Annotated in this window: 55 protein-coding genes and 1 pseudogene (1 of these 56 running past the window's edge); 23 read left to right on the forward strand and 33 right to left on the reverse strand. The window is 45.3% G+C overall.

What is annotated here, in order from left to right:
* Positions 1 to 144: 144 nt before the first annotated feature.
* The 8 genes from GW12_RS12790 to GW12_RS15900 form a co-directional block, all read right to left on the reverse strand.
* A complete protein-coding gene (locus GW12_RS12790; RefSeq protein ID WP_171077713.1) occupies positions 145 to 1,644 on the reverse strand; it encodes an acetyl-CoA hydrolase/transferase family protein in 1,500 nt (499 codons plus the stop codon).
* A gap of 114 nt (positions 1,645 to 1,758) precedes the next feature.
* Entirely contained in the window at positions 1,759 to 2,928 is a 1,170-nt protein-coding gene (locus GW12_RS12795; protein WP_034588154.1) for a thiolase family protein, read from the reverse strand.
* A gap of 79 nt (positions 2,929 to 3,007) precedes the next feature.
* Positions 3,008 to 4,789: an acyl-CoA dehydrogenase C-terminal domain-containing protein gene (locus GW12_RS12800; protein WP_034588155.1), complete on the reverse strand. Its 1,782-nt coding sequence runs from the start codon at positions 4,787 to 4,789 to the stop codon at positions 3,008 to 3,010.
* Between the two features lie 354 nt (positions 4,790 to 5,143).
* On the reverse strand, positions 5,144 to 5,494 hold the full coding sequence (locus GW12_RS12805) for a hypothetical protein (protein ID WP_034588156.1): 351 nt from the start codon (positions 5,492 to 5,494) through the stop codon (positions 5,144 to 5,146).
* Between the two features lie 383 nt (positions 5,495 to 5,877).
* Positions 5,878 to 7,044 carry an acyl-CoA desaturase gene (locus tag GW12_RS12810; protein ID WP_034588159.1) on the reverse strand — a complete coding sequence of 389 codons (1,167 nt, stop codon included), beginning with the start codon at positions 7,042 to 7,044 and terminating at the stop codon, positions 5,878 to 5,880.
* 31 nt (positions 7,045 to 7,075) lie between these two features.
* Positions 7,076 to 8,098, reverse strand: a complete 1,023-nt coding sequence (locus tag GW12_RS12815) for a ferredoxin reductase (RefSeq protein ID WP_034588162.1) — start codon at positions 8,096 to 8,098, stop codon at positions 7,076 to 7,078.
* Positions 8,099 to 8,435: 337 nt separating this feature from the next.
* Positions 8,436 to 10,091, reverse strand: coding sequence for a long-chain-fatty-acid--CoA ligase (locus GW12_RS12820; RefSeq protein ID WP_034588164.1), 1,656 nt, complete (start codon positions 10,089 to 10,091; stop codon positions 8,436 to 8,438).
* Between the two features lie 271 nt (positions 10,092 to 10,362).
* Positions 10,363 to 10,530, reverse strand: coding sequence for a hypothetical protein (locus tag GW12_RS15900; protein ID WP_171077714.1), 168 nt, complete (start codon positions 10,528 to 10,530; stop codon positions 10,363 to 10,365).
* Between the two features lie 185 nt (positions 10,531 to 10,715).
* Between GW12_RS15900 and GW12_RS12825 the strand changes: the two genes are divergently transcribed.
* The gene (locus tag GW12_RS12825; RefSeq protein WP_034588166.1) at positions 10,716 to 12,125 is read left to right on the forward strand and encodes a PLP-dependent aminotransferase family protein; all 1,410 of its coding nucleotides are present in this window, start codon (positions 10,716 to 10,718) and stop codon (positions 12,123 to 12,125) included.
* A 40-nt stretch (positions 12,126 to 12,165) separates the two neighbouring features.
* On the opposite strand, the gene GW12_RS12830 is transcribed toward GW12_RS12825, so the two are convergent.
* From GW12_RS12830 to GW12_RS12840, 3 genes are all read right to left on the reverse strand, one after another.
* Positions 12,166 to 13,443: a DcaP family trimeric outer membrane transporter gene (locus GW12_RS12830; RefSeq protein WP_034588168.1), complete on the reverse strand. Its 1,278-nt coding sequence runs from the start codon at positions 13,441 to 13,443 to the stop codon at positions 12,166 to 12,168.
* Positions 13,444 to 13,543: 100 nt separating this feature from the next.
* On the reverse strand, positions 13,544 to 14,905 hold the full coding sequence (locus GW12_RS12835; RefSeq protein ID WP_034588171.1) for an MFS transporter: 1,362 nt from the start codon (positions 14,903 to 14,905) through the stop codon (positions 13,544 to 13,546).
* A 416-nt stretch (positions 14,906 to 15,321) separates the two neighbouring features.
* Positions 15,322 to 16,236, reverse strand: a complete 915-nt coding sequence (locus tag GW12_RS12840) for a LysR family transcriptional regulator (protein ID WP_034588174.1) — start codon at positions 16,234 to 16,236, stop codon at positions 15,322 to 15,324.
* Positions 16,237 to 16,350: 114 nt separating this feature from the next.
* Here GW12_RS12840 and GW12_RS12845 point away from each other — a divergent pair, with 114 nt between their 5' ends.
* The 12 genes from GW12_RS12845 (at position 16,351) to pcaD (ending at position 27,600) form a co-directional block, all read left to right on the forward strand.
* Positions 16,351 to 17,460 (forward strand): muconate/chloromuconate family cycloisomerase, encoded by a 1,110-nt coding sequence (locus GW12_RS12845; RefSeq protein WP_034588177.1) that lies wholly within the window; start codon positions 16,351 to 16,353, stop codon positions 17,458 to 17,460.
* 23 nt (positions 17,461 to 17,483) lie between these two features.
* Positions 17,484 to 17,774: a muconolactone Delta-isomerase gene (catC, locus tag GW12_RS12850; protein WP_034588180.1), complete on the forward strand. Its 291-nt coding sequence runs from the start codon at positions 17,484 to 17,486 to the stop codon at positions 17,772 to 17,774.
* Between the two features lie 149 nt (positions 17,775 to 17,923).
* Entirely contained in the window at positions 17,924 to 18,844 is a 921-nt protein-coding gene (catA, locus tag GW12_RS12855; protein WP_034588183.1) for a catechol 1,2-dioxygenase, read from the forward strand.
* A gap of 79 nt (positions 18,845 to 18,923) precedes the next feature.
* The gene (gene benA, locus GW12_RS12860) at positions 18,924 to 20,315 is read left to right on the forward strand and encodes a benzoate 1,2-dioxygenase large subunit (protein ID WP_034588186.1); all 1,392 of its coding nucleotides are present in this window, start codon (positions 18,924 to 18,926) and stop codon (positions 20,313 to 20,315) included.
* Complete coding sequence (gene benB, locus GW12_RS12865) at positions 20,312 to 20,821, forward strand: benzoate 1,2-dioxygenase small subunit (RefSeq protein ID WP_034588188.1); 510 nt, start codon at positions 20,312 to 20,314, stop codon at positions 20,819 to 20,821. The genes benA and benB overlap by 4 nt, the downstream gene beginning before the upstream one ends.
* An 86-nt stretch (positions 20,822 to 20,907) precedes the next feature.
* The gene (benC, locus tag GW12_RS12870; protein WP_034588189.1) at positions 20,908 to 21,924 is read left to right on the forward strand and encodes a benzoate 1,2-dioxygenase electron transfer component BenC; all 1,017 of its coding nucleotides are present in this window, start codon (positions 20,908 to 20,910) and stop codon (positions 21,922 to 21,924) included.
* Positions 21,925 to 21,940: 16 nt separating this feature from the next.
* Positions 21,941 to 22,726, forward strand: a complete 786-nt coding sequence (benD, locus tag GW12_RS12875) for a benzoate diol dehydrogenase BenD (protein WP_034588191.1) — start codon at positions 21,941 to 21,943, stop codon at positions 22,724 to 22,726.
* Positions 22,727 to 22,770: 44 nt separating this feature from the next.
* On the forward strand, positions 22,771 to 23,991 hold the full coding sequence (gene benE / locus GW12_RS12880) for a benzoate/H(+) symporter BenE (protein ID WP_034588193.1): 1,221 nt from the start codon (positions 22,771 to 22,773) through the stop codon (positions 23,989 to 23,991).
* 24 nt (positions 23,992 to 24,015) lie between these two features.
* Positions 24,016 to 24,687 carry a 3-oxoacid CoA-transferase subunit A gene (locus GW12_RS12885; RefSeq protein ID WP_034588196.1) on the forward strand — a complete coding sequence of 224 codons (672 nt, stop codon included), beginning with the start codon at positions 24,016 to 24,018 and terminating at the stop codon, positions 24,685 to 24,687.
* A 15-nt stretch (positions 24,688 to 24,702) separates the two neighbouring features.
* Positions 24,703 to 25,356 (forward strand): 3-oxoacid CoA-transferase subunit B, encoded by a 654-nt coding sequence (locus GW12_RS12890; RefSeq protein WP_034588199.1) that lies wholly within the window; start codon positions 24,703 to 24,705, stop codon positions 25,354 to 25,356.
* Positions 25,357 to 25,522: 166 nt separating this feature from the next.
* Positions 25,523 to 26,728: a 3-oxoadipyl-CoA thiolase gene (pcaF, locus tag GW12_RS12895; RefSeq protein WP_034588201.1), complete on the forward strand. Its 1,206-nt coding sequence runs from the start codon at positions 25,523 to 25,525 to the stop codon at positions 26,726 to 26,728.
* 92 nt (positions 26,729 to 26,820) lie between these two features.
* Complete coding sequence (pcaD, locus tag GW12_RS12900; protein WP_034588204.1) at positions 26,821 to 27,600, forward strand: 3-oxoadipate enol-lactonase; 780 nt, start codon at positions 26,821 to 26,823, stop codon at positions 27,598 to 27,600.
* Positions 27,601 to 27,657: 57 nt separating this feature from the next.
* On the opposite strand, the gene GW12_RS12905 is transcribed toward pcaD, so the two are convergent.
* Positions 27,658 to 28,545 (reverse strand): DMT family transporter, encoded by an 888-nt coding sequence (locus GW12_RS12905; protein WP_034588206.1) that lies wholly within the window; start codon positions 28,543 to 28,545, stop codon positions 27,658 to 27,660.
* Between the two features lie 367 nt (positions 28,546 to 28,912).
* Here GW12_RS12905 and GW12_RS15500 point away from each other — a divergent pair, with 367 nt between their 5' ends.
* The gene (locus GW12_RS15500; RefSeq protein ID WP_081403503.1) at positions 28,913 to 30,394 is read left to right on the forward strand and encodes a PAS domain S-box protein; all 1,482 of its coding nucleotides are present in this window, start codon (positions 28,913 to 28,915) and stop codon (positions 30,392 to 30,394) included.
* Positions 30,385 to 31,032 carry a response regulator transcription factor gene (locus GW12_RS12915; protein ID WP_034588209.1) on the forward strand — a complete coding sequence of 216 codons (648 nt, stop codon included), beginning with the start codon at positions 30,385 to 30,387 and terminating at the stop codon, positions 31,030 to 31,032. Before GW12_RS15500 ends, GW12_RS12915 begins: the two co-directional genes overlap by 10 nt.
* Before the next feature lie 48 nt (positions 31,033 to 31,080).
* Here GW12_RS12915 and GW12_RS12920 read toward each other — a convergent pair whose 3' ends face one another.
* The 10 genes from GW12_RS12920 to GW12_RS12965 all read right to left on the reverse strand — a co-directional run bounded on the left by GW12_RS12920 (position 31,081) and on the right by GW12_RS12965 (position 39,397).
* The gene (locus tag GW12_RS12920; protein ID WP_201771789.1) at positions 31,081 to 32,073 is read right to left on the reverse strand and encodes a 2Fe-2S iron-sulfur cluster-binding protein; all 993 of its coding nucleotides are present in this window, start codon (positions 32,071 to 32,073) and stop codon (positions 31,081 to 31,083) included.
* Between the two features lie 5 nt (positions 32,074 to 32,078).
* Positions 32,079 to 32,411 carry a non-heme iron oxygenase ferredoxin subunit gene (locus GW12_RS12925; RefSeq protein WP_081403504.1) on the reverse strand — a complete coding sequence of 111 codons (333 nt, stop codon included), beginning with the start codon at positions 32,409 to 32,411 and terminating at the stop codon, positions 32,079 to 32,081.
* The gene (locus GW12_RS12930; protein ID WP_034588215.1) at positions 32,408 to 33,178 is read right to left on the reverse strand and encodes an SDR family oxidoreductase; all 771 of its coding nucleotides are present in this window, start codon (positions 33,176 to 33,178) and stop codon (positions 32,408 to 32,410) included. Before GW12_RS12930 ends, GW12_RS12925 begins: the two co-directional genes overlap by 4 nt.
* On the reverse strand, positions 33,175 to 33,699 hold the full coding sequence (locus GW12_RS12935) for a flavin reductase family protein (protein WP_034588216.1): 525 nt from the start codon (positions 33,697 to 33,699) through the stop codon (positions 33,175 to 33,177). The genes GW12_RS12930 and GW12_RS12935 overlap by 4 nt, the downstream gene beginning before the upstream one ends.
* On the reverse strand, positions 33,686 to 34,957 hold the full coding sequence (locus tag GW12_RS12940) for a styrene monooxygenase/indole monooxygenase family protein (protein WP_034588217.1): 1,272 nt from the start codon (positions 34,955 to 34,957) through the stop codon (positions 33,686 to 33,688). Before GW12_RS12940 ends, GW12_RS12935 begins: the two co-directional genes overlap by 14 nt.
* A 56-nt stretch (positions 34,958 to 35,013) precedes the next feature.
* A complete protein-coding gene (locus tag GW12_RS12945) occupies positions 35,014 to 35,475 on the reverse strand; it encodes a nuclear transport factor 2 family protein (RefSeq protein WP_034588219.1) in 462 nt (153 codons plus the stop codon).
* 11 nt (positions 35,476 to 35,486) lie between these two features.
* Positions 35,487 to 35,840, reverse strand: coding sequence for a hypothetical protein (locus GW12_RS12950; RefSeq protein ID WP_052127927.1), 354 nt, complete (start codon positions 35,838 to 35,840; stop codon positions 35,487 to 35,489).
* 11 nt (positions 35,841 to 35,851) lie between these two features.
* A complete protein-coding gene (locus tag GW12_RS12955) occupies positions 35,852 to 37,054 on the reverse strand; it encodes an aromatic ring-hydroxylating dioxygenase subunit alpha (RefSeq protein WP_034588221.1) in 1,203 nt (400 codons plus the stop codon).
* Between the two features lie 89 nt (positions 37,055 to 37,143).
* On the reverse strand, positions 37,144 to 38,478 hold the full coding sequence (locus tag GW12_RS12960; RefSeq protein WP_052127928.1) for an acetamidase/formamidase family protein: 1,335 nt from the start codon (positions 38,476 to 38,478) through the stop codon (positions 37,144 to 37,146).
* A gap of 34 nt (positions 38,479 to 38,512) precedes the next feature.
* A complete protein-coding gene (locus GW12_RS12965; RefSeq protein WP_052127929.1) occupies positions 38,513 to 39,397 on the reverse strand; it encodes a transporter in 885 nt (294 codons plus the stop codon).
* Between the two features lie 567 nt (positions 39,398 to 39,964).
* Between GW12_RS12965 and GW12_RS12970 the strand changes: the two genes are divergently transcribed.
* Positions 39,965 to 40,450 carry a hypothetical protein gene (locus GW12_RS12970; protein ID WP_034588223.1) on the forward strand — a complete coding sequence of 162 codons (486 nt, stop codon included), beginning with the start codon at positions 39,965 to 39,967 and terminating at the stop codon, positions 40,448 to 40,450.
* Positions 40,451 to 40,472: 22 nt separating this feature from the next.
* On the opposite strand, the gene ureC is transcribed toward GW12_RS12970, so the two are convergent.
* The 7 genes from ureC to ureE all read right to left on the reverse strand — a co-directional run bounded on the left by ureC (position 40,473) and on the right by ureE (position 45,807).
* On the reverse strand, positions 40,473 to 42,173 hold the full coding sequence (gene ureC / locus GW12_RS12975) for an urease subunit alpha (protein WP_034588225.1): 1,701 nt from the start codon (positions 42,171 to 42,173) through the stop codon (positions 40,473 to 40,475).
* 15 nt (positions 42,174 to 42,188) lie between these two features.
* Positions 42,189 to 42,497 (reverse strand): urease subunit beta, encoded by a 309-nt coding sequence (locus tag GW12_RS16065; RefSeq protein WP_034588227.1) that lies wholly within the window; start codon positions 42,495 to 42,497, stop codon positions 42,189 to 42,191.
* Between the two features lie 9 nt (positions 42,498 to 42,506).
* Complete coding sequence (gene ureA, locus GW12_RS12985) at positions 42,507 to 42,809, reverse strand: urease subunit gamma (protein ID WP_034588229.1); 303 nt, start codon at positions 42,807 to 42,809, stop codon at positions 42,507 to 42,509.
* A 319-nt stretch (positions 42,810 to 43,128) separates the two neighbouring features.
* Entirely contained in the window at positions 43,129 to 44,010 is an 882-nt protein-coding gene (locus GW12_RS12990; RefSeq protein ID WP_034588232.1) for an urease accessory protein UreD, read from the reverse strand.
* Between the two features lie 30 nt (positions 44,011 to 44,040).
* Positions 44,041 to 44,655, reverse strand: coding sequence for an urease accessory protein UreG (ureG, locus tag GW12_RS12995; RefSeq protein ID WP_034588233.1), 615 nt, complete (start codon positions 44,653 to 44,655; stop codon positions 44,041 to 44,043).
* Between the two features lie 17 nt (positions 44,656 to 44,672).
* Positions 44,673 to 45,338: an urease accessory protein UreF gene (locus tag GW12_RS13000; protein ID WP_034588234.1), complete on the reverse strand. Its 666-nt coding sequence runs from the start codon at positions 45,336 to 45,338 to the stop codon at positions 44,673 to 44,675.
* On the reverse strand, positions 45,325 to 45,807 hold the full coding sequence (ureE, locus tag GW12_RS13005; RefSeq protein ID WP_034588344.1) for an urease accessory protein UreE: 483 nt from the start codon (positions 45,805 to 45,807) through the stop codon (positions 45,325 to 45,327). The genes GW12_RS13000 and ureE overlap by 14 nt, the downstream gene beginning before the upstream one ends.
* Positions 45,808 to 46,124: 317 nt before the next feature.
* Between ureE and GW12_RS13010 the strand changes: the two genes are divergently transcribed.
* Both GW12_RS13010 and GW12_RS13015 read left to right on the forward strand, forming a co-directional pair.
* Entirely contained in the window at positions 46,125 to 47,192 is a 1,068-nt protein-coding gene (locus GW12_RS13010) for a putative zinc-binding metallopeptidase (RefSeq protein ID WP_034588236.1), read from the forward strand.
* Between the two features lie 198 nt (positions 47,193 to 47,390).
* Positions 47,391 to 48,002, forward strand: coding sequence for a TetR/AcrR family transcriptional regulator (locus GW12_RS13015; protein WP_034588238.1), 612 nt, complete (start codon positions 47,391 to 47,393; stop codon positions 48,000 to 48,002).
* Positions 48,003 to 48,033: 31 nt separating this feature from the next.
* On the opposite strand, the gene GW12_RS13020 is transcribed toward GW12_RS13015, so the two are convergent.
* From GW12_RS13020 to cysK, 4 genes and pseudogenes are all read right to left on the reverse strand, one after another.
* Positions 48,034 to 48,228: a heavy-metal-associated domain-containing protein gene (locus tag GW12_RS13020; protein ID WP_034588241.1), complete on the reverse strand. Its 195-nt coding sequence runs from the start codon at positions 48,226 to 48,228 to the stop codon at positions 48,034 to 48,036.
* A 55-nt stretch (positions 48,229 to 48,283) separates the two neighbouring features.
* A pseudogene (gene cueR, locus GW12_RS13025) lies at positions 48,284 to 48,687 on the reverse strand (Cu(I)-responsive transcriptional regulator).
* Positions 48,688 to 48,700: 13 nt separating this feature from the next.
* Positions 48,701 to 51,373: a heavy metal translocating P-type ATPase gene (locus tag GW12_RS13030; RefSeq protein ID WP_034588243.1), complete on the reverse strand. Its 2,673-nt coding sequence runs from the start codon at positions 51,371 to 51,373 to the stop codon at positions 48,701 to 48,703.
* A gap of 145 nt (positions 51,374 to 51,518) precedes the next feature.
* Positions 51,519 to 52,517, reverse strand: coding sequence for a cysteine synthase A (cysK, locus tag GW12_RS13035; protein ID WP_034588245.1), 999 nt, complete (start codon positions 52,515 to 52,517; stop codon positions 51,519 to 51,521).
* Between the two features lie 284 nt (positions 52,518 to 52,801).
* On the opposite strand from cysK, the gene GW12_RS13040 reads away from it, so the two are divergent.
* The 5 genes from GW12_RS13040 to GW12_RS13060 all read left to right on the forward strand — a co-directional run.
* Positions 52,802 to 53,125: a metalloregulator ArsR/SmtB family transcription factor gene (locus tag GW12_RS13040; protein ID WP_034588247.1), complete on the forward strand. Its 324-nt coding sequence runs from the start codon at positions 52,802 to 52,804 to the stop codon at positions 53,123 to 53,125.
* A gap of 180 nt (positions 53,126 to 53,305) precedes the next feature.
* Positions 53,306 to 55,057 (forward strand): SulP family inorganic anion transporter, encoded by a 1,752-nt coding sequence (locus tag GW12_RS13045; protein ID WP_034588250.1) that lies wholly within the window; start codon positions 53,306 to 53,308, stop codon positions 55,055 to 55,057.
* Positions 55,058 to 55,360: 303 nt separating this feature from the next.
* Positions 55,361 to 56,557, forward strand: coding sequence for a serine/threonine transporter SstT (sstT, locus tag GW12_RS13050; RefSeq protein WP_034588251.1), 1,197 nt, complete (start codon positions 55,361 to 55,363; stop codon positions 56,555 to 56,557).
* Positions 56,558 to 56,602: 45 nt separating this feature from the next.
* Complete coding sequence (locus GW12_RS13055; RefSeq protein WP_034588252.1) at positions 56,603 to 57,277, forward strand: YoaK family protein; 675 nt, start codon at positions 56,603 to 56,605, stop codon at positions 57,275 to 57,277.
* Between the two features lie 15 nt (positions 57,278 to 57,292).
* Positions 57,293 to 57,671: the 5' portion of a DUF2058 domain-containing protein gene (locus tag GW12_RS13060; RefSeq protein WP_034588253.1), read on the forward strand. 158 nt of this gene lie beyond the right edge of the window; the window shows 379 of its 537 coding nt (coding positions 1-379); the start codon lies at positions 57,293 to 57,295; its stop codon lies beyond the right edge, outside the window.

Below are 57,671 nucleotides of genomic sequence, written 5' to 3' on the forward strand. Positions count from 1 at the left end.
TTACGGCTAAAGGGATAAAAAGATGCCATGAATACGAGGCATTCATAGCATCGGGATATTATCTCTGGAATCTTTAGCTTAGAGCATTGGTAGGCTCTTTTATAGAGCAAACCTAATTAACAAGATTTTCGAATTTGTTTCATATTATGTCGTTTTATGCATGCTGCCCGTTTTTTCAAAGTTTGCATGCCAAGACAACGCCTCTTCCAACAGATGTGGCGTTTGTCCACCACGGGCACAGGCACGTTCAAAGTAATCATTCAGGGCATCTCGATAATCGGGATGAGCACAGATATCGATCATTTTGCGGGCGCGTTCACGCGGAGCCAAGCCACGTAAGTCTGCCAGGCCATTTTCAGTGACCAGCACATCAATATCATGTCCGGTATGATCAACATGACTGACCATTGGCACTACAGAAGAAATCGCCCCGCCTTTGGCTACAGATTTGCTCACGAAAATCGCAATATGTGCATTCCGGGTATAGTCGCCTGAACCGCCAATGCCGTTCATCATTTTGGTACCGGTGACATGGGTTGAATTGACGTTGCCATAAATATCGAACTCAAGTGCAGTATTAATCGCAATCACCCCAAGACGACGAATAATTTCAGGATTATTGGATATTTCTTGCGGACGCAGCACAATTCGGTCTTTGTATTGCTCAAAATTCTTCATGACATGTTTTGCACACGAATCTGATAGAGTCATGGAACAGCCTGAAGCAAAAGTCATTTTACCAGCGTCGATCAGCTTAAAAGTACAGTCCTGCAACACTTCGGAATACATTTCCAGGTGATGAAAATTGGAGTGTTCAAATCCGGAAAATACTGCATTAGCAATCGAGCCTACCCCGGATTGAAGTGGTCCGAGATGTTGTGGCAAACGCCCTGCTGCTACTTCTCCCTCAAAAAACTGAATCAGGTGTCGAGCAATCGCCAAAGTATCATCATCCGGTTCATCCATATGGAAAGAGGTATCCGGAATGTCATTTAGCACAATGGCAGCAATTTTTTCCGGATTGACCTGAATACCGCCAGTACCAATCCGGTCACCGGCATGAATGATCGGAATAGGTGAACGGTTTGGGCGAGCTTTAGGCACATAAATATCATGTACGCCTTCGAGAATCGGATTGATGCTGTTATCAATTTCCACAATCACCTGCTCTGCCATTTCCACAAAGTTGGCCGAGTTGCCGCATGAACCAGTCGGAATAATCTCCCCATCTTCAGTAATGGCTGTGGCTGCAATAATCGCTACATTGATCGGCGGCAGGTTGTGATGCCGGATATGATCCGCCATTTCAGAAAGATGCTGGTCGATATACATCACTTCACCAGCATTGATTGACTTGCGCAAGTCTGGATCCGCCTGATAAGGATAACGGCGTTCGATCGCATGCGCTTCATTGAGTCGGCCATCAATCTGATTACCCAGGCTTGCACCTGTGGCCAAGGTGATTTTTAGCGGATGTGCTTTGGCATGATCAGCCAAAGCGAGCGGTACAGTTTTCGCCTCACCTGCACCGCCAAAGCCACTTAAACCCACGACAGCACCGTCTTGAATCAATTCAATCGCCTGCTCAGCAGACATCACTTTGTCTTGGAGAGCGACACAGCGGATGCGATCTAAACCATTCATAATCAGAATCTCAAAAATAAACTTTTTTTGTTGCTACCTTCCCAGCGTACTGAAAAAGTGGCTTTTATGAATAATGCATTCCCGTTCTAAATTAATTACTCCATTAAGAAAGCCTTAGATCAGTTCAACTGCAATGGCAGTGGCTTCACCTCCACCAATACATAAAGCAGCAATCCCTTTTTTACCACCGGTACGTTTTAAGGCATGTAATAAGGTCACAATGATGCGTGAGCCTGAAGAACCCAATGGATGGCCCAATGCACAGGCACCGCCATTGATATTTACTTTTGCCGGATCAAGTTGAAAGGCATCAATCGCCGCCATCGTCACCATCGCAAAAGCTTCATTAATTTCCCAAAGATCAACTTCTGCTGCATCCCAACCGGCTTTTTTCAGGACTTTTTCAATCGCGCCAACCGGCGCAATGGTAAATTCAGAAGGATGACGCGAGTTGGCGGCATAAGCCACTATTTTCGCCCATGGTTTGAGGCCCCGATCTGCCGCAATTTCTTCGGAAGTGAGAACAAGTGCTGATGCCCCATCTGAGATGGAACTGGCATTAGCGGCGGTAATGGTACCGTCTTTTTTAAAGGCTGGACGTAAGCTGGGAATTTTTTCAGGTTTTGCGCTTAAAGGTTGTTCATCCGTATCCACAATGGTGTCGCCTTTACGGGTGGATACTGTAACCGGCACAATTTCTTCCTGAAAATAGCCTTGATTAATTGCGTTTAGCGCCTTATTCAGTGAATTTATGGCAAAAGCATCCTGCTGTTCACGGGTATAGCCTTTCTTGTCTGCCATTTCCTGTGCCAGAGCACCCATCGAAAGTCCGGTTTCCGCATCTTCAAGGCCTTCCTGAAGCATATGGTCGGTGATTTTGCCATGCCCCATACGATGACCCGCACGCGCCTTGTCCAAGATATAGGGTGCATTACTCATGGATTCCATACCGCCAGCCACCACAATTTCTGCTGAACCGGCTGTGATCGCGTCCGCTGCCTGCATGACAGCTTTCATGCCAGAACCACAGATTTTATTGACTGTGGTTGCACCTGTAGTATCCGGTAAACCTGCCTGACGCATGGCCTGGCGAGCCGGAGCCTGCTTTAAACCCGCGGGCAGGACGCAGCCAAAAATCACCTCATCAATATCGTTCGGTTGTAAACCAGCACGTGCCACAGCTTCTTTAATGGTTGCTGCACCTAAATCTGGTGCCGTAAGTGCAGAGAGCGAACCGTGGAAACTGCCCATTGCGGTACGAACACCATTTAGAATTACTGTCATCTTTTGCATCCTAATTTATAACTTTTGTGGTTGAGCCTAGGTTTTACCCTCTGCCATTTCCAGCTTTGTTTAAGCACCTTTAAGATTGTGCAGTGAAGTATTCTTCCGGTAACTGCATCATCAGATCAGCGCCGGCTTGAATACGCTGTAGTCGTGCAACCAGATCCGGTAAAACTTTGCTAACGTAGTACTGCGCCAAAATCAGTTTATTTTGAAAGAAGCTTTCTTCTTTCGCCTGAGCTGCCTGACTGATCCGGGCATACATATACACAAAGCTCAGCAAGCCAACTGCATGTAAATAATCCACCGCAACCGCATTACTAAAGTCCGGGGATTGTTTTGCCTGTTCAAGAATAAATTGGCTAATATCTTCGACCTGCTGGCAGACATCTAAAACTGTCGCTTTAATGGATAACGCATCATCCATGCCTTGCGCAAACTCACGGATTTCAGCGATATATTCGGCAATATAAGCGCCGCCACATTTGATGGTCTTACGACCGATCAGATCTTGCGCCTGTACACCATTAGTTCCTTCGTAAATCTGGGAAATACGCAGGTCACGAATACACTGCTCCATGCCCCATTCACGAATATAGCCATGCCCGCCAAACACCATTTGTGCTTCCAGACATGAATCCAGCGCTTTATCAGTCAGATAGGCTTTGGCTACTGGGATGAGCAAGGCAACGCGGTCAGTCGCTTTACGCACCGCCTCAGCATCGGTGGAGTATTTAGTTATGTCGAGCTGTTGCCCCACATAGACGGCAAAGGCTCGTGATGCTTCGTTATTGGCACGTGCATTCAGCAACATACGACGCACGTCACCATGCACCAAAATCGAATCTGCCGGCTTTTCTGGAGATTTGGTACCGGATGCAGAACGACCTTGTAGGCGGTTGGTCGCATATTCTGCAGCATTCTGGTAAGCAAATTCCGCTGCACCAATGCCCTGGATTCCCATGGATAAACGTTCGTAATTCATCATTACGAACATGGCAGCCAGCCCTTCATTTTCATTACCGACCAGATAACCTTTCGCACCATCAAAATTCATGACACAAGTCGCAGAGCCCTTGATCCCCATTTTGTGCTCAACCGAACCTGCGGCTACTGCATTCCGTTCACCAATTGAACCATCTGCATTGACCAAAAATTTCGGCACGATAAACATGGAAATACCACGTGAACCGGCGGGTGCATTCGGTGTTTTTGCCAGAACCAGGTGAATGATGTTTTCACATAGGTCATGTTCACCGCTGGTAATAAAGATTTTAGTTCCTGTAATGCTGTAGGAACTGTCGTCGTTGGGTTCGGCCTTGGTTTTAATCATCCCAAGATCGGTTCCGGCATGTGGCTCGGTTAGACACATGGTGCCAGACCATTCACCTGTATAGAATTTTGGTAAATAAGTCTGTTTTTGTTCTTGTGAGGCACGGTCATTGAGGGCCATTCCTGCACCCACCGTCAACAGCGGATAGAGCATAAAAGAGGGATTGGTACTCCAGATCATTTCATCTGCCAGCACGGTCAGCATTTTTGGCATGCCCTGACCGCCCCATTCTTCAGGTGCGCCAAGCCCTACCCAACCACCTTCAGCAAACTGTGTAAATGCCTCTTTAAAACCTTTCGGTGTTGTTACTTCACCATTATTAAAATGGACACCGCCTTCCTCATCACTGGAACGGTTCAGGTCCAGGATGACATTTTTAGAAAACTTCGCCATTTCTTCCAGAATGGCATTGGCGGTGGACATGTCCAGATGCGCGAGATTTTCATTGCCCTGCCAGAATTCATCAGCCTTAAACACATCATTTAAAATAAACTCCATGTCTTTAAGGGGCGCGTTATAAATAGACATATTGCTTTCCTTGTATGAAGACTGTGCATGAAGATATGGCTTAAATATTTAGCTGTTTTAAGAAGCAATTTGAAATCACGGTTTTATTTGGATGTACATTGGATCAGATCTTATTGGATTTTCTATGAGCTATTTAAGGTTGGTAGAGAAAGTTAGAGCATAAAACCGTATTTGATTGCTTGACTCTTCAGCTTAAACATTAAGCATATCTTGATGACTTCATCATCACGCTTATATGTGACGAATAAAACATGGTTTCTGTAAATTAATTTGACGCAATAAAAAAGATGCCATGAATGATTCCCGTTTCATGACATCTTGGTGTGTTATCTCTAGAGTGATTAGATTAGAGCATTATTTGGCTTTTTTGTAGATCGAGCCTGAACCTACAAGGTTGCCAGTTTTTTCGTCGATGGCAAAGTCGACTTCACCTGCACCGGTATTCACCTGCAGGAAACCGTTCTCATCCACTGCTGCTGGCATTGGATTTTTCTTATCAGTTTTACCTGTTTCTTTCACTTTTAAGGTATTAGTGATGAAGTAATTTTCACCATTTTTGCTAATCACCAGAATATTTTCTAGCTTTGGATCTTCCAGAGTATTTTTCCAGGTGCCTTGATAATCCGGTGCTGGTGCTTTAGTAGGGTTACAAGCAGTTAACAGCACTAATAAGGAGATTCCTGAAAAATATTTAAGATATTTCAAAATTAAGGACCTTGAGCTTTACAACGCGCTCAATTATAGAAACTACACTATTCAAGTGTACCCACAGCGTGTAGGCAAAGCGTTTCAGCCGTATGGTGTCCGTTTTTCTTTGGTGATTTTTTGAAAAATATCTCCATATTTCATCCATAAAATAAGCGTAATTAATTACTATTTCTAAGCAATCTTTATTTTTATCGAACAAAATATGAGATTTTCAGCAATTTAAGAGAAGGTCTGAAGCTAACGATATTGCTAGCTAAAGCTTGCTTTAGAGACATAAAAAATACAGGCAAAAAAAAAATCCTCAATAACCCATCCAAAGATATTGAGGAGTACCAAACTGGCAAGAAACATCAGCGCTTGATGTTAGAAAGAAACTCGTTTTAAGCAAACAGTTTTGCTTTTAATCCCTTAAATACTGATTTCACACCTTGTACTTTTTCCGCGATCTGGTCATTCCATTCATTTGGCAATGAACATTTCGCCAGACGTACCCATACAGTCGAGAACTGCTTCATAAAGCTGGCTTCGTTATAGTGAATGCCATATTCAGCGCAAAGCGCTTTAATTTTCGGCGCCACTTCGGCATAGCGGTTCGCTGGCATATCCGGGAATAGGTGATGCTCGATCTGATGGCTTAAGTTACCGCTCAGGATATGCAGCCATTCGGTACCGCTAAAGTTACTCGAACCGCGAATCTGGCGCAGATACCACTCTGCACGAGTTTCATTGTCGGTGTTATCCATTTCAAAGGTTTCAGCATCTTCTGTGAAATGACCATTAAAGATCACCGCTGAAGCCCACAGACTACGGATTACGTTCGCCACGGCATTGCCGGCAAATACCGGAATGGCATTTGGACCTGCGATCAGCGGGAAGAAGACATAATCTTTTAAAACCTGACGGCGCATTTTCTTGCGCAGCGGTGCTGCCTCTTGCCATACTTCTTTCCAGGTTTTGGTCTTATAAGCAATCACATCTTCCAAATGCAGACGTTGTACACCCACATACCATTCAAAGAACACCATTAACTGGATCGCTAGTGGAATATTCCAGATAAAACGCAGTTCCCACGGCTGAGATTCACTGACACGGATCAGGCCATAACCCACATCGTGATCCATACCGACAATATTGGTATAGGTATGGTGGATATAGTTATGCGTATATTTCCAGTCATCCCCAGTGGCAATGGTGTCCCAGTCATAGGTAGTGCCGTTCAGGGTCGGATCATTCATCCAGTCAAACTGGCCGTGCATCACGTTATGACCCAGTTCCATATTTTCCACAATTTTGGAAATACCCAGCAGACCAGTACCAACTAGCCAAACCGGCGGTAACCATCCCGCTACCATCAGCATGCCACGGGAAGCAATTTCGCTATAGCGCACAAAATTACGGATTTTATAAATATATTCGGCATCTTTTTCACCGAGGTTGTCCATCACTTCACGACGGATCGCATCGACTTTGGCACCAAACTCTTCGATTTGTTCTGGTGTTAAATATTGAGATTTACTGTGCCGCTTCAGATCAATTTGCATGTTCATATGGGAGTACCTTCTTATTTTTCTATACGGTTTAAAGATTAATCACCACAGGGCTTACTGCCTGTGAGATACACAACTTAATCGGAGTATTGTTTTCGTGATCAATTTCGCCGGTCAGGATGTTTTTGACTGAGCCACTGACCTTGGTACAGGAACAGGTATTACAGATGCCCATACGGCAGCCATTTGCCGGACGTAAGCCTGCCTGTTCTGCACTTTCTAAAATCGTTGACGTTGCTTCAAATTCACGGTGTGAACGCAGGAACTGCACCGGTTGTGCCTTGATCTTTTCATCCACCACGATCTGGAAATATTCCGAGTGGAAACTGGATTTCACACGCAATTTGTTGGCAATACGCTGCGCTGCTTTCATCATGCCCGCTGCGCCGCAGGCATAAATTTCACACTGTTCATAATCCGGTACAATCTTGTTTAGCAACTGTACACTCAGGTGCTGCTTATGTTCGACCGTGTTGAAATGGTGATATTTAAAATGTGGATGCATCAATGCCAAGGTTTTTAGTTCGGCATGAAAGGCATCATCACGGGTGAAATACACCAGATCAATCGGATGCTTAAACTGCACCACAGCTTTTTGCAATAATGAATAGATTGCAGTAATACCACTACCTGAAGCCAAAAACAGAACCGGTTTTGGCGAATTCAGCAAGATAAATTCACCCTGTGGCTGCGACAATTCCACTACTGCACCTAACTGTAGTGAGGTAATCGCACGGGAAACTTTACCCTGCTGTTTGACTGCAATAATGACGTCACCATTTTTCAGAATGGTTACAATGGAATAGTGACGCTGATGCAAGACTCCATCCAGACGGACGATCACCGCCACATGCTGGCCTGGCTGGAATGACTTCGCCTGAAAGTTAAAATTTGGACGTAGCTGGATTTTATAAAAATCATCGCCAATCAGCTGGATATTGATGACTTCCGCTTTGACTTTTTTTAGCGCCCAAGTTGGATGCACTTTTTCAGCGATAAAATCAATAAAATCTTCTCTAATCCAATGAGGCTTGTAGCTTTGCATGCTTGTCATTTTTATTACCTCGCATCACGACAGAATTTGAATTAATGTACATCTGTCTATTTATTATGCGTTCAGAATATAGGCTTTTCAGAATCAAACCATATCAATGTAGGCCAAATCATGTGTAATTTAGCCAAAATAGTGTGTTTTGTTAGACAAAAAGAGTGGTTTAAGATGCATCCAATGTTTCAGAATGTAATGTGAGTTGTCATTTTATGCCAATTGTATGGCCGACAAAGTGCACCGAACATCGAAGAAAACAGTTGGTTAATATGTGAAAAAAATGTGAAAAATAAAAAAGGAGCTGGCTGCAAGCATACAACCAGCTTTTGGGGTGGAGAGAAACTTATTCAACTTCTGGCGTCAAAGCCTCTTCCTGATCCAGCAATACTGTACCAAATTGTTCACGCAGATCTTTTTTCAGCATCTTACCCGTACCACTAAGTGGAATCGCATCAACAAAAATCACCTTGTCTGGAATCTGCCATTTGGCCACTTTGTGGGCATAGTAATTCAGCAGATCCTGTTCCGTTAGCTGGCTTTCCGGCTTTTTCACAGCGATCAACACCGGGCGTTCGTCCCATTTTGTATGCTGCGCGGCAATGACGGCTGCCATGGCAATATCCGGATGGCCCATGGCCAGATTTTCCAGCTCAACCGAAGAAATCCATTCACCGCCCGACTTGATCAGGTCTTTGGCCCGATCTGAAATGGTCATAAAACCGTCCTGATCTAGGGTTGCTATGTCACCAGTATCAAACCAGCCATCTATGGTCAGTGCCGATTCTTCCTTGCCAAAGTAATTATTGATGATCCAGTGACCACGAATCTGCAAGTTCCCCGTAGTTTCGCCATCCCGCTCAATTTCATGGATGCCATTTTCACCATCCGTCAGACGCAGATCAACCCCAAATGGCGGACGGCCTTGAGATAAGCGGATTTGTAGCTGCTCTTCTTCACTCAAGTCAAGATGCTTCGGCTTCAGCTGATTGGCAGAACCCAGCGGACTGGTTTCAGTCATGCCCCAAGCATGGATGGTTTCGCAGTCAAACTGTTCTTTAAAGACTTTGAGCATGGAAGGCGGACAGGCTGAACCACCCACCACATTCCGTTTCAGGCTTTCCAGTCGAGAGCAAGACTGCTGCGCAGCGGCAATCAGGCCCTGCCAGATCGTTGGTACACCAAGTGCAACAGACACTTGATAAGTATCAATCAGATTCACCAGACTAGCACCATCCAGACCTGGACCTGGCAGTACCAAAGTACATCCCACCATAGCAGCAGCATACGGCGTTCCCCAGGCATTGACATGGAACATTGGCACTACCGGTAACATGATGTCACGTGCAGAGACATTTAAGGAATCCGGCAGGCTGATGGCAAAACTGTGCAAAGTAGTCGAACGATGGCTATACAGCACGCCTTTGGGATGACCCGTGGTTCCAGAGGTATAACACAGTGAACTTGCCGCATTTTCATTTAACACAGGCCAGTCGAAAACGTCGGATTGATCAACAATCAACTCATCATAGAATTTGACCTCGGGAATAGCATCTACGATAGCCCCGTCCCGGGCATCCAAACAGATAAAATGTTCCACAGTACTCAGCATCGGTTTTACCGCTTTGATAAGTGGCGCGAAAGTTTTATCAAATAAAATCACCCGGTCTGCAGCATCATTAATAATAAACACCAACTGTTCCGGGAATAGACGTGGATTGATGGTATGGCAGACAAAACCACCTCCTGAAATCGCGTACCAGGATTCCAGATGGCGATGGTTATTCCATGCAATCGTTGCAACGCGGTCACCATGTTCCAGACCAAACTGATTCAGCACATTGGCAAAGCGTTTGGCATTGCTGCGGATTTCACCCCAGGTGGTATGAGTCATACTGAGATCGGTATTCTTAGAAATGACTGCAGTATCAGCATGATAACGTCCTGCATGTTCAATCATATTGCTGATGAGTAGCGGCTGAAACATCATATTTCCAAGCATGGTCTGCTCCTTTTTTATCCTTGTTATACATCCATTTACTGTTTTAGGTATTGTTTAAATCATTGTTATTGGTACATGAGCCGCAGGCCAATCAGTGGCGCTTCATAAACTCATCACATGTTTGAATCTAGCAAGGAAAAAGGCGAAATCAAGTAGCAAAATGTGACAAAAACAAAGCCACCCACGGATGCGATGAGAAAGGAGAATTCTGAATTTTTATGGTGCAATAAGCATAGAAATAAAAATCCCGGCATGGAACCGGGATTTTGAATTATTTGATGCCTGAGAAGAATAGGTTATCGGCATTGACCACAAAGGCGACGCCCAGACAGAACAGTCCTGCATAAATCGCGAACCAAATAATCATCTTTTTAAAAGCTTCATCAGAAATGCTGCTGTCCGCATATTTCGGTGCTTTCTTTTCTTCGTCTGGAGTCATCTGCTCACCTGCCAATGGATTTGGGACTGTCTCTAGTGTCTATGAACACATTCAAAAAATGTAGATACAAAAGCGATCTAAAAAAATATAACAGATACTGTATAACTGGCCAAACTGTTATATTTAATCCGACTAAATATGTTATATATGCAGATAAATTTCTATTTTTATCTTTTTCTTGATGCATGTACAAATTTGAAAAGCTTGCGCACAGCATTCGCCAGATGATTGAAGAAGGCATCTGGAAAGCGCATGACAAACTCCCTTCCTTACGCGAACAATCCGAACTTTCCGGCTATAGCCTGATGACGGTACTGAATGCTTATCAGGAGCTTGAAGCACAAGGCTGGCTATATGCCAAAGATAAATCCGGTTATTACATTGCAGAACGTGCCGAGCTGGAAATTTCCCAGAAAGAAGCACCAGCGGCACAAGAAAAAATACAGATCAATTCGGTAGTATTTAATTACCTAAAAGATACCCAGGCACCGGATATTGTGCCGTTGGGATCGGCATTTCCCAATCCGGAACTGCTATTTAACAGCAAATTTATGCAGTTGCTGTCCCAGCATGCCAAACGTAAAAACAGTTATCTGAATCATCCGAATATGCCACCAGGTAATTTGGAACTGCGCCAGATCATTGCCGGACGCTATCAGTTGCAAGGCATATCATGCCATTCAGATGACATTGTCATTACATCCGGTGCTTTAGATTCCCTGAATTTATCCCTACAAGCCCTGACTCAGCCAGGTGACTTTATCCTGCTACAGGAAACCGTGTTTTATGGCGCCTGGCAGGCAGCGGAACGTTTAGGGTTGAATGTGATTACCCTACCTGATCACCCTGAATCTGGTTTTGATCTGAAAGCTTTTGAAAAAGCCTTAAAACAGTATCCAATTAAAGTCTGTTGGTTGATGCTAAATGCACAAAATCCAATTGGTTATACCGTATCAGCAGAGATCAAAGAACAAATTGCTCGGTTACTGGCTAAATATCAGGTGCATCTGATTGAGGATGATGTCTATCAGGAACTGAATTTTGGTAAGGAAAAACCGGTATCCGTGAAATACTTTGACCAGCAGCATCTGGTGCTGCACTGCGGTTCATTTTCCAAGACTTTGGGTATGGGTGCCCGGGTCGGTTGGGTTTTTGCTGGTCCCTATTCCAATGCCATTCAGCATGTACAGCTGATGAGTACACTCACCGTTAGCCCACTTCTGCAAAATGCCTTGGTAGATTTTGTCGCGCACCATCATTATGAAAAGCATCTGCGTAGCCTGCGCCGTGCACTGGACCAGAACAAGAAACGCTTTTATCAGGAACTGAAAGCTCGACTGCCAGCAGACTGTAAGATTCACTATTACCCGACGGGTTACTTCCTGTGGGTGGAACTACCTGAAGGTATGGATTCTCAGCAGCTGTATACTGACCTGTTGGCACAGAACATTTCCATTGCCCCAAGTCTCCTGTTCAGGCCCAAACATCAAGCACAGAACTTTATTCGTCTGAACTGTTCTTTTGACTGGAATGACAAACTGGCAGCCGCGGTGGATCAGATCGTGCAGCAAATTGAAACCCATAAAAAAGCGTGAACCGAGTTCACGCTTTTTTATTAACATAATGAATGTTCTTTTAGAAGCTATAGATCGCCACGGCATTAATACGGTTGTCTTCACCTGTATTGCTACCATTTGCTGCTTTCACAACAGCTTCACGCTCTCCATAAACATATTCCAAGCCAAAGCTTAAAGGTTTAGTTGGACTATAGAAAATGTTGGCCCAGCCTTGCCAGAGTTCTTTGTTCACTTCTAACAGATTTAACCCGGCACCAGTTTTATAACGGTCGCTGACATCGGATTTCATATAGCCATAACCCAGTGTGCCACGCCACTGTTCATTAAATTGCTGGGTTAAACCCACGGTAATGGAGTCAAACTCATTTTCATCCAGTATCTCACCCGCGGCATTTTTACTGATGCCCGGATTGGTCCAAAACACAAAGCTGCTATCGCCTTTGACGTGATAATAATCTGCTTTCAAGGTCGTACTTGGTGCAAATTTGTATTGCAGACCAAGTCCTAGCCCCCAAGCCATGCTTTCATCAGCATCGGTTCTTTTTTCATTAGCTAAGGCACGCAGACTGATACGCCCATCTTCATTAATTTGATGATTCAGACGTGCAGTGACTGCTGGAATACGAGTATTAGAGATTTTATCCTTCGGGTCTTCAGCTGCCAGCACTAACGACGTATCAGCGCCGAGATTCTGCGTATAGCGCAGCTGAGGTGTACGGGTGACTGCACCACCAACATAGCCCAAGGCATCAATGGTTTCTGGCATATAATCCGGTACGGCGAAATTAGACCATGTTTGGCCAATCAGCCAGTTGCCATAATTCATATAGGCATGGCGAATCCGCAAATTATCAAAATTGGCCCCGCCGAGGAAATCGACTTCAATTTTTCCTCCAACATCTTGTCCATTCAGCTGGCTTTTCACATCCATACCTAAACGGGTTGCGGCTAAGGTTGATTTAAAACGTTCACTAGCTTCACCATTTCCTTCCAGCGGTACTTTATTAATGTTGTTATATAACCGATCTGCTGCACTGCCTTCAGATTGATAAGACGCGTCCAGACGGACATTGCCATAGACTTTAAATGTTGTACCTGTAGAGGTTGCCACTGATGTTGCAGGCGCTACAGGTGATTTTTCCTGAATCTTTGCTACAGCTTGTGAAGTTTGCGTTTGTTGTACTTGCTGTTGTTCAATCAGCGCACGAAGGGCCTGAACTTCCTGACGCAGGCTGTCGATTTCTGCTTGCTGGGTAGTATTGGCAAATGCTGGCATAGAAACTGCAACAGCCGCGGCTAACAGGCTTAATTTAAAATTTGGTTTAAAGCTGATCATCCTAATCTCACTTTTTAAAGTTAAAGCGCTCCTGAGAGATAGCCAATCATGGCTATCTCAGGCATTTTTAAAATGGGTTGATTGAGTCTTGTAGAAGTTTTTATTCAGTGACAGGTGTAGCTGAAACTCGCGTTTCCGTCTGGATTTCACCATCCACAGAGGCTTTCAGATTCACCAGGAAAATAGCCAGTGCAGCGATCACACCAGGAATGGCAATGGCGAAGAAGTTCATTTGGTGTGGCAGTTCCATAGTCAGCAATGCACCTGTTAATACTGGTCCTACAATGGCCCCGATTCGACCAATGCCTGATGCCCAGCCCATACCGGTAGAACGCACAGTCGATGGGTAATATTGCGCAACAAAGGTATACAGCAGGATTTGTGAACCAATGGTTGCTGCACCGGCAATGGCAATCAGGGTATACAGTACAAACTGCGGGCTGTTAAAACCAAGCAGAATCAAGGCAGATGCACCGCACAGGAACATAATGGTTAGCACTTTTTTGATATGGAATTTATCTGCCAGATAACCCCCACCAATGGCACCGACCATACCGCCAATATTCAGGGCAAACAGGAAGATCATGCTGGCACCAAGTGAATAACCGGCCTGAATCATCAGTTTTGGCAACCAGCTACCTAGCGCATACACCATCAACAGGCACATAAAGAAAGCAATCCAGAACATAAACGTACTGAAGGTACGACCTTTCTGGAACAAGGCTTTCAGCGGTGCTTCATCGCCTTTTTTCACTTCTTTCAGGACAAACTGGGTATTTTCAGTCACGTCTTGTGCAGGTGAAATTTTTTTAATGATGCCACGTGCCTGTGCGGTCTGATTCTTAACCGTCAGGTACATCAGTGATTCAGGCAGGAATTTCCAGATCAACGGTAAAGCCACGAATGGAATACCCGCGATGTAGAACATGATTTTCCAGCCAAACTGTGGCACTAACCAGGCACCTAACAGTGCTGAAGTCATACCACCAATGGCATAACCACTAAACATCAACGCGACCAAGGTGCTGCGAATACGCTTTGGCGCATATTCTGTCATTAGTGCCACTACGTTTGGCATTACCCCGCCAATGCCCAGACCAGCCAGAAAACGCAGAATACCGAACTCAACTGGAGAGCTAGCGAAAGGTCCTAAAAAAGTAAAACCGCTAAAAATCGCCACACACAGCATGATGGTTTTTTTACGGCCGATTTTATCCGACAAGGTACCGAAGCTCATGGCACCAAACATCATGCCAAAGAGCGCAGTACTGGCCAGCATCCCAGCCTGCACGGCACTCAGCGCCCATTCCTGCATCAATAGTGGCAAAGCCACCCCATAAATGACCAGGTCATAACCGTCAAAAATAATAATGATCAGACACCAGAGCAGTACGCCCCAATGGAAAGGAGTAAATTTTGCTTCATCAATCAGGGTATTGATATTGACTTTGGTTGCTTCCATTTTTGCCTCCTGCTAATGCAACATTCCAATGTATGCGCCAACAATGCATTACGGCCGAAAAAATGTCCAAAACCGAATATATCTATATCTATACCTTCAAAGTTTATTGCAGGTCAAATCTGTCTTTCAGCGGGATTTTTTCACTCGAAAAAACACAGTATTCTGTCAAAAGCAGCACAAATAGTCTCCCAAATCAGACTGGAATCAGACCTGAAAGGTTAAATGCCAGATTATAAAGATTCGCAATGATGGGAAGGTTTTAGAGAGCAGAATCAAATCATTTTTGATCTAAAAACTTGGGAGGTGAACCTAATTCGTAGCTGATGCTATCTCTTTTGCAGGCAGTAGTAGATGTATTTAGCCCAGGCATTAGACTTAGGTCTAAAACCTGGAAGGGCTAAGCGACTTAATAGAGCTTAGAAACTATTTCTATCATAACGAATTGCTTCTAAATCATATACTTGGTAAATACAATCGAATAAAGACATAATGTCTTCACTCTCATCCATATTACGCATGGTCAGGAAAATCGGGGTAACGGCACTCTCATCCAGAATCGGGATATAGTTAAGATGAGCTAACTGAATTGAGCGCGCACTTTCCGGCACAATACATACCCCTTCACCCGCAGCAACCAGTCCTAAAGCCAGCTGGATTTCACGAACAATCCGGACATGTTGCGGTTCCAGATTGTATTCTGCGAACAAACCTTGTACCTGTGTTGCAAAGCTTGGCGTCGTATGGTTCGGATAGAGAAATATTTTTTCATCGACAATATCAGCCAGATACACACCATCCTTGAGAGCTGACAAAGGATGGCTAGCATGTGCACCGAGCACCAGACGCTCTTCACGTAACAGCATCCGCTTCAATGCCGGATCGGAAATACGCAAACGACCAAAGCCGACATCAATTCTCCCTTCTTTCAATGCCTTAACCTGTTCCATAGTAGTCATTTCAACCAGTTCTATTTTCAAATGCGGCTGTTGCTGTCGATATAAATAGACGATTCGGGAGAGCAATCCGTACAGCAAAGAACCGACAAATCCCATGGTCACAGTACGTTCGACCATACCAATCCGCTTGGTCATGGACTTCACTTCTTCCGCATTGGCCAGAATTTTGACCGCATGCTGATAGAAGAAATGTCCAGCTTGGGTGGTTTTTAACGGTCGGCTGCCCCGCTCAAATAATGAAATTCCAAGCTCGGATTCGAGGTTCTGGATCTGACGACTTAATGGTGGCTGGGCAATAAAAAGTCTTTCTGCAGCTTTAGTAAAACTTTGCTCTTCGACCACTGCAACGAAATACCTTAAATGTCTAAGCTCCATGACATATATACCTTTTAAATATATTAAAATGCAAAAATGGTCTTCGACAGCCATTTATGATTCTTTTAAGGTATCTCACATCAGATACACAAAGCAAGAATGCATAGAGTGGAAATGTACAAATCAATAGAAACGTTGCTTGTCGAGATCCCAACCATTCGCCCTCACAAGATGGCAGTGGCGACAATGCAAACTCAGACATTGGTGCTGATCAGAATTGAAACCCAGGACGGGTTTATTGGCTGGGGTGAAGCCACCACCATTGGTGGCCTGGGCTATGGTGAAGAAAGTCCGGAAAGCATCAAAACCAATATTGATACCTACTTCAGCCCATTGTTGAAGTCACTCCATGTACAAAATGTTGCGCAGACCATGCAGGTTCTGAAAAAGAACATCAATGGCAACCGCTTTGCCAAATGCGCAATCCAGACTGCTCTATTGGACATTCAGGCACAACGATTAGGCCTGCCACTTTCTGAACTGCTCGGTGGCCGTCTGCGTGACAGCGTACCGGTGCTGTGGGTATTGGCCTCTGGTGATACTGAAAAAGACATCGCTGAAGCACAGAAAATGCTGGCAGCCAAACGCCATAACTTCTTCAAACTGAAAATCGGTTCTCGTGCAGTTGAAGCGGATGTAGAACACGTTCTGGCAATTAAAAAAGCACTCGGTAATGAAGTTTCCATCCGCGTCGATGTGAACCGTGCCTGGTCAGAACTGGATGCAATCAAAGGTATCAGTCTGCTGCAAGCCGGTGGTGTAGATCTGATCGAACAGCCATGTGCGATTGACAATATTGATGCCATGCAGCGCCTGACTCGCCGTTTTGACATTGCCATTATGGCTGATGAATCGCTGATGGGTCCAAGCACCGCTTATAAGCTGGCGAAAACCAATGCAGCGTCCGTATTTGCAGTGAAAGTGGCCCAGTCTGGTGGCCTATTGGAAGGTCGTGATGTTGCAACGATCGCCAACCTGGCAGGGATCGATCTTTATGGCGGCACCATGCTGGAAGGTGCAATCGGTACGATTGCTTCGGCACATCTGTTCTCGACCTTTGAAAACCTGGCCTTTGGTACCGAACTGTTTGGCCCGCTGCTGCTGACTGAAGAAATTCTGAAAACCCCGCTGCAATACCGTGACTTTGCATTACACCTGCCACAAGGTGCCGGTCTGGGGATCCAGATGGACGAAGACAAGATTGATAACTTACGCCGTAAATAAGCAAACGGATCAAGGAGTGAGACATGCTGTTTCATGTACGTATGGATGTAAATATCCCGCTGGATATGCCAGCTGAAAAGGCAAATGAAATTAAGGCTGTAGAAAAAGCATATTCGCAAGAACTACAGCAACAAGGCAAGTGGCGTCACATTTGGCGCATCACCGGTCAGTATTCAAACATCAGTATTTTTGATGTGGAAAGCAATGAAGAGTTGCACAACATTCTGCAGGGCTTACCACTGTATCCATACATGAATATTGAAGTGATGGCACTCAACCGTCACCCATCTTCCATCCGTGAGGATGATACCTGATCCACTGTGGCTCAGACCTGGAGCATTCCGGGTCAGCCAAATCTGAATTCATTCAGAGGGTAAATCAAACAAGGACTGTGGCAGCCACGTTTCAAAGCAGATTTGAAACACCAGCCACCAAAAAACAAACATACTTAAGGAGTTATAGTATGAACCGTCAAGAAATCGATGCTCTAGTGAAAAAAATGAACGTGGACACTGCAACTGGTCCAGTGGATGAACGCGTTCAACAAGTAATCGTACGCCTTGTAGCCGACCTGTTCCAGGCAATTGAAGACCTGGATCTGTCTCAATCAGAAGTATGGAAAGGTCTGGAATACCTGACTGATGCGGGTCAAGCCAACGAACTTGGTCTACTGGCTGCCGGTTTAGGCCTAGAACATTTCCTTGACTTACGTGCAGATGAAAAAGATGCCAAAGCAGGTATTACTGGCGGTACGCCACGTACCATCGAAGGTCCTTTATACGTCGCAGGTGCACCTGAATCTGTTGGCTTTGCGCGTATGGATGACGGCTCTGAATCAGACAAGGTTGATACCCTGTTTATCGAAGGCATCGTGACTGATACTGATGGCAACATCATCGAAGGTGCCAAAGTTGAAGTTTGGCATGCAAACAGCTTGGGTAACTACTCATTCTTCGACAAATCACAATCTGACTTTAACCTGCGTCGCACCATCTTCACTGACCAAGATGGCCGTTATGTTGCGCAAACGACGATGCCAGTCGGTTATGGCTGCCCGCCAGAAGGTACCACTCAAGCACTACTGAACAAGTTAGGCCGTCATGGTAACCGCCCTTCTCACGTGCATTACTTCGTCTCTGCACCGGGTTATCGCAAACTGACCACCCAGTTCAACATCGAAGGTGACCAATACCTGTGGGATGACTTCGCATTCGCAACCCGTGAAGGTCTTGTTGCAACTGCTGTAGATGTAACTGACGAAGCTGAAATCGCGCGTCGTGGTGTAGACAAGCCATTCAAACACATCCAGTTCAACATCGAACTTGTGAAAGAAACTGAAGCTGCACCTTCTACTGAAGTAGAACGCCGCCGCGCAAGCGCTTAATACCCGGAGCGTATGAGTGGTCGCAGGAATGCCACCACTCAGAAGCTTCTCAAAAAATTTGGAAAGTCGGAGAACGGACATGCCACGTATTCCAGTAATTAATACCAGCCATCTTGATCGTATTGATGAATTACTTGTAGACAACTTTGAAACAGGCGAATTTAAGTTACATCGCTCTGTATTTACAGATCAGGCCCTGTTTGACCTTGAAATGAAATATATTTTCGAAGGTAACTGGGTTTACCTGGCACACGAAAGCCAAATTCCAAATAATAACGATTACTACACCACTTATATTGGCCGTCAGCCGATCATCATTGCACGTAACCGCAATGGCGAGCTGAATGCCATGATCAATGCCTGCTCGCACCGCGGTGCACAACTGTGCCGTAACAAACGCGGCAACAAGGCAACCTATACTTGCCCATTCCATGGCTGGACCTTCAACAACTCCGGCAAACTGCTGAAAGTAAAAGATCCGGTGGATGCCGGCTATTCAGACTGCTTTAACAAAGAAGGTTCGCATGACCTGAAAAAAGTGGCACGTTTTGAAAACTACAAAGGCTTCCTGTTCGGCAGCCTGAATCCAGACGTATTGCCATTGCAAGAATACCTGGGTGAAACCACCAAAATCATCGACATGATCGTGGGTCAGTCTGAACAAGGTCTGGAAGTGCTGCGCGGTTCTTCAACCTATACCTATGAAGGTAACTGGAAACTGACCGCTGAAAATGGCGCCGATGGTTATCACGTCTCTGCCGTACACTGGAACTACGCTGCAACCACCCAGCAACGTAAAGAAAAACAGGCCGGTGACAACATCCGTGCCATGAGTGCGGGTTCATGGGGTAAACAAGGCGGTGGTTCATACGGCTTTGAAAATGGCCACATGCTGCTCTGGACGCAGTGGGCGAATCCAGAAGACCGTCCAAATTATCCAAAAGCAGCAGAATATACCGAAAAATTCGGTGAAGCCATGTCGAAATGGATGATCGAACGTTCACGTAACCTGTGCCTGTATCCAAACGTCTATTTGATGGATCAGTTCGGTTCGCAAATCCGTGTATTACGTCCAATTTCTGTCAATAAAACCGAAGTGACCATTTACTGTATCGCGCCTGTCGGTGAAGAACCGGAAGCACGTGCACGCCGTATCCGCCAGTATGAAGACTTCTTCAATGCTTCAGGTATGGCCACTCCGGACGATCTGGAAGAATTCCGTGCCTGCCAGGCAGGTTATGCCGGCATCGAACTGGAATGGAATGACATGTGCCGTGGTGCCAAACACTGGGTACAGGGTCCGGATGATGCAGCCAATGAAATCGGCCTGAAACCAAAACTGTCCGGCATCAAAACTGAAGATGAAGGCCTGTATCTGGCACAACACCAGCACTGGCTGAACATGATGAAAGACGCAATTGCAAAGGAAAAACAATTGGCAGCTGCTGAGCAACAAGGAGAAGTGGCATGAACGCACCAGCAAATTTGAACCAGGTAGGCATCGAACAGATTTCCCAGTTCCTGTACCGCGAAGCGCGTTTGCTGGACGATGAGCAATGGGATGAATGGCTAACCTGCTATGCCCCAACTGCTTCTTTCTGGATGCCAGCCTGGGATGATGATGACACTTTGACCCAGGATCCACAGTCTGAAATCTCGCTGATTTATTACCCGGATCGTCAGGGCCTGGAAGACCGCGTGTTCCGGATCAAGACTGAACGTTCTTCAGCGACCATGCCAGATACCCGTACCTGTCACAACGTCAACAATATCGAAGTGGTTGAGCGTGATGGCAACAAGGTGACTGTCCGTTTTAACTGGAACACGCTGAGCTACCGTTACAAAACCAGCTACAGCTACTTTGGTATGTCGCGTTATGTAATCGATTTTTCAGGCGAACAACCACAGATTTTAAGCAAATACGTGGTGCTGAAAAACGATTACATCAACCAGGTGATCGACATTTACCACATTTAAATTATCCATCGCCTAAAACCCTCCAGCCCAATGGAATGTTGGCTGGAGGTCTCCCAGATTTAAAGATTTGTTAAGGATACTCAGCCATGTCAAACCATAATGTTGCACTTCAATTTGAAGATGGCGTCACCCGTTTTATCTCTGTTGCGCAAGGTGAAACGCTTTCGGATGCAGCTTACCGCCAAAAAATCAATATTCCCCTAGATTGCCGTGATGGCGCATGTGGCACTTGCCGTGCATTTTGTGAGTCTGGCAGCTATGACATGCCTGAAGAAACTTATATTGAAGATGCTTTAACCCCTGAAGAAGCGGAACAAGGCTACATTTTGGCTTGCCAATGCCGTCCGACTTCTGATGCAGTGTTCCAGATTCAGGCGTCTTCTGATGTCTGCAAAACCGAAATTCACCAGTTCCAGGGTACGCTGGCACGTGTCGAAAACCTGTCTGAATCGACCATCACTTTTGATATCCAGCTGGATGATAGTCAACCGGACATTCACTTCCTAGCCGGTCAGTATGTCAATGTCGGCATTCCAGGCACTAACGAAACCCGCTCCTATTCATTCAGCTCCAAGCCGGGCAACCGTTTAACCGGTTTCGTGGTGCGCAATGTGCCGAACGGCAAAATGAGTGAATTCCTCAGTAAAAATGCCAAAGCTGGCGACAAGATGACGTTTACAGGTCCATTTGGCAGCTTCTACCTGCGTAATGTTGTGCGTCCAGTGATGATGCTAGCAGGCGGTACCGGGATTGCCCCATTCCTGTCTATGCTGCAAGTTCTAGAAGAAAAAGGTTCGGAACATCCGGTTCGCCTGGTCTTTGGTGTGACCAATGACTTTGATCTGGTGGCATTGGAACAACTAGATGCCCTGCAGGCCAAACTGCCATGGTTTGAATACCGTACTGTGGTCGCTAGCCCTGAATCTAGCCACGAGCGCAAAGGCTATGTCACTGGTCATATTGAAAATGAATGGCTGAATGGTGGCGATGTCGATATCTACCTGTGTGGTCCGGTACCAATGGTAGATGCCGTACGTAACTGGCTGTCAGCAGAAGGCATCCAGCCAGCCAACTTCCTGTTTGAAAAATTCTCAGCGAACTGATTGAGGATATTTCGAGATGACAGAACGTCAAAGATTTTTAAATAAAGTCGTGATCGTGACCGGTGCTGCCCAAGGCATTGGTCGCGGTGTAGCTATCCAGGCTGCTGCTGAAGGCGCACAAGTAGTATTGGCTGATATTTCGGACTATGTACAGGAAACCCTGGCAGAAATCGAAGCGGCTGGCGGTGATGCCATCATCGTCAAGGCCAATCTGGAAACCTATGCCGGTGCAGAAGCTGTCATGGCTAAAGCACTAGAGACCTATGGGCGTATTGATGTGTTGATCAACAATGTTGGCGGTGCGATCTGGATGAAACCTTTCGAAGAATTCTCTGAAGAAGAAATCGTCAAGGAAGTGAACCGTTCATTGTTCCCAACCATGTGGTGCTGCCGTGCAGTGCTACCGCAAATGATCAAGCAGCAGCATGGCACCATCGTGAATGTATCCTCGATTGCGACCTGCGGGATCCATCGTGCGCCGTATTCAGCATCCAAAGGTGGCGTGAATGCGCTGACCGCTTCCCTGGCCTTTGCCTATGCCAAAGATGGTATCCGCGTGAATGCGGTGGCAACAGGTGGCACCGAAGCACCGCCACGCAAGATTCCACGTAATGCTAAACCGCTAAGCGAACAGGAAGAACGCTGGATGCAGGATGTGGTCGACCAGACCAAAGACCGCAGCCACATGAAACGCTATGGCACGATCCAGGAACAGGTCAACGCCATTCTGTTCCTCGCTTCAGATGAAGCATCGTATATGACTGGAACTGTAGTTCCTGTTGGTGGCGGCGATCAGGGTTAAACCTGATTGCATACAGGCTCATTGACCGCAAGGAGGCAACCGCAATGACACACCTGTTTCAAACCCTGAAGGATGACTGGTCGATTTCAGCCACGGTGGCAGGATTTTTAGCCGTGCTGATTTCCTATTCTGGTCCCCTGATTATTTTCTTCCAGGCGGCCCAGCAGGCGCAAGTCTCGCCAGCCATGATGATTTCATGGATCTGGGGCATTTCTATCGCTGCTGCTATTTCCAGCATTTACCTGTCATTGAAATTCAAGGTACCGGTAGTAATGGCCTGGTCGGCACCAGGAACAGCCCTGCTGGTGACCCTGTTTCCGGAAATTTCCCTGAATGAAGCCATTGCCGCCTATATCACCACAGCTGTGGTGTTGTTCGTGATTGGTGTTACCGGCTATTTCGACAAATTACTGGCTTTGATTCCACAATCTGTCGCTGCCGGGATGATGGCTGGGATTCTAGTGAATTTTGGTCTGGGGCTTTTTACTGCTACCGAAAACATGCCCATCATCGTGACCAGCATGCTGCTGGTGTTCCTGATCGCGAAACGTTTTAACCCGCGTTATGCCATGCTCTGGGTACTCGGTGTGGGGCTGATCCTGAGTTTGATCTTTGGCAAATTCCAGCCCGTTACTATGAATTTCAGTATCGCCATTCCTCAATTCATCCAGCCGGAATGGAGCTGGAATTCTACCCTGAACCTGGCACTCCCGCTGATTCTGGTTAGCCTTTCGGGCCAGTTCCTGCCAGGCATGAGTTTATTAAAACTGTCCGGTTATAACGTTCCAGCCAAACCGATTATTACCACTGCCAGTATCACCTCACTGATTTTTGCCTGTTTTGGTGCCATTACTACAGTGCTTGGTTCGATTACTGCAGCCCTGTGTATGGGTGCAGATGCACATGAAGCCAAAGACAAACGCTATATCGCTGGTATCTGTAATGGCCTGTTTTACATCCTCGGTGGCCTGTTTGCCGGCAGTATTGTGTTGCTGTTTAGCCTGTTTCCAAAAGAACTGGTTGCTGCACTGGCCGGCTTGGCCTTGCTCGGTGCGATTTCTAGCAACCTGACTGTGGCCATGCAAACCGAAAACCAGCGTGAATCTGCCCTGATTACCTTTCTGGCTACTGCTTCTGGCATGAGTCTGTTGGGCATGAGTTCCGTGTTCTGGGGCATCTGTATCGGCCTGCTGGCGCACTTTGTACTTAGCCCGAAAAAATCTTCACTGCAAACCAATTTAGCTTCTGATTCAAAACGTGCCTGAGTGATAGGCAGTAAAGGAAAGATTATGATTGATAAAAGTTCTGCTTCACTGGTTGAAGCACTTTCACAAATCAAAGACGGATCAACCATCATGATCGGTGGTTTTGGTACCGCAGGTCAGCCTGCTGAACTGATTGATGGCCTGATCGAGCTGGGTGTGAAAGATCTGGTGATCGTCAATAACAATGCCGGTAACGGTGACTATGGTCTGGCGAAACTGCTGAAGACCGGTGCAGTTCGTAAAATCATCTGCTCTTTCCCGCGCCAGTCAGACTCCTGGGTCTTTGACGAGCTGTACCGTGCCGGCAAGATCGAGCTGGAACTGGTACCACAAGGTAACCTGGCCTGCCGGATTCAGGCTGCAGGTATGGGACTTGGTCCGATCTACACACCTACCGGTTTTGGCACCTTGCTGGCTGAAGGCAAACCGACCCTGAATTATGAAGGTAAAGATTACGTTTTAGAAAATCCAATTAAAGCGGACTTTGCTCTGATCAAAGCGCATAAAGGTGATCGCTGGGGCAATCTGGTCTATCGTAAATCGGCGCGTAACTTCGGTCCAATCATGGCTATGGCGGCAGATGTGACTATTGCCCAGGTCGCTGAAGTGGTTGAACTCGGTGAGCTGGATCCGGAACACATCATCACCCCGGGCATCTTTGTCCAACATGTTGTCCAAGTACAACCGGCACAGTAATTCAGGAGCAAAATCATGAGCTATATCAAACTGACCCGTGACCAGATTGCTGAACGTGTTGCCCAGGACATTCCGGATGGTGCCTATGTCAACCTTGGTATTGGCCTGCCGACCAAGATTGCCAGTTATCTGCCTGCAGACAAGGATGTTTTCCTGCATTCTGAAAATGGCCTGCTGGCTTTTGGCCCGCCACCTGCCAAAGGTGAAGAAGACCCTGAACTGATCAATGCCGGTAAAGAATTTGTGACCATGCTGACCGGCGGTGCCTTTTTCCACCATGGCGATTCTTTCGCCATGATGCGTGGAGGTCATCTGGATATTGCGGTACTTGGTGCTTTCCAAGTGGCTGAAAATGGTGATCTGGCCAACTGGCATACCGGTGCACCAGATGCAATTCCTGCAGTCGGTGGCGCGATGGATCTGGCCGTCGGTGCCAAGAAAGTCTTTATCACTACCGATCATGTGACTAAAAAAGGCGAGCCGAAGATTGTGGCTGAACTGACTTATCCTGCGACTGGCCTGAAATGTGTAGACCGCATCTATACCGACCTGTGTGTGATTGATGTCACGGTTGAAGGCATGAAAGTGATTGAAAAAGTTGAAGGTCTGTCATTTGAAGAATTGCAGTCGATGACGGGTGCCAAACTGATTGATGCAACACAGGGTTAAGTAATAAAGGAAAATTAAATCCCCCCTATATTCCCTGAACAAGACTTAAGCACTGCTTTAAGTCGATGTGTAAGAAAGGGGAACTTTCGAAAATATATGCCGGAAGCTCTCCTCCCTTTATCAAAGGGAGGTCGGGAGGAATTCAAAGATTCAGGAAATAGAAATAATGAAAAACGCATATATCATCGATGCCATTCGTACTCCATTCGGTCGCTATGCCGGTGGGTTGGCACCTGTTCGTGCCGATGACCTGGGTGCGATTCCGATTAAGGCCTTGATGGAACGTAACCCAAGTATCAACTGGGAAAAAGTAGATGACGTGATCTACGGCTGTGCCAATCAGGCCGGTGAAGACAACCGCAACGTGGGTCGTATGTCAGCACTGCTTGCTGGTGTACCTTATCAAGTGCCAGCAACCACGATTAACCGTCTGTGCGGATCATCACTCGATGCGGTAGCGATTGCGGCACGTGCCATTAAAGCTGGTGAGGCGAATCTGATTGTTGCTGGGGGTGTGGAATCCATGTCACGCGCCCCATTTGTAATGGGCAAAGCCGAAACGGCTTATGGCCGTACACAAAAGGTTGAAGATACCACCATGGGCTGGCGTTTTATCAACCCGAAACTGAAAGAACTGTATGGTGTGGAAACCATGCCGGAAACTGCGGAAAATGTGGCAGCACAGTTCAATATAAACCGTGAAGATCAGGACAAGTTTGCCCTGACCAGCCAGCAACGTACTGCAGCAGCTCAAGCCAAAGGTTTCTTTCAAAATGAAATCGTGCCAGTGGTCATTCCTCAGCGTAAAGGCGAACCTGTCGTTGTTGATACAGATGAACATCCACGTGCATCTACAACACTAGAAGGTTTAACCAAGTTAAAACCCGTCGTAAAAGCGGATGGTACGGTGACTGCCGGAAATGCATCTGGCATTAACGACGGTGCTGCGGCATTACTGATTGCATCTGATGAAGCGGTTGCAGAATATGGTCTTAAAGCGCGTGCCAAAATTATTGGTTCAACCGTGGTGGGCGTAGAACCCCGCATCATGGGTTTTGGCCCAGCACCTGCCATTAAAAAACTGCTGGCCCAGACCGGTTTGACGCTAGACCAAATGGATGTCATTGAACTGAATGAAGCCTTTGCTGCACAGGCACTGGCGGTGACTCGTGACCTGGGGCTGGCGGATGATGCAGCGCATGTAAACCCAAATGGTGGTGCCATTGCGATTGGTCATCCACTCGGTGCTTCCGGTGCCCGTCTGGTGACTACTGCCTTGAACCAGCTGGAACAGACCGGTGGTAAATATGCTCTCTGCTCCATGTGTATCGGTGTGGGTCAAGGTATCGCGCTGATTATTGAACGTGTGTAATGCACAATTAAAAATATAAACTCCTCCCTGAATGTAGATTCAAAGTACGGCTTTGAATCAAATGCAAGAAAGGGAGGCCGGGAGGGATTTTAATGCCAACATTTACATCAAATGATGCCCAGATCAATTACCAGACTTTTGGGGATGCTAGCAAACCTGCATTGGTATTTTCCAATTCACTGGGCACCAAATACAGCATGTGGCAGCCACAGATTGAACATTTCCAGCAGGATTATTACGTAATCTGTTATGACACCCGTGGTCATGGTGCATCTTCTGCACCACAAGGCCCCTATAGTCTGGAGCAGTTGGGTCAGGATGTCGTGAATCTTCTGGATCATTTGAACATTGCAAAAGCAGCATTCTGTGGTATTTCTATGGGTGGCTTAACCGGTCAATGGTTAGCGATTCATAAGCCAGAACGTTTTAGCGAGGTGATTGTCTGCAATACTGCAGCCAAAATTGGCCAGGAACAGGCATGGCAAGACCGTGCTGCGCTTGTCCGTGAGCAAGGTCTTGCTCCGATTGCTGCAACTGCGGCATCACGCTGGTTTACCGATCCCTTTATCCAGAGCAACCCGGCAGTCGTTGCAGAACTTTCAAACGACCTCGGAGCTGGCAGCCCAGAAGGCTATGCAAACTGCTGTGAAGCTCTGGCTAAGGCGGATGTCCGCGAACAACTTAGTAGCATCCAAATCCCTGTGCTGATTATTGCGGGTCAGCAGGATCCTGTGACGACTGTTACAGATGGTCAGTTTATGCAGCAACGTATTGCCAACAGCCAGTTGTTTGAAATCAATGCCTCGCATATTTCCAATATTGAACAGCCGGAAGCCTTTAATCAGGCAGTACAAACTTTTCTTGCTGTTTGATTCATGGTTGTAAAAAAGCCACGATATTTCGTGGCTTTTCTTTTATTCGTGTATTCTTTAAGCCCAGATCACCAGAATTGCTGCAATCACTACTAATCCTAAGCCCCAGTGCTCGGCACGTGCCAGTTTTTCTTTAAAGAAATAAGCGGAAATTAGCAGACTGAACAGGATTTCGATTTGTCCCAAGGTTTTCACGATTGGCACACTCATCATACTCATGGCAGTAAACCAGCCGAGGGATGCCATAAAGCTACAAAAACTGACTTTAAAAGTAAGTCCCAAACGTTGCCACATGGCGACTAAGGTTTTTCGGCTAAACAGGCTCAGGTAAATCAGCATACTGATGCACTGGAAACCAATCACCGAAATTAGTACCCATGAAGCGCGATGTACGGTTGGCAACATCGGTAGTTCCAGACTGGCTTCACGGACCAAGAGTGAAGTAATAGCAAAGCTCAAACCACTACCGATGCCGATGGCTAAAGTCTTGGTGGATGAACCGCTCAGCTGATTGCCTTTACTGAGCAGAAATACCGCATAACCCCCAATGAGCACCCCGATCCATGCCAGTACAGAAAGATGATCTGATAGAAAAATCACCCCGATAATGGCAGCCAGAATCGCTTCACTTTTTGCCAGTCCAACACCAATCGCATAATTTTTCTGTTTAAATAGCTGCACCATCAAGGCGGTTGCCAGAATCTGGCTGATACCGGCAATCAGAATATAGACCCAATACTTCGGGGTAAAATGCACCACACTTTCTACCGGTTTGAAGTGGTATAAAGCTGCGATGTAAAGCCCTGCAAGCGGAAAACCAAACAGGAAACGCGCTAGGGTCACGCCCCAAATATCGACAGTAGTACTGAGCTGTTTTTGAAAGGCATTTCGCCAGGCCTGCATAAATGCAGCCATTAAAGTGAAGAAAATCCAGCTGATCGCCATACAGTCATCTGCGAATACATTAAAAGTAAATTAATTTTAAGCTTGAGATTGCAAGATGACTAATTAAAAAAGGAATGTTTCCGAATAGCTAAAAGTTTTCTTTCAATTTCTGAATGATAAAAATTATTTGTAATTTTCAGCCAAACCAAAATGTGAAAGTGGTACTAACCTTGCTTAATAAATCAGGATAAAGATAAACACTGATTTTAGCAGTTGGATATGTTTAAAGTATGTAATTAAACCCTAAGTTTAATTGTACTGTGACACGGTTTCCTGCAATATGAAATCAATAACAATTAGTGTTTATCAGTGAAGATCAAGCACCCCTCTACCAGATAGCCGGACGCCATCAAAGGTAAGGAATATAATGACCAGCTTAAATTATTATCAAACCATTTTTGATAAAGCGGGTGATGCCATTTTTGTACATGATATCGGCAGTGTCGAGTTCATGGACGCCAATGAAGCAGCTGAAAACCTGACGGGTTACAGCAAATCCGAATTAACAAAAATGAGTGTGGAAAAAATCAGTGCCCATAGCCATGGTTTTGATTTTCATCATGCCTTAAAAAAAGTTCAACAGGCTGCAAGCCACGAAGCCATTACTTTCGAGTGGATGATTCAGTCGCAGGATCAACGCCAGATTCCGGTTGAAGTCTGTTTAAAAACAGTTGAAATTGAAGATAAACCTAAACTGTTAGCCTTAGTCCGTAATATTAGCGAAATCAAGAAATATCAGTATGCCCTGCAATCCAGAGATCAGTATTTCAAACTTCTTCTAGAACATTCAGGTGATGGTATCGCCATTCTGGATTTACAAGGCAAACTACTTTATGCCAGCCCTTCTCTACAACGAATTCTCGGTTACCGAGACCGTTTTGTCCTGAATAAAAATGTTTTAAGTGTTATTCATCCTGATGACCGGATGAAAGTCCGTCAGCTTTTATTTAAACGCTCGGATGAATACGCACCAAGTGTGATTGACTACAAAATCATGCACCATAATGGTCAATGGCGACACCATGAAGCAACCTATCGTAACCTGCTCGATCATCCAGACATTCAAGGCATTCTGGTAAATTACCGGGATATTACCGAGCGGGTTGAGGCTGAAGAAATGGCCCGGGCACGGGAAAAACAGCTGGGGCATATGTCACGCTGCAAAACCATGGGAGAGTTGGCTACAGCTTTGGCTCATGAACTGAATCAGCCGCTTGCTGCCCTAAATAACTATGTCGGTGGCAGTATCATCCGCATCCAAAATGGTTTAGCTAATACCACTGAAACCCTAGATGCTATGAATGCTGCACTGGACCAGACCAAACGGGTCAATAGTATTATTCATAGTATGCGTAGCTTTTTGCGCAAAGGCGAAGCCAATTATCAGGTGCATGCTTTAAATAAACTGATTCAGGATCTACATCCTTTAATTGGTCTGAAAGCCGATCAAGGTGGATGTGTCATCCACTATGAATTAGGTGTTGCCCCGATTTATATCTCTGCTGATGAAACGCTGTTTAGCCAGGTCATTATTAATCTTGTATTTAATGCTGTAGATGCCCTGCAACGTAATCCAGAAGGACAGCGCGATATCTTTATTCGTACCTGGCAGCACAACCAGCATGCCCGTATTGCGATTGCCGACAATGGCCCTGGGCTGCAAGGCCAAAATCCGGAACAGTTGTTTGAATCATTCTATTCCAGCAAAAAAGACAGCATGGGTATTGGTCTTACCCTATCACGCAGCATTATCGAAAATCATCACGGCTATTTATGGGTCTGTGAAGGTGAATCTGGTGCAATCTTTAATATTTCTCTGGCAGCACAGGAGCGTGCAAAATGTATTTAAATAATTCTCATGTTCCCGAGCCTATTGTTTATGTAATTGATGACGATCAGGATATTTGTAACTCTTTGACCTGGTTACTGGATTCTGTTCAACTTGAAACCAAAACCTTTAACAGTGCCATTGAATTTCTAAATTACCAACGTCCAAATACACCTGCTTGCCTGATTTTGGATATTCGTATGCGTGGCATGAGTGGTTTACAGTTACAGCAACAACTGAATCAGCAAAAGGCCAGCTTACCGATTATTTTCATGACCGGTCATGGTGATATCCCCATGTCAGTCAATGCCATGAAAGCCGGTGCCTTCGATTTTCTGGAGAAACCTTTTAATCCACAGCATATGCTGGACCAGATTCAGGCCTGTCTACAGCAAGCTGAACAGAACTTTATCGAAGAGGAAAAGCGCAAACAGCAAATTCAAAAACTAAAATCATTATCACCACGTGAGAATGAAATTATTAATTTGCTGGTAGATGGGCTGTCCAGCAAGCACATTGCCCAGGTACTGAATATCAGTCATAAGACTGTAGAAATTCACCGTACCCATATTCGGCAAAAACTGGGTACAGAATCTATTGCACAGATTGTGAATATGGTCCTAATGTGTAGAGATAGAACCATGCAAGCGATGGGTTAACCCATCGCTTTTTTTTGATTGTTCATTAAAGAATTAAGGAATGAAAATTTAGAAAAAGCGGTCGAAGTGGATCTGTTGTTGCGGAATACCCGCTTGATGTGCCATCTGTTCAATAGATTTCACCATTGGCGGTGGTCCTGCACAATAAATTTCATGCTGAATTAATTGTTCACCCAGTACATCATCAATCACTTCATGGATAAACCCAGAACGAATCCCTTCAATCAGCTCAGAAGAAGTCGCAGGAACATAATTTAAGCGTGAGCCTAATTCGGTCCAGTCACGTAATTGCTGCTCAGTAAGTAGATCTCGCTGTTCACGCCCGCCATGGAAGAACCAGACCTTATGATGTTGCAGCTGTGGATTAACTGCAACTCCACGGGCAATGGCCAGCATCGGTGCCAGCCCTGACCCCCCCGCCACACAAACAATTGGTCGTGGCTGTTCCTGTAAATGGGCCAAACCATAAGGGCCATCAATCTGAATCACCGCATTTTGACGCTGCTGCTCATCAAACAGCAAATTGGTCATTTTGCCATCTGGTACACGGCGAATCTGGAATATCCATAAACCTTCATCATTCGGCAAATTCGCCATGGAATAAGCACGTAATAACTGCTCATTTACCCAAAGTAAAGCATATTGACCTGGGATAAATTTGGCAGGCTCATCTGACTGTAAATGGATTTCTAGAATATCATGGGTGATTGGCTGTACATGCTTAAGCTTTACTGCTTGTTGTTTTGGTAAGATTTTCGGTGTGCATTGTTCATCCAAGCGGACTTTAATGACACAATCAGATTTAGGACGGCATTGGCAAGCTAATAGACGACCTTTACGACGGTCACGATCACTCAATCCAGGTGCTTCAGCCCACAGGTTGTCTACTTCACCAGACAGAACTTCTATTTTACAGGTTCCACAACCACCGGCATTGCATTCGTAAGGTAAACCAAGACCTTGGCGAAGGCCGCCGCGCAGCAGCACATCGTCTGCTGCACAATGAAATTCCCCTTGCCCTTCAATTTGGATTTTATACATCGGCATTACTCCACCAGATAAACCCGATCTTCGCGGACAATAGACTGATAGGTTTTTAGCGGAATGGTACAAGGTGCTCCACAAGGCTCACCTGTTTTAATATCGAAAGCACCGGCATGAAACGGACATTCCACTTCACAACCATCTATTTCACCATCTGCCAGTGAGGCATCACCATGGGTACAGGTATCATCAGTGACATAGAATTCGCCATCTTCCAGATGGAACACCGCCAATGGTGGATAGCCCTCAATAATCACCTGTAAACCTTCACCCTGTTCAATATCGGAAGTCAGGCAAAGGAATTTTTCTGCAATATTGGCCATTTTGATATTCATTTGCTTAACTCCTCAATCGGTGAATCTGTCGCTTCAGGCCCCAAAGTGTGATAACCGCCATCAGCATGAATCACACTGCCAGTCAGCAGTTTAGCTTTCGGACTACATAACAGGCTTAAGGCTTCAGCCACTTCTTCTGCATCGGCAATGCGACCCAGTACATGGAAACGGCCTGCAACGCGATCAGTTTTAGGACGATCATTTCCTGAAATCATCTGCATCGGCACCGACCAAGTCCAGCCGAGGGATAAGGCATGTACACGAATACCATCAGCAGCCAGATCCAGTGCCATGCTTTTAGTCAGTTGTTCTAAGGTTGCTTTAGAGGCTGGATAAACCCAACGCTCTTTTTGGGCAATGCGGGCGCTAACACTACTAATATTAATGACAGCCCCATCATTGCTGGCCTGCAGCAATGGTCTACATGCCTGTACCAAAGCTGCATGACCAAACACGGTCACATTAAATGTATTTTGCCAATCACTACGGGTTGATTGTGAGCCATGGTCTTCATACACACAGGCCAGATTCACTAAAATATCCAGTCGATTTAGTTTGCTACAGAGAGCTTGAATACTGTTATCACTGGCAAGATCCAGATATTCATAATGACTTTGGGTCTCGTCTGCCACCTGTTTGCCTTGTGTTTCATTAATATCGGCAATAATGACGTCGGCACCCAAACTTTTTAATTCTTTGACTACTGCCTGGCCAATGTGGGTTGCGCCCCCAGTGACCAGAACCACTTTATTATTCAGATCGGTCATGAAACCTCCTTGTATTGTGGCCATTCCGTAAATTGCCCTTTGCAGAACAGTAATGGGCGTTGATTGCTATGTCGGCACTGTTCAATTTTCCCCAAGAAAATCTGGTGATCACCTGCTTCAATCTGCTGTTCACGACGGCAGATAAACTGCACTACGCAACCTTCCAGTACCGGTGCTTTAGTAGTTTCAAGATTCCAACTCCCATGCTGGAATTTGTCTGGAATTGGCTTGGCAAAATTTAGTCCGATCTCTTGCTGATCTGCTCCCAGAATATTGATGGCAAAGTATTCTGCATTTTCAAAAACAGTACGGCTTGGTGAATGATTTACCAGACTCCAAAGCACCAGCGCAGGATCAAGAGATACCGAGCTAAAAGAGTTAATCGTAAGACCAACAGGTTGTTGCTGTTCATCCAGACAGGTGACAATTGCGACACCTGTGGCAAAACCGCCGAAGGCCTGCCGAAGCGCTTTTGCTTCAGCCAGGTCAACGTCCTGCCACAAAACTTCAGGCAGCTGCATGTTGAAACTCCTTACGTGACAGATATTCTTTCGCCCCTTCTGCACCATCCACGGCTGGCCAGAAACCACGCGGATTATTAAAGTGGCCCATAAAGTCATCCGCAATTGCACTGTTTTGAGATGCTGCTCCCAGAACTTGAAGTAAGCTTTCACTTGGTGGATTCAACAACAAGTTGGTGAATTCTGTGGTATATCGGCCTGATTTCTCCCAGAAGTCATCAAAGACTTGTGTCATCCATTCAGGTGTAAATGCGGCATCGCCATGCTCTAGAATGGCTTGCAAATAATGCTCGACCATACGCGTCGCATTGTTGGCACCCTGACCAGCAATCGGGTCATTGACCATCACTGTGTCCCCAATACCCCAAATCGAAGCACCATTTTCCAAAGTCGCAACCGGATAACGGACTTCTGGACGGAAAGCACCTTTCAACCAGGCATTTGGATCACTGAGTTCCATATTGTCGACCATACGGAAACTTTGATCTGGTGTGACTTTGGCCACGGCTTGTTTCATGCGTTGCAGCATTTCTTCGCCGCTAGTGACATCATCAAAAATGTCCATCGGGCCGTTTGGTACACATTCAAACAGGAAGCTACGGCATGGACCATGCGTATGGCTGTAGAACGGCATACTGAAGTATTCACCTGCTCCAGCAACAAAGTTAAAGTGCAAGGTTTGTGATGGCTGACCTTGCCAGCTATCTGGACCACATAGATCATCACCTACAACGAGCGCTGCGGCCAGTTTACGTGGCGGAGTTTGGTGCACAGAACGTGATTCATTGCGTTTGAATAGACTCGTAATATTGCCCTTACCTGCAGCGAGAATCGTTAAATCATTTTCAGCACAGATGATTTCCAGATCTTCAGGCGTGACATTCTGGATCACCAGCTTGCCTCCACGGCGTGGATATTCTTCTAGCCAGCGGTGATATTTGGTACGCTGGTCCATGGCAATACCTTTATTTTCATGCAGGAAGCCTGTTAATGGTAAGGCAATCGAGCCATCTGGAGCGCGGAAATCCACATGAATGGCCTGTCCGTGATGCGCCTTACCATCCCAGAAATTCAAGCCCAGTTTGCGTTCCACTTCCAGCGTATTGGCGAAGAACATGGTCGTACTGACCATACGGCCATGTAATAGTTCTTCAGCTGGACGGTCCACATATAAAGTAACGTCGTATTTTTTTTCTAGTAATGAGAATGCCAGTAATAAACCTGCCTGCCCACCACCAATAATTGCAATTTTTCTCATCTCTTGAATTCCTCTTCGGGCCGTTTCTGATGCAGCAGCTATCGTTATATTTGCGCTTATGTTGTCGGATACGGCTGATTAAACGTCAGGTTTAATTCCACCCGGTCAAATTTCCACTCACCTTCTGCATCACAGCGAACAGTGGCTTGATAAAATCCGCCTAGACAGCTGGTGCTTGCCTGCTGACCTTTTTCGGCCAGGTTACAAACTTCCCAGAGCATCCAGCTGACATTGGCATGTTGCTGATCCAGCACTTTGATATCCGGCATTGCCATAATGTGCAGGCTCCACAGCACTTGCGCTTCAGCAATCCCAGACAGCGCATCTAGAATGTTTTGTCGACCTTGATATTCGCCAAAACCATTGGCACACCAAACCGCATCTTTATGAAACAGATGCTGCATAATGGCTGGGTTGTTGCGCTGATCAGCCGCTGTTGCGTAGCGACCCACCAGACTGCGAATGGCCTCGCAGCTTTCTAGGTAGTGCAAACGGGTTTCTAGATTGTGCTGGCTCATATTCAGTTCCTTTAAACGTTGACCACGTCACCGGTTTCATAAACAAAACGGGTTTCTTCAAAGGCATAAGGAACACCCACTGAACCTTTATAGAGTTCGATATGCGGCGCTATTTCTGCAAAGCTCAGGCTAAGCCAGTACAGCTTGTGCAGTTCTTCTGGCAATGAACCCAATGGATATTGGTCTAATGCAGCCAGCAGTTTGCGCATTTCAGGCAGGATTGCATCATAGAATGCCTGTAGCTCTTCTTTAGTCGAGTTCAGACGTGCTAGATGACGCTGTTTAGAGGTTCCTAAAGCCCATTTCGCTACAAAAGGTTCCAAAGCAGCAAAGTCAGCAGGTAGTTGTGAAATGATATTTGACATGCGAATTCTCCTTATGCGCGATTCAGGTATTGTTCAAGAACGTGGTAGCCATGACGAATCAGGATTTCTTCGTCTTGTAAATGCATGACTTTCTTCGCCTTAGATTCCAGAGCTTCTTGGGTATCTTCCATGGTTGCAGTATCTTCTAACCATGCATTGCGCTGTAAAACTTGCGCGAATTCCTGTGCCCAACGCTCTGAATAAGTTTTCGCTTTAGGCAGGTAGTAACGGCCTTCCCAACGAGTCTTGTTATGACCGACTGGCCAGAACTGATGGGTAAACCACACGCCTTCTGTCACGTGTACAAGGATATTCGGGAAGATAACTGATAGTTCGAATGAAAAATCATCACGGTCATTTGGATTCACTGACTTCGGTAACTGGTTACGTTCATAGTGGTTGACCAGTGATGCTCCGGTAATTTCTCCGGAAAGTGCCGCAGCTGGTTTTGGATTGGCATTTTTGGTTAAGCACACTGCACAGGTACGGTGGTCACCGAATAATTGAACTTCCTGTAAGCCAGAGGCAAATACATTCGGGAATGAGCCAGCATGAATGGTTGCAACGTGGTAAGCCTCGGCGAAGGCATCATGTGCCACTTTCCAGTTACAGTTCAGTACCGTGTTATAAGCAAAGCATTCTTCCATTTCATGGAATGGATAACCGCCTAGGTGCTCACCCATGCCACCTAAAAATTCTTCAACACCTTGTGTACCTTCATTATCTAAATTAACAAAGATGAAGCCTTCCCAAACTTCAGTACGTACTGGCGCCAGACCATTGTGGCCTTTGTCAAAGCAAGAAGTGAATTTTTCTTCTTCAGGTACGCTAACCAGATCGCCTTTGGCATCATATACCCAGCCATGGAAACGACAGGTAACAACCGCAGCCTTACTTGAACCAAAAGTTTCATTATCAGTTTCTACAACGACTTTATTACCACGATGCGAACAGATGTTATGGAAACCACGGATTTCACCGTCTTTGCCATGCATAAGGATTACAGAGGTTTTAGCGAAGTCCAGACGCTTCACTTTGTAATCACCTTTCTTTGGAATTTCTTCGACACGACCAACTTTCAGCCATACTTTAGAGAAAACTTTGTCGATTTCTTCCTGATAGATTTCAGGTGAAATACATGGTTCTGTTGGAATCGGTTCAATACCGAGTTCAGGATAAAGTTCGCCCCAACGGAGTTTAGAATTACTGTTCATATGACATTCCTGTTCAAGTTTCTAAGTTCTTTACTTTCAATATGCAGTGGCATAGCACCACTGCAGTTGTTGGCTAATTTTGCTTTTGATTAAATTTGATAATGTTCGCGAACCAGATCTGCAATGCCGAGTTTTTCCAGAATTGGCATCGGGCAAAGGAAAGTAGCGCGAACCATACCTGGCAAACGGCTGATTTCAATTGAACCTGTAATCGTGCAGCGGTTCATGACTTCGTCGTAGCTCAAGCCTGTAGTTTTTGCAGCACGGTTCAGAGCATTTTCAGTTGCATCATTCAGGTTCTTGCCTGTACCCATAAAAGTGATTGGGCCGCTTTCTTCAATTTCGGTTTGCCCCCAACGCTCACCCAGTGCTTTCACTTTTTCTTTCTCTTCTTTGGTAAATGGGCGTGCCATTGGTGGAAGATCATCTGGTGCTTGCAGCAGGATTGGACCATCAATAGTCAGACCTTTGATCACTTCCACTTGCAGTTCAGTTTCCCCTGATACATCTGTTGCGTGACCGGCAATTTCGCCATTACCTTGCTGTGCATGCATATCGCCCATATAAACACCAGCACCTGGCACTTTTACTGGACAAATCAGAATACAACCCGGACGAATGGAGTTAGTATCCATATGACCGTCCGTTTTCGCTGCAACTAGTTCTTCTTCAGTCATTCCATATTTATGTGGTGCATCAATCAGGAATTGACCAAAATCATGGCAGTTATGTGAGTCTGGCAAGTCACGTGCAGGTGTGGTACCAATATTGCCCAGGAATGGACGCATGTGCGCTGCTACACCTGGCATATCAGCACGTGCCAGTGACAGAATAGAGTGCTGTGCTGCATGCTCAGGAAGTGCTGAAAGTTCACTCGCATTTCCAGCGAGTTTGTTCGCAATCTCTTGATTTACAGTCAGACTGACTTTGTTTTCTTCATCTAGCACAATCACATACCCGTGAGAGAAGCGGAAAGCACTTACTTCTGCACCACAGTTTTTACAGTGAATCGCATCTTCACCAATGCCTTCAACGTAACTGGCTGGCTGTTCAGTCCCACAAGCATTACAGTATTTCGCCACAAACGGGTCGCCATGGTAACGGCCTTCAACAAACTGCATCACACCTGAAGAAGTTGCGATTGACGTTACTTTCATCTTTTTGATTTTCAGAGCAACAGCATCACCTACTTCTGCACCTTCAATCGCCACAGGTAAAGTCACTTCATGACCGCCCTGAAATGCAGGGGTAATCATGGGGCCCCAGCAGCCTGGTGGTGTACCGGTTTTTAAAGTGCCGCCATTTTTTAGTGGACCCAGCATGCGTTGGCTTGGGCCAACAATACCGCCAGAAAACTCATTAACGATCAGGTAATCCACAGCATTTGTGCTGCCTGCTGCATATTCTTGGTTTTCAATTTTCATAGTCTTACCCCTGTAGTCTTAAATAATTGATTGCTTAAAATGGAACGGTAATGTCGAGGGCAAACTTTTGACCTTCAGGTCGGTTTTCCACATTAAATTCTTTTTGGTATTTGGCTGCTACAGCGATGCCTTTCGGGAATTGGTAACGAACCTGTGGACCAATGCTGGCTGCTTTGGCTTTGAAATCGCCAAGAATTGCGCCCTCTCCTGAGTCGCCTTCAAGCTGACGATGCACATAACCACCTAGTCCTACAGCTAATGGACCAGTGTGTTTGGCAACCAGATAATCCACATGTAAGGCATTGCCTGATTCATAGTTGGTATCTTTGTTTTCGAAGTTGATGTCGTACATCCACTTGGTCGTTACTTCGATACCCTGCTTGTTCAGGTAAGTCGCAGAAACAATTGGCTGAATGGTGTAGTAGTTACGCCCGATATTGGACAGACGGTTTTTGTTGTAAGAACCCACTGGAATATAGAAATCTACGCCAGTTGCTACATGAAAATCGCCTTTGTGCCAGCCCAGCAGGAATGGATCGATAATCACATCACCCATAGATCGGGTTTCGTCTTGATTACCACCTAAGGTAATGTCGGCGTTGGCATAGACTAGGAATGCGTGCATACCCCAATTTGCACCAAGAAAAGTTTTGTCACTAACGTAAATGCCACGGGCTACTGTCGCGAAAGTGTCCAGTTTGAAATCATCAAATACTGGATGATCATTTTTGAATTTGTCTGCTGAATAAAATTGGTTATAACTCATCAGGTAAGTACCTGGAGGCGGCATTGCACCACCGAAGAAACTTTCCGTGCCATCTGGATAAGCACTGCCACCATTTTCAGCTGCTAGTGCGAATGGTGCGCAACCGAACAGGCTTGTGGTCAATGCCACTGTTTTTAGATATTTTCTTACCATTTACAGCATTCCCCTGGTTCCTAAAGTCTTTGTTTTTCAGGCTTTCAGCCCTTTAAGCTCATGACTTAATCTAGACCTGAAACATGGCAGGGAAATATAAGGACGAATCTGTGTTGTGTTAGGTGAATGTTATGTAGCAGTAGCGAATGGCTTTATAAACCCTAGTGTTTTGTATAGGTTTAAATAGGAAAATGACAGATGGCTATAGGGGTTTTTACTTATATGATGGGCTGAAAATTGGCAAATTTTTTTTAATATTTTTTGGATTTAATACAGATAAGTAGGATTGAATTACTAAATAAGAAATGAAGTGCCCTAACAAATGGGGTTAAAGCACTTCTTAAAATAAAGACAGGAAAATCACCTCATTCTCTGCCATTAAAGTCATCTGCAAATACATTAAAGGAAAAATATTTTATGCATTAGCAGAGCTTATGATTAATTAAAAATGGAATGAAGGTTGATAGCAGAAAGTCTGGATTAACAAGGCGACGAATTATGTCGTAGTTCAATTGACTAGAAGCATAAATATTTTAAGATCTTCTTTAAAAAAAGATCGGAATTAATATGAAAATACCAAGTGATGCAAAACAAATTTTCTTACTAGAGTTAGTAATATCTATTCTTAGCACATTTTTTTTAATGGGGCTTACCTTTTTATATTCTCGTAGTGAAGGTCTTGTCGAATTAATTAATGGCTATAATGATCAATTTAAAACACCTAATTTAATGAATTTATTAATTTTACTCTTTATTGGTCTAATTACTTGGATTTTTTATTATTTCTTTAATTTTAAGCATAAGATTTTTCTTAAGAAATTATCTGTGGAGCTATTTAATATTTGCATCAATTTGCTTCGGTTAGCTAGTGGCATTATGTTTTCATTTATAATTTTACATTTACTAGTAGAGGGATATTCAGAAAAATTACCTCGCATTTTTCTCTTTGGTTTCTTGGCGCTAGTTGAAGTCACTTGTTTTTCTTACTTTAAAGATTATTATTTTTTTAAAGAAAAATCATCATATACCCCAATAAAATATAGAGCCTCTTAAATTTATAGAGGCTCTTAAAATCCTAGAACAAGAAATACCTTTGCGCCATCGGCAATACTTCTGCCGGTTCACAGGTCAGCAATTTACCATCAGCCCGTACTTCATAAATCTCGGGATCAACTTCCATCACCGGACAGTAAGTATTCAGCTTCATATCTTTTTTCTGGATATTTCGCGTGTTCTTACATGGACTGATCAGCTTTTTCAGCCCCAGTTTTTCATGCACACCGGCATCAATTGCTATCTGCGACAGGAAGGTAATACAGGTGTTATGCACGCCACGTGGATAGGCACCAAACATCGGACGGTAATGTACCGGCTGTGGCGTTGGAATCGAAGCATTAATATCACCCATTGGCGCTGCTGCAATCATGCCACCTTTAATAATCATCGAAGGTTTTACACCAAAGAAAGCCGGTTTCCATAACACCAAATCCGCCAGTTTACCTTCTTCCACCGAACCAATTTCATGACTTAGGCCATGGGTAATCGCCGGGTTGATCGTATATTTGGCGATATAACGTTTCACGCGGTTATTGTCATGCGTTGCCTTATCACCTTCTAATGGACCACGCTGCACCTTCATTTTATGGGCAGTTTGCCAGGTACGAATCACTACTTCACCGACACGGCCCATCGCCTGCGAGTCTGAAGACATCATAGCAATCGCACCCATATCCTGCAAAATATCCTCTGCGGCAATGGTTTCACGACGGATACGGCTTTCAGCAAACGCCACATCTTCTGCAATTGCAGGATCCAGATGGTGACAGACCATCAGCATATCCAGATGCTCATCAATGGTATTGATGGTATAGGGACGGGTTGGATTGGTTGAAGATGGCAATACATTTGACTGGCCAATCGCTTTCAAAATATCGGGCGCATGTCCACCACCCGCACCTTCGGTATGGTAAGTATGAATAGTACGATTTTTAAATGCCGCCAAAGTTTCTTCTAGAAAGCCACTTTCGTTTAGTGTGTCCGTATGGATCGCCACCTGCACATCATACTGATCTGCCACAGTCAAACAGTTGTCGATGGCAGCAGGTGTAGAACCCCAGTCTTCATGTAGTTTCAGTCCCACTACACCGGCTTTAATCTGCTCTGCTACTGGTTCCGGCTGGCTTAAGTTACCTTTACCCAATAAACCAATATTCATTGGCAAGTCATCAATGGCTTGCAGCATAGTGGAAATGTGCCAAGGGCCTGGCGTCACTGTCGTTGCAGATGTGCCTGCTGCTGGACCTGTACCGCCACCAATCATAGTGGTAATACCTGACATCAACGCAGTTTCGACCTGTTGCGGGCAAATCCAGTGAATATGGGTATCTACACCACCGGCTGTCAGAATCTGTCCTTCACCGGCAATGGCTTCCGTCGCAGCACCTAGGGGAATGGTAATATCTGGCTGAATATCAGGGTTACCGGCTTTACCGATTTTCCAGATGCGGCCATTTTTTAATCCCACATCGGCTTTGACGATTCCCCACCAGTCTACAATCAAGGCATTGGTAATCACCGTATCCGCGACTTCATCAGCGAGTAACTGGGATTGCCCCATACCATCACGGATGACCTTACCACCACCAAATTTGACTTCTTCACCATAGGTGGTCAGGTCCTGTTCGACTTCAATAAACAGCTCGGTATCGGCTAAACGGACACGGTCACCCACCGTTGGACCAAACATTTCCGCATAAGCGCGGCGTGACATTTTCATTTTATAGTTATCCTCTTAGTCCAACTTACCCATGACACGACCCGCAAAGCCATACACTTCACGCTTGCCTGCCAATGCTACTAGCTCTACATCGCGGCTTTGTCCTGGCTCAAAACGGACCGCGGTTCCAGCAGCAATATTCAGGCGATAGCCTTTGACCTGTTCACGGTCAAACTGCAAGGCGTCATTGGCTTCATAAAAATGAAAATGTGAACCCACCTGAATTGGACGATCACCGGCATTGGATACCGTGAGTTTTAAAATCTGCCGACCGACATTCATTTCAATGTCCAGATCTGGCGTAATAATTTCCCCTGGAATCATAATCTGCTCCTAGACAATCGGCTGATGCACAGTGACAAGTTTGGAACCATCCGGGAAAGTCGCTTCCACCTGAACTTCAGCAATCATTTCCGGTACGCCTTCCATCACGTCTTCACGCTTGAGCAAGGTTGTACCGTAATGCATCAGTTCGCTCACGCTCATGCCATCACGCGCACCCTCCAGCAGCGCAGCAGAAATATAGGCGATTGCTTCCGGGTAATTCAGCTTCAGCCCTCGTGCTTTACGACGCTCCGCCACCAGTCCTGCAGTAAAAATCAGTAGCTTGTCTTTTTCTGTGGGATTGAGTTCCATATCTCTTTCCTAATGTATTTCAATTTTTTTAAAGCAAATTTTGTGCAAGGTTGAATCATTATTAATTCTCCCTCCCAATGGGATGAGAGACAGAGTCTCGCAAGAGAGGGATGGTTTATGGCAAATGCTTGACCTCTCCCTAATCCTCTCCTATAAGGAGAGGGAACTTTTCTCTAAATTCACAATGGAAGCTCCTCCCTTTGTAAAAGAGTGAGAAGCACTGCTTCGCAAGGAGGGATTCTTAAAAAATAATCTCCCCAAACCCCTCTTTTTCAAAGAGGGCTATCTCCTCCCTTTTACAAAGGGAGGTCGGGAGGGATTATGTCCTCCAAATCCTCGGAAACTCTTCATCCAGCCCAAACCAGTAACGGCGTAAACGGGCACGAATTGCTGCAAATGCATCATGACATTGGCGTACATCATCTCCGAGATAACGGGCGGTAACCACATCATCCAGCAAAGTCAAAGTCACGGGTACATCCATGCGCATAATCAGTTCACGAATCAGATCCAGATGCTCATCCAGATAAAAGCTGGCACGGTATTTTTCCGGCGGTACTGCCCAAAAGCTGCCCATGACGGCATGACCATTCATGCCGAGGCAAGATTTTAACCAGCGATCCTGACCAAAAAATTTCAACTGATCTGCAACCAACAGCTTTGAACCGCGATACAGCAAAAATCGGCTACGATAACCGCCTTGCTCAAACTGCTCGGATCGTGCCTGACGGCCAATCACCAGCATATCCCAGCCAATAAAGCTGGCAGTCTGATCGAGCTGAATCGTGGTAGAGGCATGCGCATTGGCACCATCAAACAGCATGGTTTCCTGTGGCAGCCATTCAAAAATGCCCTGTTCTTCCACCCGGATATCAATATGCTGATAGGCCTGTTTCAGGTTGGTTTTGTACCATTTGCCTGCGCCCGGTGTAGTGACCAGACCATGCGCATTTGGCCCAACTTTCATGTCAAAGCTGAGGTGGTCACCACCAGCAATCCCCGCAGGTGGATGCACAATAATGGCGTGGCAGACCCCAGTCTTTTCAGGCCACAGCATTTTCTGCACACGCACCGGCCCTTCATGTCTGCGATGTTGCAGGATGGTTCGTCCGGTGCTGGCATCGGCTTCAAACCCCAGTTGCAAACGTGCAAACCAGAGTTTTGTTGCCGATCCGTGTTCTGCTTCTACCACGCTATTCATCTTGCTGTGCACTAATCCTGACTGACCGAGTTAAGCCTTAAACAGACCTTGTTTTTCAATGAATTCGATAATCTGATCCAGACCATCTTTGGTTTTCATATTGGAAAACAGGAAGGGCTTGTCACCACGCATACGTTTCGCATCCTGATCCATCACTTCCAGGCTTGCACCCACCATTGGCGCCAGGTCTGTTTTGTTAATGATTAAAAGATCAGACTTGGTAATCCCCGGGCCACCTTTACGTGGAATCTTTTCACCACCGGCCACGTCAATGACATATAAAGTCAGATCAGAAAGCTCAGGACTAAAGGTTGCAGCCAGGTTATCGCCACCACTTTCAATAATGATCAGCTCTAGCCCCTCGAACTTTTCACACAGGTCATCAATCGCAGCCAGGTTAATCGAGGCATCTTCACGAATTGCGGTATGCGGACAACCACCGGTTTCTACCCCAACAATACGGTCTGGCGACATCGCTTCATTACGGGTCAAAAAGTTGGAATCTTCCTTGGTATAAATGTCATTGGTCACCACGGCCATATTGTATTTTTCACGCAGTGCTTGACATAAATTCAGGGTCAATGCGGTTTTACCTGAACCCACTGGACCCCCGATACCAACGCGTAATGGACTACGTTCTGACATAATTTTTCCTTTAATTTTTAAGATCTAAATAAACGTGAATATTGATTTTCATGGCGCATGCTGAGCATGGCGTAATTCGGTAAAGCACTGCTCATCTCGTCATCAGTCAGGGTAATAGCACGCTGAATCAGTGCCGGAATTTCCCCATGCAAATGCCACAAAATCCGCTGACCACTCATTTGTCCCAATGGCACTGTTTTTACCGCTGCCAAGACCTGATTTTCCAGGACGGCAAAGGCATACGCGGTGAGCACATCATCGACTTCGAGGTGTAATTCTCCACACAGCTGCGCATACACCGGCACATAGCCATACTGTTTTTTCACTTTGACTGGTCGCTTTAATACATCGCGAATCCAGGCATTTAGTGAAAATGCCAGCTGCTGTGACTCTGCCAGCAATTCCCGGCTTTCCCGGCTGGCCCGATAAATTTCCGCCCAGTATTTAAAAGTGGCTTCATCGTCATAACTTTGCATCAGGCGTTTTAGAATCGGCAATTCAAAACGCAGCAACAACATTTCCAGTACTTCATTAAAGTAGGCAATGCTAGAGGCTTCATCATGAATCAGGCCGGTATCAATCGCACTTTCTACCCCTTGCGAATAACAGTAAGCCCCGATCGGCAGCGCCGTCGAAGACAGGGTCAGCAGACTAAGGAGCTGAGAAGCCTTAATGTGCGACATGATGCAGTGACTTGATTGGGCTTAAACGGTGGTCATGCTGATGCTGTGAATAAGCGCCACTTTCCGGTTCAAAAGGATGCTGAACCGTAGTGACGTTCAAACCGAGTCCCTGCACCATTTCTGCCAGCACATGATCTGGCTCAAAATACAGCGCAGTTGGAGTCAGCATGAGTGGTACATGGCGATTGCCGAGGTGATACGCTGCTTTAAGCAAATCGAAATCGGTATCTGCAGTCACCCGCATCAGAATTTCTGGCTTGGCATCGACACGTAATAATTCGCCACTTTCAGTGGCAATGACTGAACCGCTACGTAAAATGCCGGTACGAGGCAGGTCTGCACCAATATCAGTGCCATTTTTCAATGTCGCGCGAAAGCGGCTTTTTTGACGCGTATCAAAGCTGAGTTCAATGCTTTCAATATCAGCAGTCTCACTGACATTTTCCAGACGTTGGGTAAAAATCTTCATCTTGGCCCTATATGCATCAATTTGATCCATCGCGTTCCAAAGCGGAACAAATGATCAAAAAACAGTAAATATTGCATCAAAATAAAGCATTTATCGTGCCAACAAGACTGGTTCAATTTTCTTACATAAATAGCACGAATGACATTTCACCTATCTTTTACACAGGCTAAACTATGAACAATATCTGTCGATTGAATGATGTGCATTGGATCGCACAACTATCTGAATTGAATGATTTTTATTTAACTCGTTAATTGATCATGTTATTCAGATAGATGACTTAGGCATGGAGCCACCATACTTTTCACGGAGTGCAGATGAAATATTTCGAATGTCCCAAATGTGAGCATCAGATTTTTTTCCTTTCAACTGAATGCCGTCACTGTAAATATCCGATTGGCTATATTGCCTCGGAAAAGGACATGTGCACCTTTGAAAAAGTCAGTGAAGATGAATGGGTGCCGTTTAAATCTGCCTATCGTGCCACGCACTACAAGCCCTGCTATAACTACACCCATTACCAGGTCTGTAACTGGATGATCCCGAGTGATTCGGATGAAGATTACTGTGAATCCTGCCAGCTGACCCATATCATTCCCAATCTGGATGATCCTGAAGTCATTACCTATTGGCGCCGGCTGGAGGTCGCTAAACGGCGTTTTCTGTATCTGATGCAGCGTATGAACATCATGCCGCGTCCGAAACGTCATGATGATGATCCTTTTGGTTTGCGTTTCCATTTTCTTATGCCCATGGATGGCAAACCGGTACTCACTGGGCATACTAATGGCCTGATTACCATGAATGCCAGTGAAGCCGATGTGGTATATCGGGAAACTACACGGATCAATATGGGCGAAAACTACCGCACTCTTTTGGGTCACTTTCGCCACGAAAGTGGGCATTTTTATTTCAATGTGATGCAGCATCTGCATCCGGAACTCATTGATGAATTTAGACATTATTTCGGCGATGAGCGTCAGGACTATGCAGCGGCATTGCAACGCCATTATGAAGAAGGTGCCCCAGAAAACTGGCAGGAACGCTATATTAGTACTTATGCTACAGCGCATCCTTGGGAAGACTGGGCCGAAACCTGGGCGCATTATCTGCACATCATGGAAACGCTGGAAACAGCCTTCTTTGCCGGTTTACGCGTAGATGGCAATGGTAGAACCCTGGCTAGCATGTCCTTTAAAGAATGCCCAATCGGGGGGCAGGATTTTGAACACATTCTGGAAAACTGGGTCACCCTGACCTTTAACCTGAATGCGCTCAACCGTAGTATGGGACTGGAAGATGCTTACCCATTCGAACTGACCGAAGTGGTCAAAGACAAGCTGCGTTTTATTCACCGGCATGTGCTGGAAAAAGCTTTTAAATAAATTGCTTTTTACGCTTGAACTGCGTAAGTTTAAGATTCAAGGCACTAATAAAATAGTGTCCTGTTTTCATTATTTATTGATTAACCGTATAATTTTTCTTCAATTTACATCCACATGCACGACCTTAGTTTGATAGTCATTGTCGATAAAAAAACTTAGGCTGTTCATGTTCTTTTTCGACACATAAGTAAAGATAAAATGACCAGTGTAAGACAACAGAACTTCCTTCTGCGTAAGGAAAAAATCCTGAGCATGGCTGAGAGCCTGTTACTGGACAATAATGAAGACATTACGCTGAATGAACTTGCTGCTGAAATGGATATTGCCAAGGGGACCATTTACAAGCATTTTAAAAGCAAAAACCAGTTGTATCTGGAACTGATCATTTTAAATGAAAAACGTCTTTTAGAAATTTCCAAACGTTTTAATGCGGATTTTCGTACTTATGTATCGGAATTTATGCTCTATCACCTGCATAATTCCAACCGTACCATCCTGCTGCATATGATTGAGGAACGTCTGACCAATACTGAAAAAGGTCTAAAGGAATTATTTCAGGAACTGTATCAGGTGCGTGAAGAACGTATTCTTAGTATCCGTGACATTACCCGTGACTATCTGGATGCCAACCATAGCAGCATGTCAATCCGTGATTACCTGTCCTTTATCTGGACGGTAACTTATGGTGCGTCGCTGTTACTCAATTCCACCAGCTATCAAAAAGCCATTGGCTCACGGGAACGTCTGATTGAACTGTATGTGAATCAGGCGCTGATAATTGCCCCTGCAACCACCAATAAAAAAGCCTAACGTTCTTGTTAGGCTTTTTATTTCAAGCTGCTTAGAGTACTTCTGGTGGAAAGCCATCTTCAGTCAGTGCTGCAATAATTTCATCCTGATGTACACCGCTTTCGACTTCGACCAGTTTTTTCTCTACATCAATTTCAACATGTGCATGTTCATCAAGATCTTTAATGGTCGCAGTCACACTACGCGCACAACCACCACAAGTCATATTTTCAATACGAAATTTCATGTATTTACTCCTTAAAGTGAATTTAATTTTATCTTGAAGTCTGTACTTTTGCAGGTTATTGATTTGTATCTAAACCCTGTTCAATATCTTTTAAAATTTCACAATCCGAACGTTCATCACCAGCACAACGCGCGACGGACTGCTTCAGCATTTTCACCATCGCCTGCATATCACAGATTTTTTGTCCAGCATATCAATATGCTTTTGTGCCAGAGCTTTCACCTCGCTGCTCTGCCGTACTTCATTCAACCACAGACCCAGTAATTCCTTCATCTGTTCCGAAGAAAAAACTAGTTCACGTGCATGCTGAATAAAACTCAACGTCCGGATATCTGCATCAGTATAATGACGATAGCCGCTTTCACTGCGTTTTGGCGCAGGTAACAGCCCAATCTCCTCATAATAATGGATCATTTTGGCGGAAATCCCCGAACGTTTTGCTGCCTGACCAATATTCATACCGCCTCCTTGCCTAACCTGGCTGATAGAGTTTCAGGCGCAGCGCATTGCTGACCACAAACACGGAAGACAAGGCCATCGCACCTGCAGCAAACATTGGCGAGAGTAAAATGCCGAAGAATGGATACAGGATTCCAGCTGCAATCGGAATCAGGGCAATATTGTAAACAAAGGCCCAGAACAGATTCTGCCGAATGTTTTTGATGGTGGCCTGACTAATGCCAATCCCGGTTGCCACATGTTGCAGGTTGCCAGACATTAACACCACATCCGCCGCTTCAATCGCCACGTCCGTTCCGGTGCCAATTGCCATCCCCACATCCGCCTGAGCGAGAGCTGGTGCATCATTAATACCATCACCCACAAAAGTCACGATGCCATGCTGTTTTTGCAGTTCTTTCACAGCATTAACTTTTTCATGTGGTAGAACTTCTGCAATGACATGGTCAATCTTAAGTTGCTGCGCCACTGCATTCGCCGTATGAGGATTGTCCCCGGTGATCATGGCTACTTTCAATCCCTGATGGTGCAGTTGTTCAATGGCCTTAAAGGTCGTATCTTTAATCGGATCCGCTACAGCAATAATCGCTGCCAGCTGACTATTCATTGCAGCATAGAGTGGCGTTTTTCCTTCTTGCCCTAATCTAGCCGCAATTTCAGCAAAGCTTTCAGTGCTTAAACCGAGCTGCTGCATCAAACGTTCCGCACCAATCTGGATTTCTTGATCACCAATTTTAGCTTTAATGCCAGCACCGGTAATCGAATCAAATTCACTGACTTCGAGTAATTCAATTTGCAACTCTTTAGCAGCCTGCACAATCGCATAGGCAATCGGATGTTCAGATTTGGCTTCGACTGAAGCAATCAGTTGCAACACTTGCTGCTCATCAAACCCTTCTTGTACCTGAAAATCGGTAAGCACCGGCTTACCTTCCGTCAGGGTTCCTGTTTTATCGACAGCGACCACCTTGGTCTGCTGGAGTAGTTGCAATGCTTCCCCTTTACGGAACAGCACACCCAGTTCAGCAGCCCGACCTGTTCCAACCATAATGGATGTCGGAGTTGCCAGACCCATCGCACATGGACAAGCAATAATCAGCACTGCGACGGCGCTGACCAGTGCATAAGTCAATTGTGGTTCAGGTCCAACTAGGAACCAGATGATAAAGGTCAGTAGTGCCAGTCCCATCACTGCAGGTACAAACCACAAAGTGACTTTGTCTACCGCTGCTTGAATCGGCAGTTTGGCCCCTTGTGCCTGCTCCACCATTTTAATGATCTGTGCCAGTACCGAATCTTCGCCCACAGCAGTGGCTCGAATTTGCAAAGTACCATTCTGATTAATGGTGCCACCTACCACTTTGTCTTCAATATTTTTCGCGACAGGTACCGGTTCACCGGTCACCATCGCTTCATCGACATAGCTATGGCCAGAAGTGACCATGCCATCCACTGCAACTTTTTCACCGGGACGGATTTCGATGGTCATGCCTTGCTGCACTTCAGAAATCGGCAGGTCTAGCCCTTGTCCATCTTTTAAAACACGTGCAGTTTTCGGCTGTAGTCCAATGAGATATTGAATCGCTTGTGAGGTTTTACCCTTGGCACGTGCTTCCAAATAACGTCCTAACAGAATTAGAGCAATAATCACTGCTGCCGCTTCAAAATAGACATGTACCGTGGCTTGTGGCAGCAAAGACGGGAAGAAAGTTGCAATTACAGAGAACAGATAAGCTGCCGCGGTTCCGACTGTGACCAGCGAATTCATATCTGGTGCCAGTCGCAGCAAGGCTGGAATCCCATGCTGGTAGAAACGCCGTCCCGGAAATAGTAGCACCAAGGTGGTCAGTAAAAACTGGATATACCAGCTGTTCTGGGTACCGATATTATGTGCAATCCAATGATGGAAAGATGGAATCAGATGCGATCCCATTTCCAGAATAAATACTGGCAGCGCTAATGCTAGAGCAATCCATAAATCCCGATACAGCGATGCGGTTTCTTCAGCTTTTTTCTGCTGGAAATTTTGCTGTTCGGCAAAATTCACCTTTGCCGTTTTCAGCTGTGCCTCATAGCCAGCTTTTTTAACCCCTTGAATCAGATCGGCAGTATTCAGGTTGGAACCATAAACTTGCGCAGTTTCAGTCGCCAGATTCACATTGGCAGCAGTCACACCTTCTACTTTGCTGAGTGCCTTTTCCACCCGAGCCACGCAAGAAGCACAAGCCATGCCGTCGATACTGAGTTCCAATTTATCCGCTTTGGCATCAAAACCAGCTTTTTGAATGGCTTTGACCAAGGTTTGTTGCTGTAAAGAACTGACCGCAGTCACATAAGCCTTTTCGATAGACAGATTGACATTCGCTTCCAGAACTTCCGGAATTTTCTTGAGGGCTTTTTCGATACGGGCTGCGCAGGAAGCACAAGTCATCCCTTCTATATCCAGCTCGAATTTCTGCTGTACCACACTAAAACCACTACGCTCTATTTTCTGGATAATCTCAACGTACGGAATCACGCGTTCAGCACTGATCGAAGCCTTTTCCGTAGATAAATTGACATTAGCCGAAACCACGCCTTCAATTTTCTTTAAAGCTTTTTCGACCCGTGCCACACAAGATGCACAGGTCATACCTTCAATCTGTACAGTGGTTTGATACAGCTGAATGTCTGACCGTTCCTGCATGGCACATCTCCTTCATTTTATTGATGCTTTGAATCTAGCTTATAGCTTAAACCTTCCCATAGTTGTAAGGTCAAGTATTTAACAAAGAAAAAGCCCGAATCATCGATCCGGGCTTTTTGCTGTGCTACTGAATAATTGCTAGAAATTATTCCGCAGAAATATCTTCAAACAGCACAGAAGACAGGTAGCGTTCGCCACCGTCTGGCAGGATTACCACGATGTTTTTACCGGCATTTTCTGGGCGAGCTGCCAGTTTCGCTGCAGCTGCCATTGCCGCACCGCTTGAGATACCGACCAAGATACCTTCCTGAGCTGCAGTTTTACGTGCCCATTCAACCGCTTCACCACTTTCGATGGCGATCACTTCGTCAATCAGATCCAGATCCAGGTTACCCGGAATAAAGTTGGCACCAATGCCCTGGATTTTGTGTGGTCCAGGAGTCAATGTTTCACCGCGTTTCGCCTGACCAATAATTGGTGATTCTGCTGGCTCAACCGCGACTGAGTAGATTGGCTGATTACGTACTTTTTCGAAGTAACGTGAAATACCTGAAATGGTACCACCAGTACCTACACCCGCCACCAGAATGTCGACCTTACCGCCAGTTGCTTCCCAGATTTCTGGGCCTGTGGTTTCTTCGTGGATTTTCGGGTTGGCTGGGTTTTCAAACTGTTGTGGCAGGAAGTATTTTTCTGGCTCTTCAGTCACCAGACGTACCGCTTCATCTACCGCACCTTTCATGCCTTTTGCTGGTTCAGTCAGAATCAGGTTGGCGCCAAACGCTTTCACGACTTTACGGCGTTCAATACTCATGCTAGCTGGCATGGTCAGCGTTAATGGATAACCTTTTGCTGCAGCAACAAATGCCAGTGCAATACCGGTATTACCACTGGTTGGTTCAACAATATGCATGCCTGGTTTAAGCTTGCCTGATTTTTCTGCATCAGCCACCAGCGCTGCACCAATACGGCATTTTACTGAAAATGCCGGGTTACGGCTTTCAACTTTTGCGAGTACAGTCGCCCCGCCTTGAATTGCACGATTAATACGTACCAGCGGAGTGTTGCCAATCGCTTCTGCATTGTTACTGTAAACCGCTATCCCAAGATTGCTGGGAGTAGGAAATGCTGAATCTGTACTCATTCGTATGTCCCTGATGTTATATGTTTGAATTGCACTATCATCATACAAGCATTTTTAAATTTTGTAGATGACAATGGAATTTGCATTCTATTATGGCAAATCCACTATTGGATAAGTCGTTCATATGCAATAAAAATAACTGATTACTACAAAGAAAACATATAATTTTTCTTGATATTTAAATTCATAAAAAACCATAGAAATAAGTTGTACTTAACGATTTATAAGGCTTTCAGGGCTTTATAATCACTCGCGCTGTACTTAAATCTCTATGGACATTCTGAATGAATACCGATCTTGAAATCACCACCATGCGTGATTCAGCTGATCAGGTGGTAGGCATCCTCAAATCGCTTGCAAACACTGATCGTCTCATCATTTTATGTCACCTTTCTCAAGCTGAGCTAAACGTTTCCCAGATTGAACATCTCACCAAGATCCAGCAACCGACGCTGTCCCAACAGCTGATGATGTTACGTAAAAGTGATGTGGTCAGTACCCGCCGCGATGGCAAGCAAATTTTTTATTCGATTAAAGACCAAAACCTGATCGTGATCTTAAAAACTTTATATCAGCTGTATTGCACTCCAAACGAATCCCTTGCATAGAGATATAAATTCTCTCGGCTAAAGTTTTCTCAAAATTAGGTTAGTTCCCCATAACTTGCTTTAGCTGAGTATGAAATCGCTTGTTTTTCTACCAATAAGCGTTGATGGGCTTCAGTCATTTTAAGATTTCTTAGCAGAAATTATGCATAATATATCTAAATTTATGATTTAGACTTTTTTATGTCCAATTCGAAGCCCAAACTGCTGTCATTGCTCCCTGCCTGGACCTGGTTAAGCCATTACAGTCCGTTCAAATTCAAGTCTGATGTGCTGGCTTCGCTCATCGTCGTTGCGATGCTGGTACCACAAGGTATGGCCTATGCCATGCTCGCAGGTTTGCCGCCAATCATGGGGCTGTATGCCAGCATCCTGCCAATGATCCTGTATGCCTTATTTGGCAGCAGTAGCACGCTATCGATTGGACCGGTCGCGATCATTTCCATGATGACCTTTGCGACATTAAATCCATTATTTGAAGTCGGCTCTCCGGTTTATATCGAAGCCGCGACTTTACTGGCTTTAATGGTGGGCATCATTTCCCTGTTGCTGGGACTTTGCCGTTTTGGCTTCCTGATTCAGCTGATCAGCCATCCGGTGATTAACAGCTTTATTATTGCTTCTGCACTACTAATTGCGGTTGGACAATTCAAATTTCTAGTCAATGTTCCGTTAAAAGCCAATAACCTGCAGGAATTCTTTCTCAGCATCCTGGAATATATACACCTGATGCACTGGCCAAGTCTGGTTTTGGGCTTGGTTTCAATTGTTTTGTTAATCTATCTACCCAAAATCCTGAAATCCCAAGCCGTACAAAGTCGTATTGGTTCGACTGACTTTGTGGTTCGCGCCGTGCCTTTACTACTTGTGGCTTTGGGTATTATTGCTGTAGTGTATTTAAACCTGCAGGCTGAAGGCATTAAAACCGTTGGTGCAATTCCTTCCGGTTTCCCACCGCTGAGCTTCCCGCATTGGAACTGGGAACTGGTGATGACCTTACTTCCTGGCGCGACCATGATTGCCATGATCAGCTTTGTCGAGTCACTCTCGATTGCTCAGGCGACGGCGCTGCAACAACGAAGCCAGCTCAACAGCAATCAGGAGCTAATAGCGTTAGGTCTTGCCAACATCAGTGCCGGGATCAGTTCAGCCTTTCCAGTGACCGGCAGCCTGTCGCGGACCGTGGTGAATGCCGATGCCGGTGCGCGTACCCCAATGGCAGGTGTGCTGTCTTCCCTGCTGATTGTAGTCGTCAGCCTGTTTTTTACCGGATTTTTTGAAGACCTGCCGCTGACCATTCTGGCAGCTACGATTATCGTGTCGATCTGGCGTCTGGTAGATTTCCAGCCGTTTATAGATGCTTGGCGTTATTCCAGAGCCGATGGCATCGCCATGTGGGTCACTTTCTTTGGCGTGGTATTTATTGACATCACTACCGGTTTAATCATCGGCATTATTTCCACCTTTGCTTTGATGCTTTGGCGCATCAGTCGTCCACATATCGCGGTGGTTGGTTTACTGGAAGGTACCCAACATTTCCGGAATGTACAACGCCATCAGGTTTTAACGTCAGATCGCGTGCTGTCTTTACGCATTGATGAAAATCTAACGTTTTTAAATGCCAATGCTTTTAAAGGCTTCCTGATTAATGCCGTCAGTGACAAACAACATTTAGAGCATGTGATTATCAATTGCTCCAGTATCAGTGGAATCGACCTGAGCGCATTGGAAATGCTGGAAGATATCAATACCGAGTTGTCGAAACTGAAAATCCGCTTACATTTGGCTGAAGTTAAAGGCCCAGTCATGGACAAATTGCAAAATTCCAAGCTGATGAAACATTTAAGTGGCCATATCTATCTGACCCATTATCAGGCAATTCGTGAATTATCTCCGGAAATTTTCAGCGACTACAGTAAAGATTATTCCATCTAATCCGTCATCCATTTTTAAAGAGAGCAATTTTTATGATGCACCCAATATCATGGGAATTAATCTCTTTTATTATTCCATTTTCCAAAAAAATATTGCCTGTTATTTTTTAAACAAAATGGGCATTATTTAGCTGTCATTGATGAAAAAACCAACTTCATTTTTCTTAAGTTTTTAATAATTAGCATTTATTTTCATAAACTTATATTTAACTTTAAATTAATATTTAAGCCGTTTGTATTTTAAGTATAAAATAATACAAATTTTTTCCGCATTTCGCCCTCGTAATTTACACAAGGCAACCTTATGTTCTCTGCCCTTTCGCGTATGAGTTTAGTCTCCCGAATCATCATCGCTATCATTCTCGGTATCGGTGTTGCACTGATTTTTCCAGATTTTGCACCCTACTTAAGCCTGCTTGGCGACCTGTTCATTAAAGCGCTGAAATCCGTCGCTCCAGTGCTGGTATTTATTCTGGTTCTGGCCTCTATTGCCAACTTTAAAGTCGGTCAGGGCGACTCTCGCATGCGCCCAATCATGCTCTTATACGCGGTTGGTATGTTTCTAGCAGCCTTTAGTGCAGTCGTAGCAAGTGTTATTTTCCCTAGCACTTTATTCCTGGATATTGCTGCACAAGGTGACTTACAGCCACCAGGCAGCCTGGCTGAAATCCTGAAAAACCTGTTGCTGAGCTTTGTGTCGAATCCGGTTGTTGCAATTTCTGAAGCCAACTTTATTGGTATTCTGGCTTGGTCAGTAGCACTCGGTATTGCCTTCCGTCATGCTTCAGAAACCACCAAAACTGTGCTGAATGATGCTGCAAACGCTATTAACTACGTGATTCGTTTAGTAATCAGCTTTGCCCCAGTCGGTATTTTTGGTCTGGTGGCGGTGACATTTGCTGAAGCGGGTCTGGAAACGCTGGAAAGTTATGGCCACTTATTAGCGGTATTACTCGGTACCATGGCGTTTGTTGCTTTAGTGATTAACCCGCTACTGGTTGCACTGGTAACTCGCAAAAATCCATATCCACTGGTATTTACCTGCTTACGTGAAAGTGGCATCACTGCATTCTTTACCCGTAGTTCTGCGGCCAATATCCCAGTGAATATGGATCTGGCAAAACGTCTGGGCGTATCTGAATCAACTTCAAGTGTCGCAATTCCTTTAGGTGCTGCCATTAACATGGCTGGTGCTTCTGTAACCATTACCGTACTGTCTCTTGCTGCTGTGAATACATTAGGGATCAATGTTGATTTCACCACCATGATTATCCTGTCTGTGGTGGCGACTGTATCTGCTTGTGGTGCTTCTGGTGTTGCAGGTGGTTCACTATTACTGATTCCGGTCGCTTGTGGCCTGTTCGGGATCTCTTCTGATATCGCGATGCAAGTCGTTGCGATTGGTATGGTCATCAGTGTTCTACAAGACTCCACTGAAACCGCACTCAACTCATCAACGGATGTTTTGTTTACAACTGCTGTAGATCACGCTTCTAAATGATACAATATTGATTCTTCAATATTTTTTATTAGATGTTGAGTTATCATGCCATTACAACGTTTACCCACCTGGATACAACTGGGTGCATTTTTCCTTGCCGTGAATGCCGGCATGATTAATGTGCTCGGTCTGATTACCGTGCTGCATCAATCTGTCTCCCACATGACCGGCAATGTCAGTATGCTGGCCATGGCTTTGGTGAACTGGGAGCCGCAGCATATTGTGTATCTGGTGTTGGTAACGACCTGTTATGTAATTGGCTCAATGTATAGCGGTTTAATTTTGGGAAATAGCCACTTTCAACTGGGCCGCCGTTATGGCTACCCGCTCAGCCTGGTGGCTTTTTTCATTCTACTGTGCTGGATTTTGCTGCCTTATTTTCCTCGTTATGGCTTGCTTTGGGCTTGTACCGCTATGGGTATCCAGAATGCCATGGTCAGCCACTATAAAGGCACCATTATTCGTACCACTCACCTGTCTGGTGTACTGACCGACCTCGGACTGGCACTGGGTTACCGCTTGCGTGGACTGGCAGTGGAATCACGCCGCACTATCCTACATCTATTAATCCTGATCGGATTTTTGATTGGTGGTATTCTTGCCAGCGCGATTTATCCTTCTTTAAAATTAAACTCATTCCTGATTCCAGCCATACTCAGCCTTTCTTTAAGCCTGATTTACTGGGTCATCTATTTACGTTATCGACGCTCACAGCATTAATTTTTGGAAATAGTTATGGTTAAAAATGCACTTCAGGCACAATTGTTAAAAGCCGGTCTGGTCGATAATAAAAAAGCGAAAAAACTGTCTAAACAGGCTGTACACGAAAAACGTACCGGTGAAAGCAGCGAAGCTGAAATCAAGGCTCAAATCGAAAAAGCTAAACAGGAAAAATTAGCCAAAGACCAGGCCATTGAACAGCAGAAAAAAGCTGCTTTGCAGGAAAAAGAATTAAAAGCTGCAATCATGCAAATGATCAACCAGCATAAAATCCGTGACACCGACGGTGAAATTTCCTACCAATTTATTGACAATAACAAAATAAAAAAGGTCTATATCAACCAGCAAATTTATAATGCATTAGTAGCTGGCAGTCTGGTGATTGCCCGTGAAA

The sequence above is a fragment of the Acinetobacter sp. HR7 genome (assembly GCF_000773685.1).
In the GTDB taxonomy this organism is placed as follows: domain Bacteria; phylum Pseudomonadota; class Gammaproteobacteria; order Pseudomonadales; family Moraxellaceae; genus Acinetobacter; species Acinetobacter thermotolerans.

Excerpts from the sequence above, each read along its gene's own strand:
- GW12_RS12830 (WP_034588168.1), bottom strand. The coding sequence starts at position 13,443 with ATGATCAGCTTTAAACCAAATTTTAAATTAAGCCTGTTAGCCGCGGCT.
- GW12_RS12945 (WP_034588219.1), bottom strand. The coding sequence starts at position 35,475 with ATGAGCCAGCACAATCTAGAAACCCGTTTGCACTACCTAGAAAGCTGC.
- GW12_RS12990 (WP_034588232.1), bottom strand. The coding sequence starts at position 44,010 with ATGAATAGCGTGGTAGAAGCAGAACACGGATCGGCAACAAAACTCTGG.
- ureA (WP_034588229.1), bottom strand. The coding sequence starts at position 42,809 with ATGGAACTCAATCCCACAGAAAAAGACAAGCTACTGATTTTTACTGCA.
- GW12_RS12935 (WP_034588216.1), bottom strand. The coding sequence starts at position 33,699 with ATGCAGCTGCCTGAAGTTTTGTGGCAGGACGTTGACCTGGCTGAAGCA.
- GW12_RS12810 (WP_034588159.1), bottom strand. The coding sequence starts at position 7,044 with ATGAACATGCAAATTGATCTGAAGCGGCACAGTAAATCTCAATATTTA.
- cysK (WP_034588245.1), bottom strand. The coding sequence starts at position 52,517 with ATGAGTACAGATTCAGCATTTCCTACTCCCAGCAATCTTGGGATAGCG.
- GW12_RS12885 (WP_034588196.1), top strand. The coding sequence starts at position 24,016 with ATGATTGATAAAAGTTCTGCTTCACTGGTTGAAGCACTTTCACAAATC.
- GW12_RS13055 (WP_034588252.1), top strand. The coding sequence starts at position 56,603 with ATGCCATTACAACGTTTACCCACCTGGATACAACTGGGTGCATTTTTC.
- GW12_RS12930 (WP_034588215.1), bottom strand. The coding sequence starts at position 33,178 with ATGACCGATCTGAATAATAAAGTGGTTCTGGTCACTGGGGGCGCAACC.
- GW12_RS12795 (WP_034588154.1), bottom strand. The coding sequence starts at position 2,928 with ATGACAGTAATTCTAAATGGTGTTCGTACCGCAATGGGCAGTTTCCAC.
- GW12_RS12940 (WP_034588217.1), bottom strand. The coding sequence starts at position 34,957 with ATGAGAAAAATTGCAATTATTGGTGGTGGGCAGGCAGGTTTATTACTG.
- benE (WP_034588193.1), top strand. The coding sequence starts at position 22,771 with ATGACACACCTGTTTCAAACCCTGAAGGATGACTGGTCGATTTCAGCC.
- GW12_RS12890 (WP_034588199.1), top strand. The coding sequence starts at position 24,703 with ATGAGCTATATCAAACTGACCCGTGACCAGATTGCTGAACGTGTTGCC.
- GW12_RS13030 (WP_034588243.1), bottom strand. The coding sequence starts at position 51,373 with ATGCAGGAACGGTCAGACATTCAGCTGTATCAAACCACTGTACAGATT.
- GW12_RS13040 (WP_034588247.1), top strand. The coding sequence starts at position 52,802 with ATGAATACCGATCTTGAAATCACCACCATGCGTGATTCAGCTGATCAG.
- GW12_RS12950 (WP_052127927.1), bottom strand. The coding sequence starts at position 35,840 with ATGTCAAATATCATTTCACAACTACCTGCTGACTTTGCTGCTTTGGAA.
- catA (WP_034588183.1), top strand. The coding sequence starts at position 17,924 with ATGAACCGTCAAGAAATCGATGCTCTAGTGAAAAAAATGAACGTGGAC.
- GW12_RS12800 (WP_034588155.1), bottom strand. The coding sequence starts at position 4,789 with ATGTCTATTTATAACGCGCCCCTTAAAGACATGGAGTTTATTTTAAAT.
- GW12_RS12920 (WP_201771789.1), bottom strand. The coding sequence starts at position 32,073 with ATGTATAAAATCCAAATTGAAGGGCAAGGGGAATTTCATTGTGCAGCA.
- ureE (WP_034588344.1), bottom strand. The coding sequence starts at position 45,807 with ATGAAGATTTTTACCCAACGTCTGGAAAATGTCAGTGAGACTGCTGAT.
- GW12_RS12815 (WP_034588162.1), bottom strand. The coding sequence starts at position 8,098 with ATGACAAGCATGCAAAGCTACAAGCCTCATTGGATTAGAGAAGATTTT.
- GW12_RS13020 (WP_034588241.1), bottom strand. The coding sequence starts at position 48,228 with ATGAAATTTCGTATTGAAAATATGACTTGTGGTGGTTGTGCGCGTAGT.
- catC (WP_034588180.1), top strand. The coding sequence starts at position 17,484 with ATGCTGTTTCATGTACGTATGGATGTAAATATCCCGCTGGATATGCCA.
- ureG (WP_034588233.1), bottom strand. The coding sequence starts at position 44,655 with ATGTCAGAACGTAGTCCATTACGCGTTGGTATCGGGGGTCCAGTGGGT.
- GW12_RS13045 (WP_034588250.1), top strand. The coding sequence starts at position 53,306 with ATGTCCAATTCGAAGCCCAAACTGCTGTCATTGCTCCCTGCCTGGACC.
- GW12_RS15900 (WP_171077714.1), bottom strand. The coding sequence starts at position 10,530 with ATGACTCCAGACGAAGAAAAGAAAGCACCGAAATATGCGGACAGCAGC.
- GW12_RS13000 (WP_034588234.1), bottom strand. The coding sequence starts at position 45,338 with ATGTCGCACATTAAGGCTTCTCAGCTCCTTAGTCTGCTGACCCTGTCT.
- benA (WP_034588186.1), top strand. The coding sequence starts at position 18,924 with ATGCCACGTATTCCAGTAATTAATACCAGCCATCTTGATCGTATTGAT.
- GW12_RS12840 (WP_034588174.1), bottom strand. The coding sequence starts at position 16,236 with ATGGAGCTTAGACATTTAAGGTATTTCGTTGCAGTGGTCGAAGAGCAA.
- GW12_RS12820 (WP_034588164.1), bottom strand. The coding sequence starts at position 10,091 with ATGCTTGGAAATATGATGTTTCAGCCGCTACTCATCAGCAATATGATT.
- GW12_RS12965 (WP_052127929.1), bottom strand. The coding sequence starts at position 39,397 with ATGGTAAGAAAATATCTAAAAACAGTGGCATTGACCACAAGCCTGTTC.
- GW12_RS12960 (WP_052127928.1), bottom strand. The coding sequence starts at position 38,478 with ATGAAAATTGAAAACCAAGAATATGCAGCAGGCAGCACAAATGCTGTG.
- GW12_RS13015 (WP_034588238.1), top strand. The coding sequence starts at position 47,391 with ATGACCAGTGTAAGACAACAGAACTTCCTTCTGCGTAAGGAAAAAATC.
- benC (WP_034588189.1), top strand. The coding sequence starts at position 20,908 with ATGTCAAACCATAATGTTGCACTTCAATTTGAAGATGGCGTCACCCGT.
- sstT (WP_034588251.1), top strand. The coding sequence starts at position 55,361 with ATGTTCTCTGCCCTTTCGCGTATGAGTTTAGTCTCCCGAATCATCATC.
- GW12_RS12925 (WP_081403504.1), bottom strand. The coding sequence starts at position 32,411 with ATGAATATCAAAATGGCCAATATTGCAGAAAAATTCCTTTGCCTGACT.
- GW12_RS13010 (WP_034588236.1), top strand. The coding sequence starts at position 46,125 with ATGAAATATTTCGAATGTCCCAAATGTGAGCATCAGATTTTTTTCCTT.
- GW12_RS12790 (WP_171077713.1), bottom strand. The coding sequence starts at position 1,644 with ATGAATGGTTTAGATCGCATCCGCTGTGTCGCTCTCCAAGACAAAGTG.
- benD (WP_034588191.1), top strand. The coding sequence starts at position 21,941 with ATGACAGAACGTCAAAGATTTTTAAATAAAGTCGTGATCGTGACCGGT.
- GW12_RS16065 (WP_034588227.1), bottom strand. The coding sequence starts at position 42,497 with ATGATTCCAGGGGAAATTATTACGCCAGATCTGGACATTGAAATGAAT.
- GW12_RS15500 (WP_081403503.1), top strand. The coding sequence starts at position 28,913 with ATGACCAGCTTAAATTATTATCAAACCATTTTTGATAAAGCGGGTGAT.
- ureC (WP_034588225.1), bottom strand. The coding sequence starts at position 42,173 with ATGAAAATGTCACGCCGCGCTTATGCGGAAATGTTTGGTCCAACGGTG.
- pcaD (WP_034588204.1), top strand. The coding sequence starts at position 26,821 with ATGCCAACATTTACATCAAATGATGCCCAGATCAATTACCAGACTTTT.
- pcaF (WP_034588201.1), top strand. The coding sequence starts at position 25,523 with ATGAAAAACGCATATATCATCGATGCCATTCGTACTCCATTCGGTCGC.
- benB (WP_034588188.1), top strand. The coding sequence starts at position 20,312 with ATGAACGCACCAGCAAATTTGAACCAGGTAGGCATCGAACAGATTTCC.
- GW12_RS12955 (WP_034588221.1), bottom strand. The coding sequence starts at position 37,054 with ATGAACAGTAATTCTAAACTCCGTTGGGGCGAACTTTATCCTGAACTC.
- GW12_RS12835 (WP_034588171.1), bottom strand. The coding sequence starts at position 14,905 with ATGGAAGCAACCAAAGTCAATATCAATACCCTGATTGATGAAGCAAAA.
- GW12_RS12845 (WP_034588177.1), top strand. The coding sequence starts at position 16,351 with ATGTACAAATCAATAGAAACGTTGCTTGTCGAGATCCCAACCATTCGC.
- GW12_RS12905 (WP_034588206.1), bottom strand. The coding sequence starts at position 28,545 with ATGGCGATCAGCTGGATTTTCTTCACTTTAATGGCTGCATTTATGCAG.
- GW12_RS12825 (WP_034588166.1), top strand. The coding sequence starts at position 10,716 with ATGTACAAATTTGAAAAGCTTGCGCACAGCATTCGCCAGATGATTGAA.
- GW12_RS12915 (WP_034588209.1), top strand. The coding sequence starts at position 30,385 with ATGTATTTAAATAATTCTCATGTTCCCGAGCCTATTGTTTATGTAATT.
- GW12_RS12970 (WP_034588223.1), top strand. The coding sequence starts at position 39,965 with ATGAAAATACCAAGTGATGCAAAACAAATTTTCTTACTAGAGTTAGTA.